This window comes from Stenotrophomonas cyclobalanopsidis (assembly GCF_008710035.1).
Taxonomy (GTDB): domain Bacteria; phylum Pseudomonadota; class Gammaproteobacteria; order Xanthomonadales; family Xanthomonadaceae; genus Stenotrophomonas; species Stenotrophomonas cyclobalanopsidis.
This window is the reverse complement of sequence record NZ_VYKI01000004.1, coordinates 1-57671: the sequence shown is the minus strand read 5'-3', so window position 1 is coordinate 57671 and position 57671 is coordinate 1. Positions and strand designations below refer to the sequence as shown.

At 67.9% G+C, this 57671-nt stretch carries 45 protein-coding genes, 1 rRNA gene, 2 pseudogenes and 1 riboswitch (1 of these 49 running past the window's edge); of the genes and pseudogenes, 16 read left to right on the top strand and 32 right to left on the bottom strand.

The window, feature by feature from the left end:
• From FJU31_RS04730 to rpmB, 4 genes are all read right to left on the bottom strand, one after another.
• Positions 1–339, bottom strand: the 5' end (the start) of a protein-coding gene (locus tag FJU31_RS04730) for an FAD/NAD(P)-binding protein (RefSeq protein ID WP_150453705.1). It extends 1083 nt beyond the left edge of the window; only the first 339 of its 1422 coding nucleotides appear in the window; it begins with the start codon at positions 337–339; the stop codon falls past the left edge of the window.
• 21 nt (positions 340–360) lie between these two features.
• Entirely contained in the window at positions 361–1779 is a 1419-nt protein-coding gene (gene cls, locus FJU31_RS04725; protein WP_150453846.1) for a cardiolipin synthase, read from the bottom strand.
• A 177-nt stretch (positions 1780–1956) separates the two neighbouring features.
• The gene (rpmG, locus tag FJU31_RS04720; protein WP_170272460.1) at positions 1957–2124 is read right to left on the bottom strand and encodes a 50S ribosomal protein L33; all 168 of its coding nucleotides are present in this window, start codon (positions 2122–2124) and stop codon (positions 1957–1959) included.
• Positions 2125–2134: 10 nt separating this feature from the next.
• A complete protein-coding gene (rpmB, locus tag FJU31_RS04715) occupies positions 2135–2371 on the bottom strand; it encodes a 50S ribosomal protein L28 (protein ID WP_005411638.1) in 237 nt (78 codons plus the stop codon).
• 283 nt (positions 2372–2654) lie between these two features.
• Here rpmB and FJU31_RS04710 point away from each other — a divergent pair, with 283 nt between their 5' ends.
• Together FJU31_RS04710 and FJU31_RS04705 are read left to right on the top strand one after the other, a co-directional pair.
• Positions 2655–3893: a glycosyltransferase gene (locus tag FJU31_RS04710; RefSeq protein WP_150453704.1), complete on the top strand. Its 1239-nt coding sequence runs from the start codon at positions 2655–2657 to the stop codon at positions 3891–3893.
• A gap of 162 nt (positions 3894–4055) precedes the next feature.
• The gene (locus tag FJU31_RS04705; RefSeq protein ID WP_150453703.1) at positions 4056–4904 is read left to right on the top strand and encodes a hypothetical protein; all 849 of its coding nucleotides are present in this window, start codon (positions 4056–4058) and stop codon (positions 4902–4904) included.
• 20 nt (positions 4905–4924) lie between these two features.
• Here the strand turns inward: FJU31_RS04705 and dnaQ are convergent, their stop codons facing one another.
• Positions 4925–5434 (bottom strand): DNA polymerase III subunit epsilon, encoded by a 510-nt coding sequence (dnaQ, locus tag FJU31_RS04700; RefSeq protein WP_150453702.1) that lies wholly within the window; start codon positions 5432–5434, stop codon positions 4925–4927.
• A gap of 55 nt (positions 5435–5489) precedes the next feature.
• Positions 5490–6383: a LysR family transcriptional regulator gene (locus FJU31_RS04695; protein ID WP_150453701.1), complete on the bottom strand. Its 894-nt coding sequence runs from the start codon at positions 6381–6383 to the stop codon at positions 5490–5492.
• A gap of 108 nt (positions 6384–6491) precedes the next feature.
• On the opposite strand from FJU31_RS04695, the gene FJU31_RS04690 reads away from it, so the two are divergent.
• The 5 genes from FJU31_RS04690 (at position 6492) to FJU31_RS04670 (ending at position 13051) form a co-directional block, all read left to right on the top strand.
• A complete protein-coding gene (locus FJU31_RS04690) occupies positions 6492–6881 on the top strand; it encodes a RidA family protein (RefSeq protein ID WP_150453700.1) in 390 nt (129 codons plus the stop codon).
• Between the two features lie 144 nt (positions 6882–7025).
• On the top strand, positions 7026–7364 hold the full coding sequence (locus FJU31_RS04685; RefSeq protein WP_150453699.1) for a hypothetical protein: 339 nt from the start codon (positions 7026–7028) through the stop codon (positions 7362–7364).
• A gap of 56 nt (positions 7365–7420) precedes the next feature.
• Positions 7421–8674, top strand: coding sequence for a TolC family protein (locus FJU31_RS04680; protein ID WP_150453698.1), 1254 nt, complete (start codon positions 7421–7423; stop codon positions 8672–8674).
• Entirely contained in the window at positions 8671–9843 is a 1173-nt protein-coding gene (locus FJU31_RS04675; protein ID WP_150453697.1) for an efflux RND transporter periplasmic adaptor subunit, read from the top strand. Before FJU31_RS04680 ends, FJU31_RS04675 begins: the two co-directional genes overlap by 4 nt.
• 10 nt (positions 9844–9853) lie before the next feature.
• Entirely contained in the window at positions 9854–13051 is a 3198-nt protein-coding gene (locus FJU31_RS04670; protein ID WP_150453696.1) for an efflux RND transporter permease subunit, read from the top strand.
• 99 nt (positions 13052–13150) lie between these two features.
• Here FJU31_RS04670 and FJU31_RS04665 read toward each other — a convergent pair whose 3' ends face one another.
• From FJU31_RS04665 to FJU31_RS04630, 8 genes are all read right to left on the bottom strand, one after another.
• Positions 13151–14920 (bottom strand): DUF885 domain-containing protein, encoded by a 1770-nt coding sequence (locus tag FJU31_RS04665; RefSeq protein ID WP_150453695.1) that lies wholly within the window; start codon positions 14918–14920, stop codon positions 13151–13153.
• 239 nt (positions 14921–15159) lie between these two features.
• On the bottom strand, positions 15160–15501 hold the full coding sequence (locus FJU31_RS04660; RefSeq protein ID WP_108747899.1) for a lipid-A-disaccharide synthase N-terminal domain-containing protein: 342 nt from the start codon (positions 15499–15501) through the stop codon (positions 15160–15162).
• Positions 15501–16223, bottom strand: coding sequence for a glycosyltransferase family 2 protein (locus FJU31_RS04655; protein WP_150453694.1), 723 nt, complete (start codon positions 16221–16223; stop codon positions 15501–15503). Before FJU31_RS04655 ends, FJU31_RS04660 begins: the two co-directional genes overlap by 1 nt.
• Before the next feature lie 90 nt (positions 16224–16313).
• Positions 16314–17279, bottom strand: coding sequence for an NAD-dependent epimerase/dehydratase family protein (locus tag FJU31_RS04650; RefSeq protein ID WP_150453693.1), 966 nt, complete (start codon positions 17277–17279; stop codon positions 16314–16316).
• An 82-nt stretch (positions 17280–17361) separates the two neighbouring features.
• Complete coding sequence (locus FJU31_RS04645) at positions 17362–18282, bottom strand: ParB/RepB/Spo0J family partition protein (RefSeq protein WP_150453692.1); 921 nt, start codon at positions 18280–18282, stop codon at positions 17362–17364.
• Positions 18282–19079, bottom strand: a complete 798-nt coding sequence (locus FJU31_RS04640; RefSeq protein ID WP_150453691.1) for a ParA family protein — start codon at positions 19077–19079, stop codon at positions 18282–18284. The genes FJU31_RS04645 and FJU31_RS04640 overlap by 1 nt, the downstream gene beginning before the upstream one ends.
• 111 nt (positions 19080–19190) lie before the next feature.
• Positions 19191–19829 carry a 16S rRNA (guanine(527)-N(7))-methyltransferase RsmG gene (gene rsmG, locus FJU31_RS04635; RefSeq protein ID WP_150453690.1) on the bottom strand — a complete coding sequence of 213 codons (639 nt, stop codon included), beginning with the start codon at positions 19827–19829 and terminating at the stop codon, positions 19191–19193.
• Between the two features lie 52 nt (positions 19830–19881).
• Positions 19882–20481, bottom strand: a complete 600-nt coding sequence (locus FJU31_RS04630) for a 4'-phosphopantetheinyl transferase family protein (RefSeq protein WP_150453689.1) — start codon at positions 20479–20481, stop codon at positions 19882–19884.
• Between the two features lie 90 nt (positions 20482–20571).
• Here FJU31_RS04630 and FJU31_RS04625 point away from each other — a divergent pair, with 90 nt between their 5' ends.
• Positions 20572–20823 carry a GlsB/YeaQ/YmgE family stress response membrane protein gene (locus FJU31_RS04625; RefSeq protein ID WP_044571088.1) on the top strand — a complete coding sequence of 84 codons (252 nt, stop codon included), beginning with the start codon at positions 20572–20574 and terminating at the stop codon, positions 20821–20823.
• Positions 20824–21026: 203 nt separating this feature from the next.
• Here FJU31_RS04625 and xth read toward each other — a convergent pair.
• From xth to FJU31_RS04600, 5 genes and pseudogenes are all read right to left on the bottom strand, one after another.
• Positions 21027–21800: pseudogene (xth, locus tag FJU31_RS04620) on the bottom strand (exodeoxyribonuclease III); the annotation flags it as partial.
• A gap of 129 nt (positions 21801–21929) precedes the next feature.
• The gene (locus tag FJU31_RS04615; protein WP_150453688.1) at positions 21930–23339 is read right to left on the bottom strand and encodes a coniferyl aldehyde dehydrogenase; all 1410 of its coding nucleotides are present in this window, start codon (positions 23337–23339) and stop codon (positions 21930–21932) included.
• 223 nt (positions 23340–23562) lie between these two features.
• Positions 23563–23736: pseudogene (locus FJU31_RS04610) on the bottom strand (MFS transporter); the annotation flags it as partial.
• Positions 23737–23844: 108 nt separating this feature from the next.
• Positions 23845–25500 (bottom strand): MFS transporter, encoded by a 1656-nt coding sequence (locus FJU31_RS04605; RefSeq protein WP_150453687.1) that lies wholly within the window; start codon positions 25498–25500, stop codon positions 23845–23847.
• A 113-nt stretch (positions 25501–25613) separates the two neighbouring features.
• The gene (locus FJU31_RS04600; protein WP_150453686.1) at positions 25614–27056 is read right to left on the bottom strand and encodes a DcaP family trimeric outer membrane transporter; all 1443 of its coding nucleotides are present in this window, start codon (positions 27054–27056) and stop codon (positions 25614–25616) included.
• A 244-nt stretch (positions 27057–27300) separates the two neighbouring features.
• Here FJU31_RS04600 and acs point away from each other — a divergent pair, with 244 nt between their 5' ends.
• A complete protein-coding gene (gene acs, locus FJU31_RS04595) occupies positions 27301–29244 on the top strand; it encodes an acetate--CoA ligase (RefSeq protein WP_150453685.1) in 1944 nt (647 codons plus the stop codon).
• 152 nt (positions 29245–29396) lie between these two features.
• Entirely contained in the window at positions 29397–30062 is a 666-nt protein-coding gene (locus FJU31_RS04590) for a response regulator transcription factor (RefSeq protein WP_006477308.1), read from the top strand.
• Between the two features lie 308 nt (positions 30063–30370).
• On the opposite strand, the gene FJU31_RS04585 is transcribed toward FJU31_RS04590, so the two are convergent.
• The 8 genes from FJU31_RS04585 to glyQ form a co-directional block, all read right to left on the bottom strand.
• The gene (locus tag FJU31_RS04585; RefSeq protein WP_150453684.1) at positions 30371–30826 is read right to left on the bottom strand and encodes an REP-associated tyrosine transposase; all 456 of its coding nucleotides are present in this window, start codon (positions 30824–30826) and stop codon (positions 30371–30373) included.
• Positions 30827–30991: 165 nt separating this feature from the next.
• Positions 30992–31567: a manganese efflux pump MntP gene (locus FJU31_RS04580; RefSeq protein WP_150453683.1), complete on the bottom strand. Its 576-nt coding sequence runs from the start codon at positions 31565–31567 to the stop codon at positions 30992–30994.
• A gap of 10 nt (positions 31568–31577) precedes the next feature.
• A riboswitch (yybP-ykoY riboswitch) is annotated at positions 31578–31746 on the bottom strand.
• 164 nt (positions 31747–31910) lie between these two features.
• Positions 31911–35357 (bottom strand): hybrid sensor histidine kinase/response regulator, encoded by a 3447-nt coding sequence (locus FJU31_RS04575; RefSeq protein WP_150453682.1) that lies wholly within the window; start codon positions 35355–35357, stop codon positions 31911–31913.
• Positions 35358–35492: 135 nt separating this feature from the next.
• Positions 35493–37640: a S46 family peptidase gene (locus FJU31_RS04570; RefSeq protein WP_150453681.1), complete on the bottom strand. Its 2148-nt coding sequence runs from the start codon at positions 37638–37640 to the stop codon at positions 35493–35495.
• Positions 37641–37819: 179 nt separating this feature from the next.
• Entirely contained in the window at positions 37820–41680 is a 3861-nt protein-coding gene (locus FJU31_RS04565) for a translocation/assembly module TamB domain-containing protein (protein WP_150453680.1), read from the bottom strand.
• Positions 41677–43473, bottom strand: a complete 1797-nt coding sequence (locus FJU31_RS04560; RefSeq protein WP_150453845.1) for an autotransporter assembly complex protein TamA — start codon at positions 43471–43473, stop codon at positions 41677–41679. The genes FJU31_RS04565 and FJU31_RS04560 overlap by 4 nt, the downstream gene beginning before the upstream one ends.
• Before the next feature lie 181 nt (positions 43474–43654).
• On the bottom strand, positions 43655–45730 hold the full coding sequence (glyS, locus tag FJU31_RS04555; protein ID WP_150453679.1) for a glycine--tRNA ligase subunit beta: 2076 nt from the start codon (positions 45728–45730) through the stop codon (positions 43655–43657).
• A gap of 73 nt (positions 45731–45803) precedes the next feature.
• A complete protein-coding gene (gene glyQ, locus FJU31_RS04550) occupies positions 45804–46715 on the bottom strand; it encodes a glycine--tRNA ligase subunit alpha (RefSeq protein ID WP_150453678.1) in 912 nt (303 codons plus the stop codon).
• An 83-nt stretch (positions 46716–46798) separates the two neighbouring features.
• On the opposite strand from glyQ, the gene FJU31_RS04545 reads away from it, so the two are divergent.
• Genes FJU31_RS04545 through FJU31_RS04535 form a run of 3 tightly spaced genes read left to right on the top strand, consistent with a single transcriptional unit; the run spans position 46799 to position 50309 of the window.
• The gene (locus FJU31_RS04545) at positions 46799–48628 is read left to right on the top strand and encodes a GspE/PulE family protein (RefSeq protein WP_116863075.1); all 1830 of its coding nucleotides are present in this window, start codon (positions 46799–46801) and stop codon (positions 48626–48628) included.
• The gene (locus tag FJU31_RS04540) at positions 48600–49346 is read left to right on the top strand and encodes a glutamine amidotransferase (RefSeq protein WP_150453677.1); all 747 of its coding nucleotides are present in this window, start codon (positions 48600–48602) and stop codon (positions 49344–49346) included. Before FJU31_RS04545 ends, FJU31_RS04540 begins: the two co-directional genes overlap by 29 nt.
• A 51-nt stretch (positions 49347–49397) precedes the next feature.
• Positions 49398–50309: a BPSS1780 family membrane protein gene (locus FJU31_RS04535; RefSeq protein ID WP_150453676.1), complete on the top strand. Its 912-nt coding sequence runs from the start codon at positions 49398–49400 to the stop codon at positions 50307–50309.
• 74 nt (positions 50310–50383) lie between these two features.
• Here FJU31_RS04535 and tatC read toward each other — a convergent pair whose 3' ends face one another.
• The 4 genes from tatC to FJU31_RS04515 all read right to left on the bottom strand — a co-directional run bounded on the left by tatC (position 50384) and on the right by FJU31_RS04515 (position 52820).
• Positions 50384–51133: a twin-arginine translocase subunit TatC gene (gene tatC, locus FJU31_RS04530; RefSeq protein WP_150453675.1), complete on the bottom strand. Its 750-nt coding sequence runs from the start codon at positions 51131–51133 to the stop codon at positions 50384–50386.
• Positions 51130–51615, bottom strand: coding sequence for a Sec-independent protein translocase protein TatB (gene tatB / locus FJU31_RS04525; RefSeq protein ID WP_150453674.1), 486 nt, complete (start codon positions 51613–51615; stop codon positions 51130–51132). The genes tatC and tatB overlap by 4 nt, the downstream gene beginning before the upstream one ends.
• A gap of 15 nt (positions 51616–51630) precedes the next feature.
• Entirely contained in the window at positions 51631–51858 is a 228-nt protein-coding gene (tatA, locus tag FJU31_RS04520; protein ID WP_108770514.1) for a Sec-independent protein translocase subunit TatA, read from the bottom strand.
• A gap of 74 nt (positions 51859–51932) precedes the next feature.
• A complete protein-coding gene (locus FJU31_RS04515; protein ID WP_150453673.1) occupies positions 51933–52820 on the bottom strand; it encodes a lipid-binding SYLF domain-containing protein in 888 nt (295 codons plus the stop codon).
• Between the two features lie 165 nt (positions 52821–52985).
• Between FJU31_RS04515 and hemH the strand changes: the two genes are divergently transcribed.
• From hemH to FJU31_RS04500, 3 genes are all read left to right on the top strand, one after another.
• On the top strand, positions 52986–53948 hold the full coding sequence (gene hemH / locus FJU31_RS04510) for a ferrochelatase (RefSeq protein WP_150453672.1): 963 nt from the start codon (positions 52986–52988) through the stop codon (positions 53946–53948).
• Positions 53945–54790 carry an alpha/beta fold hydrolase gene (locus FJU31_RS04505; RefSeq protein ID WP_150453671.1) on the top strand — a complete coding sequence of 282 codons (846 nt, stop codon included), beginning with the start codon at positions 53945–53947 and terminating at the stop codon, positions 54788–54790. The genes hemH and FJU31_RS04505 overlap by 4 nt, the downstream gene beginning before the upstream one ends.
• A 308-nt stretch (positions 54791–55098) precedes the next feature.
• A complete protein-coding gene (locus FJU31_RS04500; protein WP_150453670.1) occupies positions 55099–57201 on the top strand; it encodes a methyl-accepting chemotaxis protein in 2103 nt (700 codons plus the stop codon).
• Between the two features lie 362 nt (positions 57202–57563).
• On the opposite strand, the gene rrf is transcribed toward FJU31_RS04500, so the two are convergent.
• Positions 57564–57671 (bottom strand): 5S ribosomal RNA (rrf, locus tag FJU31_RS04495); the annotation flags it as partial.

Sequence of the window (57671 nt, the reverse complement as noted above, 5' to 3'; positions counted from 1 at the left end):
GAAGTGGTGGCGGCTCACATATCGCTCGCCGAGCAGCTCGCGCGCCTCGCCCGGGTAAGCGTTGACGGCCTGCAGGTAATCGAGGAAATCGCCGGGCCGGTCGGGGAAAGCGCTCATCTTCGCTGCGGGCACGTTCAGCAGGTGCTCCGGCCACGGCGTGGCGTAGGCGATGCCCTGTGCCAGCTGCGAGGCGGGCTCGAAGATGGCCAGCACCAGCGGCGCCTGGGCCTGGCGCAACACCTGGATCGCCACCAGCACACCGGCGGCACCACCGCCGATGATGGCCAGGTCCAGTTCGCCATGTCGCGATGAATCAGTCATGCACCGATTGTAGGCCATGCGAGGCGACGACCCGCGCGGTCACATCAACGCATCGGCCAACCGCGCGATGCCTTCGCGGCTGCGCTTCCAGGCCGGGCGCTGGCGCCACTGCTCCAGGTCCAGCAGGCGCGACTGGCGCAGGTAGTCGTCCTCGATGGCGCACAGCTGCTGCACCAGCGGCCGGTCGTAGCAGATCAGGCCGATCTCGGCATTCAGCGCGAAAGAACGGATATCCATGTTGATCGAGCCGAGCACGGCGATGTCCTCGTCCACGCTCATGTGCTTGGCGTGCAGGAACTGCGGCTCGTACAGGGCAATCTGCACGCCACACCGCAGCAGTTCCTCGTAGTACGCCTCCTGCGCCCACGAGGTCAGCCGCTGGTTGTTGCTGGCCGACAGGATCAGCTGAACCTTCACGCCGGACAGCGCGGCGATGCGCAGCGCGCTCAGCGTCGCTTCGTCAGGCACGAAATACGGCGTGACCATCACCAGCCGTCGTCGCGCCAGATGGATCAGCGCCGCCACCGCATCGCGCGCGTTGCTGTAGGGGTATGCCGGGCCACTGGGCAGCAGCTGGGTGGCGATGTCGTCGCCGCACTCGGGCACGTCGGCGATGACGTCCAGGCGCTGCCCGGTTTCCATGTACCAGTCGCTGGCGAACACCGCCTCCAGGTGGGCCACCGCCGGGCCGCGCACGCGCGCGACCAGCTCGCGGTTGGGGTGGCCAGGCACGAAGCGCGGCCCGGCCAGGTTCTGCGAGCCAACGTAGGCCAGTTCGTTGTCGATCACCGCGATCTTGCGATGGTTGCGCAGGTCCATGCGCCCGCTGCGGCGCCAGCGCAGGCCGCCGGGCAGCATCGCCCGCACTTCGATGTCGCGCGCCTGCAGGCGCTTGCGATAGGCGCGCAGGCCGCGCTTGGCACCCACCGCATCCAGCAGCACGCGGCACTGCACACCGCGCGCGGCGGCACGCTGCAGGGCTTCGACGATGGCCTCGCCCACCGCGTCGTCGAACATCAGGTAGTACAGCAGGTGGACGCGGTCCTCGGCCTGGTCGATGTCGGCGATGAGGGTGTGCAGCGATTCGTCGTAGTCGGTGAGCAGGTCGACCGCGTTGCCATGCACCGGCATGAAATCACCCTGGCGCTGCACCAGCGGCACGATCTCGGCGATGGCGGTGTCGGCCGTCGGGGTCCAGCGCAGGCGGTGCTGCAGCGCCTGTTCCTCGCGGATGACTTGCGACGCCTCGGCTTGCCGGCGGATGCGTTCGCGCGACAGCCAGGGGTGGCCGAACAGCAGGTACAGCGGCAGGCCCAGCAGCGGCACGAAGCCGACCAGCAGCAGCCAGCTGCGCGCCGCCCCCGGCGTGGTACGGGTGGGGATCCAGCACAGCGCGACCAGCCGGATGAGCCAGTCGATCAACAGCAGGTAGGAACCCAGCAGCCACTCGAACAGCATCGCGTCGCCCGTCAGAGGTGTGGGGGTCATTCTGCCCAGCCCCCCTTGTAGAGTCGAGCCATGCTCGACTGCCTTGAACCCATGTGCCAACCAAGGTTGGCATCTACCTGGCGTGAGGCACAAAAAAACCCGCCACGCGGGCGGGTTTTCCTGGAAGCGACCAGCAATCCTCGCGGATTACTTGATCTTGCCTTCCTTGTACGGGACATGCTTGCGCACGACCGGATCGTACTTGGAGAATTCCATCTTCCCCGGGGTGTTCTTCTTGTTCTTGTCGGTCGTGTAGAAGTGACCGGTACCAGCGGTCGAAATCATACGGACCTTATCGCGCTTGCCTGCCATGATCGTCTACTCCTCAGACCTTTTCGCCGCGCGCACGCAGCTCAGCCAGAACGGAATCGATACCGTTCTTGTCGATGGTGCGCAGTGCATGCGCGGAAACACGAAGCTTCACCCAGCGGTTCTCGCTGGCAACCCAGAAGCGGCGCTCGTGCAGATTCGGCAGGAAACGACGACGGGTCTTGTTGTTGGCGTGCGAGACGTTGTTACCCGTCTGCACTCGCTTGCCGGAAACCTGGCATACGCGGGACATTGCGCACCTCGATAGTAAGTTGTGTCAGCCCGTAGCCCGGGAGACGGCGGCCTCGGTGGTTACCCACCACACGTCAAGAGAATCAAAGGGTTACGCTGGCGTTGGGCGGCCGGGGACGTGCTCCCGGGGGCGCCGCCCGGTAGAAAACCGGACACAGCGAGCCGCGCATTATGCACGGGCTCAAGCACTTGCGCAAGTTACCCACAGGCGAGGTGACTGAACGTGGCACGCCCCGTTCATGGCGGGGCCGGCCATACTGACGGCCCCACCCGTGAAACCCCCGATGCGACTGCTGGCCTTGACCTATGGAACCGAAGGCGACACGCGCCCCCTGGTGATGCTGTGCCATGGGCTGCGCCAGGCCGGCCACGAGGTACTGCTGCTGGCCGAACAGGGCACGCTGGGCAGCGCGCGCGAACTGGGCGTGCCGCACGCGGCGCTGGAAGGCGACATCCACGACGAAGTGGTGGCCCTGGTGGCACGCGGCAACAACCTGGCCGCCGCCTCGCGCGGGCTGGCACGGATGGCCGGCCGCCACGTGCCGGCCTGGATGGCGCAGGCCGATGCGGCCGCCGCCGGCTGCGATGCCGTGCTGACCGGCGGGCTGGCCGCGCTGGTCGGCCTCAGCGTGGCCGAGCGTCATGGCCTTCCGGCCATCGGCACCGGCATGATTCCACTGACGCCGACGCGCGCCTTCGCGTCGCCCTTCCTGCCGCCGATGCCGTTGCCAGGCGTCCTGCGGCGGGCCAGCTACGGGCTGGTCAACCAGGCGGTGTGGCGCACCTTCCGCGGGCCGATCAACGCCGCACGCGCCGCACTGGGGCAACCGCCGCGCCGCACGCTGTGGACCGGCCTGCCGATGCTGTACGGCATCTCCCCGCAGCTGCTGCCGCCGCCTGCCGACTGGCCGGCCGACCACGTGGTGTGCGGGCAATGGCGGATGCCGGAACAACCGTGGTCACCGCCCGCCGACCTGCAGGCCTTCCTCGATGCCGGGCCCGCGCCTGTCTATCTCGGCTTCGGCAGCATGACCGGCTTCGACCGCGAGCGCGTGCTGCCGGCCTTGCTGCAGGCGCTGGCGCCGCGCCGAATACTGCTGTTTCCGGGCTGGGCCGGGCTGCCCTCAAGTGCATTGCCAGCGCACTTGTTCGTGCTCGGCCCGACCCCGCATGAAGCACTGTTCCCACGCTGTGCGCTGGCCATCCACCATGGCGGCAGCGGCACCACGCATTCGGCGTGCCGCGCCGGGATTCCTTCGCTGGTGATGCCGTTCGCCGCCGATCAGTTCTTCTGGGCGCGGCGCCTGCAGGCGCTGGGTGTCGCGCCTGCGCCGCTGTCACCGAAGCGGTTGGATGCAGCCACGCTTGCGGCAGCGATTGCGTTCGCCGAGGACAGCGCTGCGCGTGCGCGTGCCGCTGCACTGGGTGCGGCGATGGCTGGCGAAGATGGGGTGGCTACTGCGGTCGCCGCGATTGACGGAATTCGACCTTACAGCAAGCCAGACGTTGTTGTAGAACGTTGAACGTGCTCTGTCAGACCGGCCAAGCAGCCCATCAGATTTCTCGGAAAGCATTACGGACGCTCGGCCGACAATAAAAAACCCCGGACCCATCACTCACGAAAAGCATGTGAGGAGAGGAGCTGGCCGGGGTGTGCGCAGGGAATGCTAGGGGAAGATCAAACCGTGTTCAAGAGCCCCCACTGGGCATCACTCATCGATGTGAAGACCGCCGACGGAGTTGTGGAAGCCGTTTCATCGGTCAGGCTTGCACCTTACGGTCTGCCGGCCCCTGTCGCAGAAGCGCCTGTAATCAATCCGGCCAATCAAGCACCTGCTGGTGCATTGGCCGCAGCACTGGCCGGGGCACTTGCCGCCCAGCAGGCACCCGCCCCTGCTGCCCAGGCTCAAGGAAATACGCCTGCACCCCACTCATACGGAAGTTGTGGCGTTGAGGCAGTCGCGAGGCACGCCAGAAACATCACGCTGTGCGAGGCGATGTATCCCGTGCTTCACATGCTGGAAGTGGTGATGCGCAATCGCATTCACAACGCTTTCAGCCAGCACTTCGGAGCGCTCGATTGGTACGAACAGGCTTGGCTCAATGCAAACCATGCAAGGCTTGTCAGTGATGCACGAACAGAACTGACGAAGCGTAACAGGCCGCACCATCCTGATCGGGTCGTTGCCGAGCTCAGCTTCGGATTCTGGTGCGGGATGTTTCACTTCGCCTATGAAAATGGAAGACGGGCTGCGTGGCCTGCTCTCCTCGGTACGGTTCTGCCTGGCGTTCCCAAGTCCTGGAGAACCAGAGCAAAAGTCCAAAAGCGTGTCGAAGCTGCGCGCGCACTAAGAAATCGAGTGTTCCACCATGAGCCGGTCACCTTCCATCAGGATCTGCGAGACAGGCACAGACACTTGATCGAAGTTCTGGGCTGGTTTTCACCAGAGGCGCGGCAACACATTGAACAGATCTGCAGGTTTGATCGCGTCCATGACGACAATCTGTGCTTGACTCCGCCTGCACAGATGTAGATGCCGCCATCGGAGATTCATCAACGCAGGTGCGGAATCACCTGCGCCAGCAGATGCGCATCCTTCAGCGCGCCATGCAGGCCGCGATTACCGGGAATACGCAGGCGCTGCAGCACATCGTCCAGCTTGTTGCCCTGGCCGGGCCAACGCCCGCGCGCGAGTTTCAGGCTGCAGGTGATGCGGCAATGCTGGGCCAGGCTGCCAGGCATGCCGGCCAGGCGCAGCTCGTTGTCGAGGAAACCCACATCGAAGGTGGCGTTGTGCGCGACCATCTCGCTGCCACGCAGGAATTCCAGCAGCTCGGCGGCCTTGCTGGAGAACAGCGGCTTGCCGACCAGCATCGCGTCGCTGATGCCGTGCACGCGCTGCGCGCCCCAGTCCACCGAGCGCTGCGGCTGCAGGTAGGTGTGGAACTGGCGGCCGCTGAGCTGGCCATCGATCAGTTCCACCGCACCGATTTCGATGACCCGGTGACCCATGCGGTGGGAAATGCCGGTGGTTTCGGTATCCAGTGCGACGATGCGGCTCATGCGTGTGGCGGTTTCCTGATGCGTGCAGTAATGATTTTCGCATGCGCGGCGCGTGTCACCCCAACGCCTCCACCACCCAGTCAATGAACACCCGCAGGCGCTGGCTCATGTGCCGGTTCGGCGGAAACATCACGTGCATCGGCATCGGCGGCAGCTGCCAGTCCTGCAGCACCGGCTGCAGTTTACCGCTGGCCACGTGCGGGTCCGCCATGTAGCTCGGCAGCGCGACCACGCCCAGGCCCGCCACGCCGGCGGCCAGGTAGGCACTGCCATCATCGAAGCCCACCGCATGCCGGCCCTGCACTTCAATGCGCTCATCACCGCGCTGGGCGAGGAACACGCGTGCGCGACCGGTGCGCGGGCTGAGGAAGCCGACCATGTGATGGTCCGGCCCTTCCAGCGCGCGCGGGTGCGCGGGCACTCCGAAGCGCTGCAGGTAGGCGGGGCTGGCGTGGAAGCCGATCGACAGGCTGGCCAGCGGCCGCGCGACCAGCGCCGGATCGGCGGGCGCACCGCCACGGATCACGCAGTCCACGTTGTCGGCGATGACATCCACCTCGCGGTCGCTGACGCCGATGTCCAGCTGGATGTCCGGATAGCGCGCATGGAAATCCGGCAGCGCCGGCACCAGCCGCAGCCGCGCATACGGACCGGGCACGTCGATGCGCAGTCGCCCGCGTGGCTGGCTGGCAGCATCGCCGAGGCCGCCCTCCACTTCTTCCAGCTCAGCCAGCAGGCGCGCGATGCGCGGGTAGTAGGCCCCGCCATCGGCGGTGACGCTGACCCGCCGCGTGGTGCGGTGGAGCAGCCGCAGCCGCAGGTGCGCTTCCAGCTGCTGCACCAGCTGGGTGACCGTGGTGCGGCTGACCTGCAGGGTGTGCGCGGCACGGGTGAAGCTGCCGGTTTCCACCACGCGGGCGAAGGCGCGCATCGCCTCGAAACGGTCCATGGGCGGGCCGTGATTGTTTGGGATTGGCAATCAATCTAGGCCGATCATCGCTGTTTATCCAGACAGAGTCAGTGAGCAGCATGGAGACCTTCCCCTGGAGCCTCGCCGATGACCCCTCGTGATGTCGTTTTCCCCTCCGGCCGCCAGGCCCTGTACGAGCGCAACCGCTACTCGCCCGCCATCCGTTCCAACGGCTTCCTGTTCGTCTCCGGCCAGGTCGGCAGCCGCGAGGACGGCTCGCCCGAACCGGACTTCGAAACGCAGGTGCGCCGCGCCTTCGACAACCTCAACGCGGTGCTGGCCGCCGCTGGCTGCAGCTTTGATGACGTGATCGACGTAACCGTGTTCATGGTCGACCCGGAAACGAACTTCGAGAAGGCCTGGGCGATCGTGCCGGAATACTGGGGCGACGCACCGCACCCGACCCTGACCGGCATCGGCGTGACCTGGCTGTATGGGTTCCAGTTCGAGATCAAGGTGATCGCGAAGCTGCCCTGACGTCTGCTGTAGAGCCGAGCCCATGCTCGGCTCATGACAGGAAACCAGCCGAGCATGGGCTCGGCTCTACAGGGCGTCCCGACAGATCCCCGACCCGGCCATTGATATTGTATCCACCGGAAACTGCTTGCTAGCCTGCCCTCCATGCGCTGGATCGCCCGCCACCTCCGTTCGACCCTGCTGATGCTGCTGATGGCGGCATTCGTGGTCGTGCCGGTGGCCGATGTACTGGCCTGTGCAGTCGAACCGCATGACACGGTCGCGGCCCATGTCGAAGCGGTGCCTGACGATGCAGACGGCGACAGTGACGGCACGCATACCGGCGCCTGCAGCCATAACCACTGCCACCATTCCAACCTGAGCCTGCCGGCCGGCACCGATGCCACCTTCGGCACGCCGCTGCCGGCACGCTGGATGGCGGCCGGTGACAGCGCGACCTATGTCGTCGCGCAGGATGAACTGAAGCGTCCTCCCCGGGCGTGAGTTGAGCGCATCCCGCGATCGCGGGCTTCCGTTTCACTCACCACCGGACATCCTTCATGTCGAACTCGACACCTCGGTCGCTGCGTGCGGCCGGGCGGGTCATTGCCGTGTTGCTGGGCCTTGCCCCGGCACTGCAGGCGATGGCGCAAGCCGCCCCTTCCTACGACACCCTGCTTGAACGCCTGGACCAGCTGCCCGGCGCCCGCGTCGGCGCGGCCCTGGCCGACGCTGCCGAGGCACGCGCCGAGCAGGCACGCGCCCTGCCCAACCCATCCCTGTCCTACACCACAGAAAACGCCTGGGGTACCGGCAGCTATGGCGGCATGGGCCGCGCCGACAGCGTGCTCACCCTGTCCCAGCCACTGGAACTCTGGGGCCAGCGTGGTGCACGTGTACGTGCTGCCCGCGCCCAGACCCAGGCGGCCAGCCTGCGTGGCACACAGAACCGCAGTGATGTGGCCAGCCAGCTGGCGGCGGCCTACGCGCAGGCCGAGAGCGCGCTGCGTCGTTACGCCCTGGCCAAGGAAGCGCTGGCCCTGACCCGCGACGATGCCGCGGCGGTCGACGCCCTGGTCCAGCAGGGCCGCGAACCACAACTGCGCGTGGTGCAGGCGCGCAGCGAAGTGGCCAATGCCACGGCGGCGCTGGATGAAGCGCAGGCCTTCCGCGATGCGGCTTTGGCGCGCCTGACCAGTGCGGCCCTGCTGGATACGCCCGTGCAGTCGATCGACAACAGCCTGCTGGATCGCACACCGCCGCTGCCACGCGGCGCCGGGGATGCCGCGCTGGCGGTGCGCATTGCCGAAGCCGAAGCACAGGCGAGCACGCGCCTTGTCGACGTGGAGCGCAAGCGCGCCCTGCCCGACCTCAGCGTGACCGCCGCACAGACGCGCTTCCGCGAGGATCGCGAACAGGCCTACACGCTGGGGGTGAGCCTCTCCATCCCACTGTTCGACCGCAACCGCGGCGGCATCCGCGCGGCCAGTGCCGAACAGCGCGCGGCCGAGGCGCGCCTGGACCAGCAGCGCCGCGACAGCGAGGCCGAACGCCTCTCGGCCGTGGCCGGGCTGAAGGCCGCCAGCAGCCGCACACGCGCCGCCGATGAAAGCGTGGCCGCCGCCGAGGAGGCCTACCGGCTGGCCCGCATCGGCTTCGATGCCGGACGCATCTCGCAGCTGGAACTGCGCAGCACGCGCAGCGCGCTCATCGCCGCCCGCGGCAGCGCAGTGGATGCACGTCTGTCGCGCGTGGCGGCAGAACTCGATCTTGCCCGCCTGGAAGGGCGCGCCCCGTTTGTGGAGGTTCGCTGATGGTTACCCGTACGTTCTCGCTGTTGAGTGCTGCGCTGTTGGGTGCGCTGCTGCCCGGCTGCACTGGCACTGCACAGACGCCAACTGCCGCTGCCGACGATGGCCACGGCCATGCACCGGGCAGCACTGAAACCGCGCCCGACGCCGCGCCCGAGGCCGATGAAGGCGTGGTCGCGCTGACGCCGGAACAGATCAAGGCGTCCGCTATCGAGGTGGTCGCCGTCGGTCGAGGCGGTGGCGGCTCCACGCGCCTGTCCGGCCGTGTCGAACCCTCGATCGGCGCGCGTGCCTCGGTGGCGTCCAGCGTGACCGGCCGCGTTGAACGCGTGCTGGTGGCACCGGGCACGGCGGTAGAGCAGAACCAGACGCTGGCCATCGTGCTCAGCGGTGAGGCCGCGGTGTTCCGCGCCAACGCGCTGGCCGCCGCCGCCGAAGCCAAGGCTGCACGCCTGGCCCACGATCGTGACAAGGCGCTGGTGGAACAGGGCGTGGTCGCACGCCAGGATCTGGAAACCTCGCATGCACGGGCCATGGCCGCGCAGGCGCAGGCGGACGCCGCACAGGCACAGGCCGCCGCCAATGGCGCGCCCGATGCCAGCGGTCGCGTGCGCATCACCAGCCCGGTGGCCGGCATCGTCGGCAATGTGCAGGTCACGCCGGGTGGCGTGGTCGCTGCCGGAAGCGTGGTGGCCGAGGTCGCCGATCCGGCGATGAACGAGCTGGTGTTCACCGCACCACCGGCGCTGGCTGCGCAGGTCACGCCGGGCATGACGCTGGAAGTGAGCGTGCCGGGCGGCAGCTTCAGCGCCACCGTCACCGGCTCGGCCGCGGATGTGCGCCAGCAGGGCGGCGTGGCGGTCATCCGTGCCATGCCGGTGAACGCCGCGCTGCCGCCGGCCGGCTCGCCGGTATCGGCCGTGGTGGTCACCGAGGCCCAGGGCGACACGCTCAGCGTGCCGGCCGATGCGGTGCAGAACGTCGATGGCCGCAGCGCGGTGTTCGTCGCCGTCGACGGCGGTTTCAAGGCGCAGCCGGTGCTGGCCGGCCGCCGTGCCGGTGACCGCATCGAGATCCTCGGTGGCCTGACCGGCAACGAACGCATCGTCGGCGCCAACGCTTTCCTGCTCAAGGCCGAACTGGCCAAGGGCGAAGCCGAGCACGGCCACTGAGGAGGCGACCATGTTCAAGCTGATCATTGAAGCCGCGGTCCGCCACCGCTGGCTGGTGGTGGTGGTTGCCGCGCTGCTCGCGGCGGTCGGCCTGCTGCAGCTGGGCAAGCTGCCGATCGACGCGGTGCCGGACATCACCAACCGCCAGGTGCAGATCAACACGGTGGCACCGGCACTGACGCCGGAACAGATCGAACGGCAGGTGACCTACCCGCTCGAAACCGCGCTGGCCGGCATTCCCGGCCTGGCCACCACCCGCTCGCTGTCACGCAACGGCTTCTCGCAGGTCACCGCCATCTTCACCGATGCGACCGACATCTACTTCGCCCGCCAGCAGGTGGCCGAGCGCATGCGCGAGGCCGACGACGATCTGCCCGACGGTACGTCGCCGCTGCTGTCGCCGGTCACCACCGGCCTGGGCGAGGTGCTGATGTGGACGGTGGACTTCACCGCGTTCGATCCGGCCCAGCTGGCCAGACCCGGTGCGGCCGGCTGGCAGGCCGGCGAGGTCTACCGCACGCCGGAAGGCACCCTGCTGCGCACGCCGGAAGAACGTGCCACCTACCTGCGCACCGTGCAGGACTGGATCATCGCGCCGCAGATGCGCTCCAGCCCGGGGCTCGCCGGCGTCGATACGGTCGGCGGCTACGTCAAGCAATACGGCGTGCATCCGGACAGCGCGCGGCTGGCCGCGCATGGGCTCGGCCTGGCCGACCTGGTCACCGCCCTGCAGCGATCCAACGTGCAGGCCGGCGCCGGCTTCGTGCAGCGTGCCGGTGAGGGCCTGGTGGTGCGTGCCGATGGCCTGGCGCTGACCACCGGCGATCTGGCGCAGGCTCCGGTGGCCACGCGCAATGGCGTGGTGGTGCGGGTAGCCGATGTCGCCGAGGTGGCCTTGAGCCGCGCGCCACGCCTGGGTGCGGCCAGCCGCAACGGCCATGAAGCCGTGCTCGGCACTGCGCTGATGATTGCCGGCGGCAACAGCCGCACGGTGGCCCAGGCCGCCGCGGAACGCCTGCAGCAGGTGAATGCCTCGCTGCCACCGTCCATCGTGGCGGTGCCGGTGCTGGACCGCAGCGAGCTGGTCAACGCCACCATCCAGACCGTGGCGAAGAACCTCAGCGAAGGCGCGCTGCTGGTGGTGGTGGTGCTGTTCCTGCTGTTGGGCAACCTGCGCGCAGCGGCGATCACCGCGCTGGTGATCCCGCTGTCGTTCCTGTTCGCGGTGACCGGCATGAGCCGCTTCGGCATCAGCGGCAACCTGATGAGCCTGGGTGCGCTGGATTTCGGCATCCTGGTGGATGGCGCGGTGATCGTGATCGAATCTACGCTGCTGATGCTGGGCCAGCGCCGCGCCGAGCTGGGCCGTGCGCTGACCGCGATGGAACGCCTGCGCGTAGCCGCCGATTCGGCGCGGAAGATGGCGCGACCGGCGGCCTTCGGCCAGCTGATCATCCTGCTGGTGTTCGCACCGATCCTCACCCTGGAAGGCGTGGAGGGCAAGACGTTCCACCCGATGGCGGCCACCTTCATGCTGGCCCTGGTCGGCGCCTTCATCTTTTCCTTCACCTTCGTGCCGGCAATGGCCGCACTGCTGTTACGCGAGCCCACGGTGAAGGACGGCGACGCACATGCTGGCGACGGCGAGCACGAGACGAAACTGATCCGCGTGCTGCGTGCGCGTATCGAACCTGTGGTCCGTCGTGCGGTCGCGCATCCGCGCACGGTGCTGGCCGGTGCGGTGATGATGGTGGTCGTGGGCATCGGCTCGTTCTCGCTGCTGGGCCGCGAGTTCATGCCCACCCTGGACGAAGGCAACGTGGCGATGCAGGCCCTGCGCGTGCCGTCCACTTCACTGGAGCAGTCGCTGGCGATGCAGCTGGCGCTGGAGAAAGCGCTGGGCGAACAGCCGGAAGTGGAGACGGTGTTCTCGCGCACCGGCACCGCCGAGGCGGCCATCGACCCGATGCCGACCAACATCTCCGACAGCGTGATCGTGCTGAAGCCGCGCGCGCAGTGGCCCGATCCGTCGCTGGACAAGGAAGCGCTGGTGCAGCGTTTCGAGCAGCTGGCCGGGCAGCAGCTGGGCAACAGTTTCGAGTTCAGCCAGCCGATCGAGCTGCGCTTCAACGAGCTGATTTCCGGCGTGCGCACGGACCTGGCAGTGATGGTGTACGGCGATGATTTCGCCGCCCTGCAGAAGGTGGCCGAGCAGGTAGCGTTGAAACTGCGCGCGGTGGACGGCGCCGCCGACGTGCGGGTGGAGCAGATTTCCGGCCTGCCCACGCTCAACGTCAAGATCGATCATGTGGCGGCCGCGCAGCATGGGCTGACCGCGGCGGACGTGAGTGATGCGTTGTCCACCGGCATCGGTGGTACCGCGGCCGGGCGGATCTTCGAAGGCGACCGTCGCTTCGATGTGGTGGTGCGCCTGGACGATGCCGCACGCAACGACCCGGACCAGCTGGCCTCGCTGCCGATCGCCACGCCGGCAGGCCAGGTGGTGCCGCTGTCCTCGCTGGCACGCATCAGCGTCAGCGAAGGGCCGAACCAGATCAGCCGCAGCGACGGCAGCCGCCGCGTCGTGGTGCAGGCCAACGTGCGCGGCCGCGATCTCGGTGGCTTCGTCAGCGAAGCCCAGGCGGCGGTGGCCGACGTGGCGTTGCCGGCCGGTGCCTACCTGCGCTGGGGCGGCCAGTTCGAGAACCTGCAGCGCGCGGAGAAGCGGCTGGCCACGGTGGTGCCGGTGGTGTTCCTGCTGATCGGCGGCCTGCTGTTCATGGCCCTGCGCAGTGGCAGGGAAGCGCTGCTGGTGTTCAGCTGCGTGCCGCTGGCGCTGGTCGGCGGCATCCTCGCCCTGCTGCTGCGTGGCATGCCGTTCTCGGTGTCGGCGGCGGTGGGCTTCATCGCCGTCTCCGGCGTGGCCACGTTGAACGGCCTGGTGCTGATGCAGGCGATCCGCGAGCGCCTGGAAGGTGGCGACCTGCCGATGCAGGCGGCCATCAATGGTGCCGCCAGCCGCATCCGCGCGGTGCTGACCACGGCCCTGGTGGCCATCGTCGGCTTCGTTCCGATGGCCATCGCCAGCGGTGCAGGTGCCGAAGTGCAGAAGCCGCTGGCGACGGTGGTGATCGGTGGGTTGATCACCGCCACGGTGCTGACGTTGCTGGTGCTGCCGACGTTTGCCGGGCGGCTGGTGAAGCGCTGAGGAGCAGTGGGTCAGCCGCGCTTCGCGCTCGCCGGGCATGGCCCGGCGCTACCGGAATGCACCGCGGTAGCGCCGGGCCATGCCCGGCAACGCGTCGGGTCAGGCCTTCTTGCGCTCGGCGATGTACGCCTGGATCTGTTGTTCCAGCACCGGCAGCGGCACCGAACCCTGCTTCAGGATCACGTCGTGGAAGCCCTTGATGTCGAACTTGTCGCCCAGTTCCTTTTCGGCCTGTGCGCGCAGGCGCACGATGGCGATCTCGCCCAGCTTGTAACTCAGCGCCTGGCCCGGCCAGGAGATGTAACGATCCACCTCGGTGGTCACTTCATGCTCGCTCAGCGCGGTGTGGTCGCGCAGGTAGGCCAGGGCCTGCTCGCGGGTCCAGCCCTTGCTGTGCACGCCGGTGTCGATGACCAGGCGCGCGGCGCGCCACATTTCGTAGGTCAGGCGGCCGAAATCCTCGTACGGGGTTTCGTAGATGCCCATTTCCACGCCCAGCTTCTCGCAGTACAGCGCCCAGCCTTCGCCATAGGCGGAGATGTAGGCGTTGCGGCGGAATTCGGGCAGGTCCTTCTGCTCGGAGGCGATCGCGCCCTGCAGCGCATGGCCCGGGTCGGACTCATGCAGGGTCAGCGCCGGCAGGTTGTACAGCGGGCGCGACGGCAGGTCGTAGGTGTTGACCCAGTAGGTGCCCATGCCACCGCGACCGGCGGTCCAGAACGGGGCGATATCCGGCGGCACCGGCACGATGGTGAAACGCGCACGCGGCAGCGTCATGAACCGGGCGAGCTGGCCATCGGCGCGCTTGGAGATCCACGCCGCGCGCGACAGCAGCTCTTCCGGGGTCTTGGCGTAGAACTGCGGATCGGTGCGCAGGAAGGTCAGGAATTCGGCGAAGCTGCCCTTGAACTGCACCTGCTGGATGATGTCGTTCATCTCCTTCTGGATGCGCGCCACTTCACCCAGGCCGATGCGGTGGATCTCGTCGGGCGACAGGTCCAGCGTGGTGTATTCGTGGATCTGCTGCTTGTAGAAGGCCTTGCCACCGGGCATGGCCTCGGCGGCCAGGGTGGTGCGCGCCTGCGGCACGTATTCGCTGACGAAGAACGTGCGCAGCTGCTGGAACGCCGGCACCACCTTGCCGCTGATGGCGGCAGCGGCCTGTTCGCGCAGGGCAGCCTGTTCGGCGGCCGGGATGCTGGCGGGCAGCTTCTTGAACGGCGCGTACAGCGGCGAGGTCGTCGGATCCTTCAGCTCGGCGACGGTGGCGATGGAGACCTCGCGGCCGTCCAGCACCGCGCGCGGCACGCTGAAACCGCGCTTGAGGCCGGCGCGCATGTTGTCGGTCTGCTGGCCGAAGTAGCGCGGCACGTCGTTCAGGCGGGCGATGTAGTTGCGGTAGTCCTGCGCGGTCTTCATCTCGCGCCGGGCCATGAAGGACAGGTTGGACCAGAACGAGGAGTCCGAATTGAATGGCATCTCGTAGGTGTGCAGGCGCGTGGCTTCGGCCAGGTTGAAGACCTGGTCGCGGTAGATCGCGTAGTTGACCTGGTTGTCGGCCGACAAGGCCTTGAGGTCGATCTTCTTCAGGTCGGCCAGGGTTTCGTCCCAGACCTTCAGGCGGGCCTGCTGCGCGGCCGGGCCGACATCCGGCATGCGGGTGGCGTTGGCCGGCGCGTCCTCGTCCTCGCTGGCTTCGCCACCGCCATCCTGGCGCCACTTCCACTCCTTCTCGTACAGCGCACGGAAGGCAGCATCGGCGGCCGATTCGGCGGCCATGCTGGCCGGAGCGGCGGCCGGCGGGGCAGCCAGGGCGACCGCGGGGGCGGACAGGGCAATCAACAGAGCTACGGCGAGGCGGGTTTTCACGAGCACAGGTTCCCGGGAAGGCAGATCCCGATGATCGCACCGTACAGGGCCCGAGGCATGGGACGAAGGTCCTGCCTGCGGTAGAGCCGACCGTTGGTCGGCTGCTCTTCGGCAGGGACCCCAGCGCCGAACGCGCGTGGTAGCGCGGGGCCATGCCCCGCGAGCGCGCAGCGCGGAAAAGAGATATCCGCCGGGCATGGCCCGGCGCTACCGGATGTTGATCCAGCCCCCCCAAGCCCTCAGTGGCCCGCCTTGTCCCGCTTCCAGCCGCGGTGCTGGATGTCCAGGTGCAGGCTGTACAGGGCGGTGAACGCCGGGAACAGGTTCTGCAGCACTCCCACCGAGTCCTGCTTGGCCGAGAACAGGAAGTAGCTCAGGGTCATCAGGCTGCCAACCACGCTCATGTACCAGAACAGGCGCGGGATGACCGGCTTGCCGGCGCGCTTGGACGCCACGAACTGCACCAGCCAGCGGCCGCCGAACATCAGCGCGCCGGTGTAGCCGATCAGCTTCCAGCCGGTCACGTGCAGGCCGGTCCAGTACAACCAGGTCAGCGGCTGGTCGAGCCAGTGCAGCTCCATCAACGCTCCTCCACCGCAGTGCGCTTGCTGCGGGTGATCAGCCAGGCCACGCCGCGCAGGTCGCGGATGCCGACCAGGGCGCGGCCCAGGTTGTTGTACTTGGACACGCCGGCGGTGCGGTGGCGGTGGTTGACCGGCACGCTGGTCGTCTTCCAGCCGGCGCGCTGCATCAGCGCCGGCAGGTAGCGGTGCATGTGGTCGAAGTACGGCAGGTCGAGGAAGGCCTCGCGCTCGAACAGCTTGATGCCGCAGCCGGTGTCGGGGGTATCGTCGCGCAGCATGCGCGCGCGGATCGCGTTGGCCCACTTGCTGGCCCAGCGCTTGCTGCCACTGTCCTGGCGGTTGACGCGCCAGCCGGCGAACAGCTTCACCTGCGCATCGGCCGACTGCCGCGCCGCCAGCAGCTTCGGAATATCGGCCGGATCGTTCTGGCCGTCACCGTCGAGCGTAGCGATCCACGGCGCACTGGCGTTGCGCACGCCGGTGCGGACGGCGGTGCTCTGCCCGCTCTGGCTGACATGGTGCAGCACGCGCAGCTCGGGCGTGCTGGCCTTCAGGCCCTGCAGCACGGCCAGGCTGTCGTCGCGCGAGTTGTCGTCCACATAGACGATCTCGAACGGAAGCCGACCGCGCAGCGCAGCGACGATCTCTCCCACCAGGGGCGCGACATTGTCGCGCTCGTTGAACACCGGGACGACAACGGAAAGCTCGGGTTGGCTCATGGGTCACTCGGCCAGCAGGGATACAAAGACCGCGCATTCTCCGAAGCCGAGGTTATCCGAAGATGAATCCGGCTGCATGAGGGCCTGCCCTCAGGCGCGATCGCCAAAATAGTCGCGGCACCACGCCACCACCGGCGGCAGGCCCTGTTCGATCGGGGTCACCGCATCGAAGCCAAAAGCGTCAAGGGCGCGTCGGGTGTCGGCCATCGTGCGCACCATGTCGCCCGGCTGCATCGGCCTGTAGACCTTCTGCGCGGGGCGGCCGGCAGCCTGCTCGATCACGCTGATGAAGCGCTCCAGCTCGACCGGCGTATGGTTGCCAAGGTTGAACACCCGGTGCGGCACCGTTTCAGTACTGGGGTGCGCGAGGGCGCCGAGGATGCCCGATACGATGTCGGAAACATGTGTGAAATCGCGCTGCATGCGGCCTTCGTTGAACACATCGATGGGGCGGCCGGCCAGCACCGCGCGCGAGAACAGCAGCGGCGCCATGTCCGGCCGACCCCACGGGCCATACACGGTGAAGAAGCGCAGGCCGGTGGCATGCAGGCCGTACAGCTGCGCATAGGTGTAGGCCATCAGCTCGTTGGCCGCCTTGGTGGCCGCATACAGTGAGCGCGGCTGGTCCACGCGCTGGTCCTCGGAGAACGGCGGCGTGGCCGAATCGCCATACACCGAGCTGCTGGACGCATACACCAGGTGCTGCACGCCACGGTGGCGGCACAGCTCGAGGATGTTGACGAAGCCGACCAGGTTGCTGTCGACGTAAGCGTGCGGGTTTTCCAGCGAATAGCGCACGCCGGCCTGCGCGGCCAGGTGGATCACTGCCGTCGGCTGCACCTCATCGAACAGCGCAGCCAGGCCCTGCGGGTCGGTCAGGTCCAGGGTGCGCAGGTCCAGGCCCGGGCACAGCGCGGCCACGCGGTCGCGCTTGATCTGCGGGTCGTAGTAGTCGTTGAAGTTGTCCAGGCCGACCACGGCCTGGCCGGCCTCCAGCAGCGCGCGGGCGGTGTAGGCACCGATGAAGCCGGCAGCGCCGGTGAGCAGGATGGTCATGGCGGGTCTCGTTCAAGGCACCCCGCGATCATCGCAGCGGCCGACGTCACGGGGATACGCCGACCGACCTGTGCCCGGCCGCTCAACCCTGGCGGGTGCGCAGCTTCTCCAGCACGCCGTCCAGCGTGTCCAGATCGGTGTAATGGATGATCAGCTTGCCCTTGCCGCCGCGGCCATGGTTGATGGCCACCTTGGTGCCCAGCGATTCGGACAGCTCGGTTTCCAGCGAGACGATGTCGGCCTGCTGCACTTTCGGCGTGGCCACCGGGCGGTTGCTCGGCACCTTGCCGGCGGCGAAGGCCTGCGCACGGCGCTCGACTTCGCGCACCGACCAGCCTTCATCGGCCGCTTCCTGCGCCAGCTTGCCAGCCAGCTCCGGGGCGAGGGTCAGCAGCGCGCGGGCGTGGCCCATTTCCAGGCGGCGGGTTTCCAGCAGCAGGCGGATGGCCACCGGCAGCTCCAGCAGGCGCAGCAGGTTGGACACCGCCGCGCGCGAGCGGCCGACGGCTTCCGCAGCCTCGGCATGGGTCAGGGTGAATTCGCTGATGAGGCGCTGCAGCGCTTCGGCTTCTTCCAGCGGGTTGAGGTCTTCGCGCTGGATGTTCTCGATCAGCGCCATCGCAATGACGGTGCGGTCTTCCAGCTCGCGCACCACCACCGGCACTTCGTCCAGCCCGGCCAGCTGCGATGCACGCCAACGGCGCTCACCGGCGACGATTTCGTAGTTGCCCGCCGGCAGCTGACGCACCAGGATCGGCTGGATCACGCCCTGCGACTTGATCGAATCGGCCAGCTCGGAGAGCTTGCCTTCGTCCATCTCGCGGCGCGGCTGGTACTTGCCCGGCTGCAGCTGGCCCACGGCCAGCTTGCGCAGCACTTCACCCGGCAGGGGCTCGATGACCGCAGTGGTGGCCTGCACCTGGCTCGCCGCGCCCTTAGGGCCCAGCAGGGCGTCCAGTCCGCGGCCGAGGCCTCGCTTCTTGGCTGCAGGCTTGCTGGTCATCAGGCGGTCTCCACGGCCTTGGCGGCCTTGTTGCGTTCGTTGTTGCGGCGGATGATCTCGCCGGCCAGGCCCAGGTAGGCCACGCCACCGCGCGAGGCGCGGTCGTAGCCGACGATGCTCTGGCCGTGGCTGGGGGCCTCGGCCAGGCGCACGTTGCGCGGCACGATGGTACGGAACACGCGGTCACCGAAGTGCTCGGTCAGTTCGGCCGACACCGCGTTGGCCAGGTTGTTGCGCACGTCGAACATGGTGCGCAGCACGCCTTCGATCTCCAGCACCGGGTTGAGGTTGGTGCGCAGCGCTTCAATGGTTTCCACCAGCGCGCTCAGGCCTTCCAGCGCGTAGTACTCGCACTGCATGGGCACCAGCACCGAATCGGCGGCGGCCAGCGCGTTGAGCGTCAGCAGCGACAGCGCCGGCGGGCAGTCGATCAGGATGTAGTCGTACTCGTCGCGGATCGGCGCCAGCGCGCGCTTCAGGCGCTGCTCGCGCTCTTCCTGCGCCATCAGCTGGATCTCGGCCGCGGTCAGGTCGATGTTGCCCGGCAGCAGGTCGTAGCCCTCGGCGGTGGCCAGGCGCACGTCGGCGGCCTTGGCTTCGCCCAGCAGCAGATCGTAGGTGGAGGAGACCAGCTCGCGCTTGTCCACGCCACTGCCCATGGTCGCGTTGCCCTGTGAATCCAGGTCGACCAACAGCACGCGCTTGGGTGCGTTGGCCAGGGAAGCGGCCAGGTTGACGGCGGTCGTGGTCTTGCCGACGCCACCCTTCTGGTTGGCGATGGCGATGATGCGGGCCATGCGGGTGTGCCTCGTCGACGTGTGCTGGGACCGGTCATTATGCGTACAACCGGCCCCGTGCGGAAATCATGGATCGCCAACCCGTTGTTCCGCAAAGGGCTGGCGGCGGGTTCAGGGGCCTGTCACAGTGACCAGATGGCGTTCGCCGGCCAGGCCGGGCACGCTCAGCGGGGTCACCTCGCGCACCTGCCAGCCTGCCGGCAGGGCCGCGATCTCGTCATGCGGGTAGACGCCTTTCATGGCCAGCAGCACGCCACCGGGGCGCAGCAGGTGACCACCGACGCGGACGATGCCGGCAAGGGTGTCCATCGCGCGTGCGGTCAGCTGGTCGTAGCGGCCGGCCTCGTCCAGCGCCTCGGCGCGCGATTCGGCCACGCGTGCATTGGTCAGGCCCAGCTGGCGCACGGCTTCGCGCATGAAGCGCGCCTTCTTGCCGTTGCTCTCCACCAGGGTGACCTGCAGGCCCGGGCAGGCGATGGCCAGCGGGATGCCCGGCAGCCCGGGGCCGGTACCGAGATCGGCCAGGCTGCCATCGGCCACGAACGGCTGCATCGCCAGCGAATCGAGCAGGTGGCGGGTGACCATTTCCTGCGGATCGCGGATAGCGGTGAGGTTGTAGGTGCCGTTCCAGCGGTGCAGCAACGCCAGGTAGCGCAGCAGCGGCGGCGCCAATGCGCCCGCCAGGCCCATGCTGGCCAGGCCCTGTTCCAGCGTGGAGACCACGCCGGCGGGAAGATCGTGTTCGCTCATGCCGTCATTATCGCCGGTTTTGGCCGCCGGTTCGCCGCTTCGGTGCGCGGCCTCAATCGGCATGCCACGCCAATGCCGCGCGGAACTGGCCGCTGGCCTGCCATTCGTGCAGGTGCCAGCGCTCGGCCTGGCCCAGTCCGGCGTCGCACCAGCGCAGATGCAGGGCACCATCGGCGCCGGGCGCCAGCTGCAGTCGGTGCAGGCCGAACGAGATGCCCTGGCCGTGCGCCTTCAGCAGCGCCTCCTTGGCGCACCACACGCGGAAGAACCAGTGTTCGCGCTCGTCGGCGGCCAGCCCTTGCAGCCACGCCACTTCGTCGGGGTGGAAGAAGCGCTGGATGATTTCCAGGAGCCGCGGGCGCGGGCGCAGCAGTTCCAGATCCACGCCCAGCCGAACGCCCTCGCCCAGCGCCACCAGCAGCATCTCGCCGCTGTGGCTCCAGCCGGTGCCATAGTGGGCCAGCGTGCCGGCCAGCTCCGGCCGGCCCTTGTCGTCGCGCACCAGCGGCAGGGCATCGGGTTCGCCGCCCAGCGCCTGCGCCAGCACCTGCCGGGCCTGCGGCTCACCGCGCTGGCCGGGCACGTGCGGGCAGCGCCAGACCGTCACCGGGCCGAAGCGCCAGGGGCCGTCGAGGGTGGCTGGCAGGCTCATCCGCACGCACCCGTCACGGGATTGCACGACGGTTTCACGGCACTGCGGGTCAACTGGTCCCCGTCCCTTCCCCTTACAGAGGTCACGTTCATGGGCATCATCATCTGGCTGATCGTTGGCGGCATCGTGGGCTGGCTGGCCAGCATCATCATGCGTCGCGACGCCCAGCAGGGCATCATCCTCAACATCGTGGTGGGCATCGTCGGCGCGCTGATCGCCGGCTTCCTGTTCGGCGGCGGCATCAACGATGCCATCACCCTGCGCACGTTCCTGTTCTCGCTGATCGGCGCGGTGATCCTGCTGGCCATCGTCAACCTGTTCACCCGCAAGAGCATCCGGTGATCTGAAAGGTAGCGCCGGGCCATGCCCGGCGTTTTCCTGCGGCCGCTGCGCCTGCCGGGCATGGCCCGGCGCTACCGCGGTAGAGTCGAGCGTGGGCGCGAGCCCCCGGGGACACTCGAGCCAACGACGCCAAACCGGAACCCCCCCCCCCCCACCCCCGGTTTTTCGACTGGCCCCCCCCCGCCCCCCCCCCCCCCCCCCCCCCCCCTCGACTCTACTTGCACCCACGCCGGCGCATGGTCGCTGGGGCGTTCCCAGGTCCGTGGCTCGCGGTCGATTCCCGAGGCCACCGCGCTGGCCTTCAGCGCATCTGACACCAGAGTCAGGTCGATGCGCAGGCCCAGGTTGCGCCGGAAGCCTGCGGCACGGTAATCCCACCAGCTGAAGGTGCCCGTCTCGTCATTGTGCAGGCGGAAGCCATCGTGCAGGCCCAGCTGCAGCAGCTTCTGCAGCGCGCCGCGCTCGGCGGTGGAGGTGAGGATGTGGTTCTCGTTCCACACCTCCGGGTCGTGCACATCGCGTGCGTCCGGGGCGATGTTGAAGTCGCCCATCACGATCAGCTTCGGATGGCGCTGCAGCTCCTGCGCGATCCAGGCATGCACCGCTTCCAGCCAGCGCAGCTTGTACTCGTATTTGTCGGTGCCGACGTCCTGACCGTTGACCACATACAGATTGATTACCCGCAGGTCGCCGAAGGTACCGGCGATGACGCGCTTCTGCTCGTCCTCGAAGCCGGGAATGCCGATCTGCACGTCCTGTGCCGGCTCACGCGACAGCAGCGCCACGCCGTTGTAGGTCTTCTGGCCGGCGAACACGCTGCGGTAGCCAGCGGCGATCAGCGTCGAATCGGGGAACTTGTGGTCCTCCAGCTTGGTTTCCTGGATACCGACGATGTCCGGGCCGAAATCCTTGAGCCACTGCTCCAGGTGCGGCAGGCGGACATTGAGCGAGTTGACGTTCCATGAGGCGATTTTCATGGGGGCATTCTACCCGGGTAGGCCTGGGTTGCCTTGTAGATCCGAGCCCACGCTCGGCTGCCTGTACCCCGGCCGCTCAACGGCAGCCGAGCATGGGCTCGGCTCTACAGAATCACGCCATGCGTGGCTTCACCGAACCAGCAGCTTCAACAACCCCGCAATCTTCGAATACGGCGGCCGCAGCCGGTCACTGGCCGCCCAGCGCGACTGCCACAGCACCGGCAACCGCTTGCTCATGGCATCGAACCCGGCCCGGCCGTGGTACGCGCCCATGCCACTCGCCCCCACCCCGCCAAACGGCAGGTCGTCGGCGGCGAAGTGCAGCAGCGTGTCGTTGACTGTCACCCCGCCCGCCACCACCTGGCCGAGGATGCGCTCCACCGTGGCCGTGTCATGGCTGAAGGGATACAGCGCCAGCGGCCGGTCACGCGACAGCACGTCAGCCAGCGCCACCTCCAGGTCCGGGTAGGCCCGAACCGGCAGGATCGGCCCGAATATCTCCTCGCGCATCAGGTCCAGGTCGTCCGGCGGGTCCAGCACCACGGTCGGCACCAACAGGCGCTCGCGGTCGGCGCGCGCCGCATCCACCTGCGCCAGCGGAACCACCGGCACGCCGCGTTCGCGCGCCTGCACCAGATAACCCTGCAGGCGCTGGTACTGGCCCTCGTTGATGATGCGCGTGTAATCGCCGGCATCGCTGAAGTCGCCGTAGCGCTCGCGCACCTGCTGCTGCAGCGCCTGCACGAACTCACGCTGGCGCGCGGTGTCGATCAGCACGTAGTCCGGCGCGATGCAGGTCTGGCCCGCGTTGAACCACTTGCCGGTGGCCAGCCGCGCGGCGGCTTTGTCCAGCGGGAAATCGCGGCAGACAATCGCCGGCGATTTGCCGCCCAGCTCCAGCGTCAGCGGCACCAGATGCTCGGCCGCAGCGGCCATCACCTTGCGGCCCACCGCCGTCGAACCGGTAAACAGCAGATGGTCCAGCGGCAGCGAGGACACCGCCGCGGCCACGTCCGCCCCGCCCTGCACCACCGCCACCCGATCGGGCGGGAACACGCTGGTCAGCAGATCGGCCAGGAACGCGCTGGTGCGCGGGGTATGTTCGGAAGGTTTGAGCAGCACGTGGTTGCCGGCGGCGATGGCCGTGACCAGCGGTACCAGCGCCAGCGTGACCGGGTAGTTCCAGGGCGAGATCACCCCGACCACGCCCAGCGGCGTCGGCCGCAGCTGCGCGCGCGCCGGCCACAGCTTCCAGCCGGCCGAGACCCGCTGCGGCTTCGACCAGCGCCGCAGGTGCCGACGCAGATGGTCGATGGCCGACAGCACGCTCATGCCATCGGCCAGCTTCGATTCAACGTGGGCGCGGTGGCCGAAGTCCTCGGCGATGGCCTGGGCCATGTCATCCATGCGCGTCTGCAGCGCCTCGCGCAGGCGACGCAGGTCGGCATCGCGCTGGTCGAGCGAAGGGCGCTGGGCGTGCCAGGCGCTGCGCAGGGTCTGCAGGATGGCGGGGAGGTCGGCGGGAGTGAGCGTGGTCATGGGCCGACTATACGGGGTGCGGGATCGCGCAACCGTCGTCTCGATGGGGGGCTGTACCGCGCCGCGGTAGAGTCGACCGTTGGTCGACTGTCGCGCGGATCGCGCGTTTTCAACAATCCCGCCAAGTGCAGTCGACCAACGGTCGACTCTACCCCCCCGTTCCCACAAACAGAAAGGCCGCGGTCTGCACCGCGGCCCTTCCTTCATCCGATGAACATCATTCTTACTTGGTGATGTCCACGTTCTTCGTTTCACGCAGGAACAGGCCGCCGATCACCACCGACATCAGCGCGATGATGATGGGGTACCACAGGCCGTAGTACAGGTTGCCGGTACCGGCCACCAGCGCGAAGGAGATCGCCGGCAGGAAGCCACCGAACCAGCCGTTGCCGATGTGGTCCCGCCAAGTGCAGTCGACCAACGGTCGACTCTACCCCCCCGTTCCCACAAACAGAAAGGCCGCGGTCTGCACCGCGGCCCTTCCTTCATCCGATGAACATCATTCTTACTTGGTGATGTCCACGTTCTTCGTTTCACGCAGGAACAGGCCGCCGATCACCACCGACATCAGCGCGATGATGATGGGGTACCACAGGCCGTAGTACAGGTTGCCGGTACCGGCCACCAGCGCGAAGGAGATCGCCGGCAGGAAGCCACCGAACCAGCCGTTGCCGATGTGGTACGGCAGCGACATCGAGGTGTAGCGGATGCGGGTCGGGAACAGTTCGACCAGGTAGGCGGCGATCGGGCCGTAGACCATGGTCACGTACAGCACCAGCAGCCACAGCATGAAGATCGTGCCGGCGATGTTGATGCGCGAGCCATCGGCCTTGGCCGGGTAGCCCGCCGTGGTCAGTGCACCCTTCAGTTCGGCACCGAACGCATCGGCCTTGGCCTTGCCTTCTTCCTTGGTCAGGCCGGCGGCCTCGTACGAGGTGACGCTGGCGCTGCCCACGTTCACCATGGCCAGCGAACCGGCAGCGGCCGGCTGCACGTCATACGGCACGCCCGCCTTGGTCAGCGCGGCGGTCGCCACGTCGCAGGAGCTGGTGAACTTGCGCAGGCCGACCGGATCGAACTGGAACGAGCAGGTGCTCGGATCAGCCACAACCAGGGCCGGCGAGTTGCTGCGGGCTTCTTCGATGGCCGGGTTCGCGAAGTGGGTCAGACCTTTGAAGATCGGGATGTAGGTGACGGCAGCCAGCAGGCAGCCGGCCAGGATGATCTTCTTGCGGCCGATGCGGTCGGACAGCCAGCCGAAGAAGATGAAGAACGGCACGCCCAGCGCCAGCGCGGCGGCGATCAGCAGGTAGGAGGTGGTGGCGTCGACCTTCAGCATGCTGCTCAGGAAGAACAGCGCGTAGAACTGGCCGCCGTACCAGACCACGGCCTGGCCAGCCGCGGCACCCAGCAGGACCAGCAGCATCAGCTTCAGGTTGCCGCCCTTCAGGCTGTCACGGAACGGGGTCTTGGAGCCCTTGCCCTCGGCCTTCATCTGCTGGAACAGCGGCGATTCGCTCAGCTGCAGGCGGATCCACACCGAAACACCCAGCAGCAGGATCGAGACCAGGAACGGAATGCGCCAGCCCCAGGCTTCGAAGGCTTCGTTGCCCAGGAAGTAACGGCAGGCCAGGATGATCAGCAGCGACATGAACAGGCCGAGCGTGGCGGTGCACTGGATGAAGCTGGTGTACAGGCCGCGCTTGTCTGCTGGGGCGTGTTCGGCCACGTAGGTCGCCGCGCCACCGTACTCACCGCCCATCGCCAGGCCCTGGGCCAGGCGCAGCACGATCAGGATCACCGGTGCGGCGAAACCGATCGAGGCGTAGTTGGGCAGCACGCCGACCAGGAAGGTCGAGATGCCCATGATGAGGATGGTGACCAGGAAGGTGTACTTGCGGCCGATACGGTCGCCGAGGCTGCCGAAGAAGGCCGCGCCGAACGGACGCACGAAGAAGCCGGCGGCGAAGGCCAGCAGGGCGAAGATCATGCCCGTGGTTTCGTTGACGCCACTGAAGAACTGCTTGGCGATGATCGCGGCAAGCGAGCCGTACAGGAAGAAGTCATACCACTCGAAAACGGTGCCCAGGCTGGACGCGAAGATGACCTTCTTGTGTCCCTGGGTGAGTTCGGCTTTCGCCGGTGCAGGTGTTGTTGACATGAGACGTTTTCCCTCTGTAGATGCCGACCGTTGGCCGGCATGCAATCCCGGTAGGTGCCGAGCGTTGGTCGGCACGCGATCTAGGTAGGTGCCGACCGTTGGTCGGCACTCATTTAGAAGCTGTACTTCGTGGTGAACTGCACGCGGTTGATATCGCCCTTGCGCCCATCTTCGATCTCACGCACGCCGTACATGTACTCGGCACCGATATCGACCTTGGGCATCGGCGTGTAGAAGATGTTGCCGCGGATGCTCTGCACGCTCTTGGTGACCAGCGGCCCCAGGCTGCCATCGTTGTCGTAGTCGCTGCGGGCGTAGATCAGGTTGGTGCGCAGCTTCGGCGAGAAGGCATGGCGCCAGCCCACGTAGCCGGCCAGCACGCCGGTCGGGTTCAGTTCGTCGCGGGCGATGTCGTAGGCGGTATCCGCAGTGACGCCCAGGCCGATGTAGCGGGCGATGCCCTCGCCACCGGTCAGCTGGTAGTGCAGCGAATCGTTGCCGCCCATCACCCACTTGCCGCCCAGGGTCAGGCCGCCGGCCACCTTGTCGGCCTTGGCGCCGGTAGCCTGGTTGTCGACCTTCAGCTGGCGGACGATGCCGCCGACGCCGAAGGTGCCCCAGTCACCCTTCCAGCCATAGCGCATCGTCAGGTCGGGCAGGCTGCCACGGTCGGAGTTGGCGCTGGCGTTGGTCCACACGCCGGTGACCGGGTTGCGGGTACCGGTGAGAGTGGTGGTTTCCGGGTTTTCCAGGGCGACGCTGAAGCCGCCCTGGGTGTAGCGAACCTGGGCCTGGCGCACGAACACCACGCCATCGGTCGGGCCGACGAAGTCGACCGCTTCCGGCAGCGCCGCCGCATCCATGAAGTTGGACCAGGTCTGGCCGGCCAGCCAGTTGTTCCAGTACATGTAGGCGTGGCGCAGGGTCACGCCGTAGGTGTTGGTAGCGGTCTGGTTGCCCAGCGAGTTGCCGAAGAAGTCCATCTCGAACATCGCGCCGGCCTTGTTGCCCGATTCGCTGACGTTGTCGATGCCGATGTTGAAGCGCGAGAACTTGGCGTGGGCGTTGTAGTCCACGTCCGAGCGCTTGCCCGAACCGCCGGCACCGGCCACCGGGGTCTGGCCCGGCAGGTACAGCGCGCGGCCGGTGGCATCGTCGGCCAACTGGCCATCGCTGGTCTGGGTGGCCATGAAATCGGCCTTGATGAAGCCGCCGATCTTGACGGTGGTGCCCGGCGCGGCGCCCGGGGTGATGGTGGTGACCTGGATCGGCTGCTTGCCGGCCGGCACCTGCGCGACCGGCTTCTGCTCGGCCTGCACGGCGCGGACATCGGTCACGGCCTGCTGGGTCTGCACGATCTGGGTCTGCTGTTGCTGCTGCGAGGACAACAGCGCCTGGACCTGGCGCTCCAGTTCGGCAACGCGTGATTCAAGCGCCTGCTCTCGCGAGGTACTTCCTTTGGCGGTCTCTGCGAACGCCATGCCCGGTGCGACCAGGGCGACCAGCAGGCAGGCCGCCAAAGGTTTGCGCACGGCTTTCAACGTACGGTGGCTCATGTTGCCCTCTCTCCCAAGTGGCAAGGTGATGCCGCGCGTGGGGCACGGTCGAGCCGAGACTGCGGGGCGTTTATGTATAGCGGTATTCGCCATTGGTCGAACCCGGGCCTGCAGGGCGCCGACTTTCGACCATGGTCTAAGCGCCGTGGTGACGCGACCGGGGGTGGATGGGGCAAACTGGTGGCGGAGGGTCGTTGCGATGCTGCGACCGCACATACAAAGTCAACGTGCAAGTGAGGGTGCCATGGCTGATATCTACCCCGTCGATCCGCAGTTCGCCGCCAAGGCACGCATCGACAAGACGTCTTACGAGCAGCAGTACCAGGCGTCGGTGTCCGACCCGGATGCGTTCTGGGGCAAGGCCGCCGAACGGCTGGACTGGATGCGCCAGCCGACGAAGATCAAGAACGTCAGCTACGACCTGGCCGACTTCCACATCAAGTGGTTCGAGGACGGCGAGCTCAACGCCAGCGTGAACTGCCTGGACCGCCAGCTTGAAAAGCGCGGCGACAAGACCGCCCTGCTGTTCGAACCGGACGGCCCGGATGCACCGGCCCAGCACGTGACCTATCGCGAGCTGTACGAGCGCACCTGCCGCCTCGGCAACGCGCTGCGCAACCTGGGCGTCAAGAAGGGCGACCGGGTCACCATCTACCTGCCGATGATCGTCGACGCGGCCGTGGCCATGCTGGCCTGCGCGCGCATCGGTGCGATCCACTCGGTGGTGTTCGGCGGCTTCGCTCCGAACTCGATCGCCGACCGCGTCAGCGACTGCCAGAGCAAGCTGATCATCACCGCCGACGAAGGCCTGCGCGGTGGTCGAAAGATTCCGTTGAAGGCCAACGTCGATGCCGCGCTGAAGCTCCCGGGCACCAATACCGTTGAAACCGTGCTGGTGGTGCGCCACACCGGCGGCGCGGTCGACATGCAGGCCCCGCGCGACCGCTGGTTCCACGACGTGGTGGACAGCCAGCCGTCGACCTGCGAGCCCGAGCGCATGAACGCGGAAGACCCGCTGTTCATCCTCTACACCTCCGGTTCCACCGGCAAGCCGAAGGGCGTGCTGCACACCACCGGCGGCTACCTGCTGTACGCGGCCTACACCCATGAAGCGGTGTTCGACCTGCGCGAGGACGACGTCTACTGGTGCACCGCCGACGTCGGCTGGGTCACCGGCCACAGCTACATCGTGTACGGCCCGCTGGCCAACGGCGCGACGTCGCTGATGTTCGAAGGCGTGCCGAACTACCCGGACACCTCGCGCTTCTGGAACGTGATCGACAAGCACAAGGTGACGATCTTCTACACCGCCCCGACCGCCATCCGTGCACTGATGCGCGAAGGCGAGGAGCCGGTGAAGAAGACCTCGCGCGCGTCGCTGCGCCTGCTCGGCAGCGTCGGCGAGCCGATCAACCCGGAAGCCTGGCGCTGGTACTACGAAGTGGTCGGCAACAGCCGCTGCCCGATCGTCGATACCTGGTGGCAGACCGAGACCGGCGGCATCCTGATCTCGCCGCTGGCCGGGGCGATGGACCTCAAGCCGGGTTCGGCCACCCTGCCCTTCTTCGGCGTGCAGCCGGCGCTGGTCAATGCCGATGGCGAAGTGCAGGACGGCCCGACCGAGGGCAACCTGATCATCCGTGATTCCTGGCCGGGCCAGATGCGCACGGTGTACGGCGACCACCAGCGCTTCATCGACACCTATTTCCGCACCTACCCGGGCAACTACTTCACCGGCGACGGTTGCCGCCGCGATGAGGACGGCTACTACTGGATCACCGGCCGCGTGGACGATGTGATCAACGTGTCCGGCCACCGCATCGGCACCGCCGAAGTGGAAAGCGCGCTGGTGTCGCATCCGAAGGTTGCCGAGGCCGCCGTCGTCGGCTTCCCGCACGACGTCAAGGGCCAGGGCATCTACGCCTACGTGACCCTGGTGGCCGACGAGGCCCCCAGCGACGAGCTGCACAAGGAACTGGTCGCCTGGGTGCGCAAGGAAATCGGCCCCATCGCCACGCCGGACCACCTGCAGTGGGCACCGGGCCTGCCCAAGACCCGTTCGGGCAAGATCATGCGCCGCATCCTGCGCAAGATCGCCGAGAACGCGCCGGACCAGCTCGGCGACACCTCGACCCTGGCCGATCCGTCGGTGGTGGCGTCGCTGGTGGACGAGCGCAAGGTCCGCTGATGTACTACCCGGGCAGAGGTCTCGGGGTCGGATCCCTTTCCGTCAGGAAAGGGCTCTGACCCCAGTGAACTCCGGCCGCCAAGGGGTCAGAGCCCTTTCCTGACGGAGGTGATCTGACCCCGCACTGTTTTCCCCCACGGTTCCCCCCGACCATGACCACCCTCCTGATTGCCGATGACCACCCGTTGTTCCGCGAAGCCCTGCGTGGGGCCGTACAGCGGGTCATCCCGGGCGTGCAGCTGTTCGAGGCTGACAGCGTGGAAGCGCTGTACGCGCTGGCCGACCAGCACAACGACGCCGACCTGGTCCTGATGGACCTCAACATGCCCGGCGCGCAGGGCTTCAACGCGCTGGTGCACATGCGCTCGCTGCACCCGCACCTGCCGGTGGTGGTGGTGTCCGCACGCGAAGAAGCGACGGTGATGCGCCGCGCGCTCGATCACGGCGCACTGGGTTTCATTCCCAAGTCGGCCGACTCGGACACAATCGGCCACGCGCTGGGCACCATCCTCGATGGCGAGACCTGGGCACCGCCGGAAGCGCACAACGTGCCGCCCACCGGCAGCGAGGAACGCGAAGTCGGTCAGCGCCTGCGCGAACTGACCCCGCAGCAGTTCCGCGTGCTGCAGATGCTCGGTGCCGGCCGCTTGAACAAGCAGATCGCCTACGACCTCAACGTGTCCGAGGCCACGATCAAGGCCCACGTCACCGCCATCCTGCGCAAGCTCGGCGTGACCAACCGCACCCAAGCCGTGCTGATGGCCGGCAAGCTGGCGATCGACGACGACGCCATCGTGCTGCCGCCGGAAGAAGACTGAACCTTGCGTTGTAGAACCCAGCCCATGCTCGGCTGCTGTTCGCCAATATCCGCGCTACGCGCGTGAGCCGAGCGCAGGCTCGGCTCTACAGGACTCCGCGCCATCTGCCTTTGTAGAGCCGAGCCCATGCTCGGCTGCGGTTCGCCAAAGACCGCGCTGCGCGCGTGTGCCGAGCGCAGGCTCGGCTCTACAGGACTCCGCGCCATCTGCCTTTGTAGAGCCGAGCCCATGCTCGGCTGCGGTTCGCCAAAATCCGCGCTACGCGCGTGAGCCGAGCCCATGCTCGGCTGCGTTCGCCGAAATCCGCGCTACTCCCGCAGAGGCCATCTGCTCCAGGCATGGGGATACTCACCAAGACACGTAGCCAGACCGGCACGAACCGGATTGGCCGCAATGTACATCGCCTGCGTGCGCAGGCATTCATCGCTGCGCAGCGCGTGGTCGTAGTAGCCCGGCTGCCAGATCGGCGCGTTGGCCTCCACCTGCCTGGCAATGGCCCGTCCGCTTCGGGACTTGAGGATCTGCATGCACCCGGCGAGCGTTCCGCGTCGCAGTTCGATCAACCAATGAAGATGGTCCGGCATGATCACCCACGCCAGGGAGCACGTCCGCCCTGTTCGTTCTACCGTACGGAGTGCCTCGATCAGCAGGTCGACGTTGGCTTCATCGTCGAACCAGCGTCGACGCGCGTATGTCACAGCGGTTAACGCATAGACATTGCCGGTCTGCGACCACCGGCCAATACGGAGTGCGGGGCTGGACATGCCAGAAGACTATGCTGCGAACGACGGGCTCTCCATCGGTGCAACACCGCATCGCCTGTCGGCCGATGCCCCGCTGTAGAGCCGAGCCCATGCTCGGCTGCGTTTGCCTTGAGCCCGCGCTAGGCGCGTGAGCCGAGCGCAGGCTCGGCTCTACAGCTTCATGTGTTACGCCACGCCGTGCAGGTGTTCGTACAGGATCGTCGAACCGATGATGACCAGGATCACGCCGCCGATGATCTCGGCGCGCTTGCCGACCATGCCACCCAGCACGCGGCCGAGCATGATGCCGGCGGTAACCATGGTCAGCGTGCACAGGCCGATGACCGCAGCCATCACCCCGATGTGCACGTCCATGAAGGCCAGGCCGATGCCCACGGCCATCGCGTCGATGCTGGTGGCGAAGCCGGTCAGTGCCAGCTTCCAGAAGCTGTGGTGCTGCGAGGGATCTTCGTCCTCTTCGCCGCTGTCCGGGCGTATGCCGTTGATGATCATGTGCATGCCCAGCGCGACCAGCAGGCCGAACGCGATCCAGTGGTCGAAGGCCTCCACGTACTGCAGGGCGGCGCGGCCGAGCAGCCAGCCGATGATGGGCGTGATCGCCTCGATGACGCCGAAGATGATGCCGGCGCGCAGTGCATCGCGGAATACCGGCTTGCGCATGGCCGCACCCTTGCCGATCGCGGCAGCGAAGGCATCGGTGGACATGGCGAAGCCGATCAGGAGGATCGAAACAGGAGACATTGGCGGCTGCTGAAGGTCGGGCAAAGACGGACGCACGGCTCGCGCTCGCGCCCAACCTGACGTTGCGCGCGCGGGCCGCTGGTCTCGCCAACCATCATGGTTGTCCACGCCACGGCGCACTGGCCGAGTATGTTGACGTGGACGATTCCTGCGAAGGAATCCGGCTACTCCCCAAGGGGACGCGAAGCTTAGCATCGCGATCCGCGCGTGGCGCTGTTCCAAGCAAACGCGCAGGCAGGGCTGGTTTGTATAGCGAAGGCTATATTGCCGCGAAAACTGCAGGTGCTCGGCGTGATCCAGCCGAGCATGGGCTCGGCTCTACAAGGGGCTTCGTGGCCCCGCGTTACCTCGCGTCGCGCAGCGCACCAAGGAAGGCGCGCAGCGAGGCCGGCTTGATCGGCTTGGTCAGCACGCGATAACCGCGCTCGCGGGCCATGCGCTTCAGTTCATCGCGGCCGTCGGCGGTCAGCAGCGCGCCCGGCAACGGGTAGCCGGCCGCTTCGCGCAGCGCCACCAGCGCGTCCAGGCCATCCATCCGGTCGTGCAGGTGGTAGTCCACCAGCATCACCTGCGGCTGCTCGGCCACCTTCTCCAGCGCCTGGTCCACGGTGGATGCGGTGATCACCTGCACCTGCCAGCGGCCCAGCAGCGCGCGCATGCCGTCGAGGATCTCCTCGTCGTTGTCCACGCACAGCACGCGCATGCCGGCCAGCGAATCGCTGCGCACCGGCGGTGCGGCGGCCTGGGCCGGCAGCAGCGGCTCGCTGTAGCCCGGCAACGGCGCCACGCGCGGCAGGATGATCGAGAACATCGAACCGCTGCCGACCCGGCTGCGCGCATTGAGGCGATGGTCGAGCAGGCGCGAGATGCGCTGGCAGATCGACAGGCCCAGGCCCAGCCCCTGCTCGCCCCAGTCGAAGGGCTGCTGGTAGCGATGGAATTCGTCGAAGATCTGTCGCATGTGGTGCTCGGGGATGCCCGGGCCGGTATCCCACACCTGCAGCTCCACTTCATCGCCACGCTGGCGCACGGCCAGCACGATGCGGCCTTGGCGGGTGTAGCGCAGCGCATTGGCGAGGAAGTTCTGCAGCACGCGGCGCAGCAGGCGGCGGTCGCTGCGTACCCAGGTGGTGCGCGCGAACAGGTCCAGGCGCAGGCCGCGGCCCGCCGCCACCGGCGTGTACTGCGCGGCCAGTTCGCGCATCAGCGCGCTCACATCGAATTCGCCGATCACCGGATGCAGGCCACCGGCATCCAGCCGCGAGACGTCCAGCAGGCCATCGAGCAGTTCCTCGGCCGCACGCAGCGAAGCATCCACGCGTTCGGCCAGGTGCTTCTGTTCGTCGCTCACATGGTCGCTGTCACGCAAGGCCGAGGCGAACAGGCGCGCGGCGTTCAGCGGCTGCAGCACGTCATGGCTGATCGCCGCCAGGAAGCGGGTCTTCGACTGCTGCGCGACCTCGGCTTCGTGCGAGCGTTCGGCCACGCGCTGTTCCAGCGTTTCGTTGGCTTCCAGCAGCGCTTTTTCCGCATGCTTGTAGTCGGTGATGTCGTTGTAGCTGGTCACGTAACCGCCACCAGGCAGGGCCTGGCCGCGCATCTCGATCACCTTGCCGTCGCTGCGCGTACGCTCGAACACGTGCGGTGAACCGGCGCGCATGTAACCGATGCGACGGTTGATCTGCACTTCGATATCGCCTTCGCCCAGCTCACCGCGTTCGGCGTTGTAGCGGATCAGGTCGGCGACGGGTCGGCCCACGTAGAGCATGCCGTCGGGGTAACCGAACATGTCCTGGTAGCGGCGGTTCCAGGCGGTCAGGCGCATGTCCGGATCGACCACGCTGACGCCTGCGCTGATGTTTTCCAGCGTGGTGGACAGGATCTCGCGGTTGAAGCGCAGCTCCTGTCCCGCTTCGTCCAGCACCGCCACCACTTCGCCCAGGTCCATGCCCGAGCCACGCAGCAGGCTGGTCAGCAGCAGGCGCGCCGACGCGGCGCCGATCGAGGCGGCCAGCAGGCGCTCGGTGAACTGCACCCACGGCCGGTCCGCCGGCGCCGTCGACTGCAGCTCGCGCCCCAGCGACTGCGCCTGTTCAAAGAACGAGCGCCGTGCGTGGCGCTCGCCGACCACACGCGAGGCCAGCGCCAGCAGGTCGCCCACGTGCACATGGCCGGGCCAGCCGCCCGCCACCGAGGGCCGCTCCGCATAGGGATCGAGGAAGGGTGCGGCGCGCAGGCGTTCGTCCACGCCCGGGCGCCAGCGCGCGGAGACCAGCATCATCGTGGCCATGTTGACCAGCAGCGACCAGAACGTCCCATGAGTGAGCGGGTCCCAGCCGGTCATGCCGAACAGCTGCTGCGGGCGCAGCCACTCCACGCCGAACGGCCCGTGCCGCACCCACGTCGCATCCACCCAGCCGGCCATGGTCATCGCCGGCAGCAGCAGCGTGTATATCCACGTAGCGAAGCCCAGCACCATGCCGGCCTCGACGCCGCGACGGCTTGCGCCGCGCCAGTAAAGGCCGCCGATCAGGCCCGGCGCGAACTGCGCCACCGCAGCGAAGGCCATCAGGCCGTACGAGGCCAGGGTGCTGTCGTTGCTGCTGCTGCGGTAGTAGCTGTAGGCCATCAGCGCCAGCAGCAGGATCGCCATGCGGCGGATCCACAGCACGCGCGAGGCCATGTCGGCCGCTTCCTGATGGTCGCCACTGCGGCGCAGCAGCACCGGCATCACCAGGTCGTTGCTGACCATGGTGGCCAGCGCGATCGAGGCCACGATGACCATGCCGGTGGCCGCCGAGAAGCCGCCGACGTAGGCGATCAACGCCAGCGCGTTGCGCCCTTCGGCGAGCGGCAGGGCCAGCACCATCGCATCATCGGCCACGCTGCCGCCGGTGCCGAACAGGGTGACGCCGGCCGTGGCGATCGGCAGCACCATCGCCGAGATCAGCACCAGGTAGCCGCCGAACATCCAGCGCGCGCGGCGCACATCGCGCACGTCGCCACACTCGACCACGGCCACGTGGAACTGCCGCGGCAGGCAGATGATGGCGAGGAAACTGAGCAGCGTCTGCGAGATGAAGCCCACCGGCGGCAGGCCGGTGAACAGCGTATGCACCGACTGCACCACCGCATCGGTGCGGTTGCTCAGCCACAGGTAGGCGAACACGCCCACCGCCAGCATCGCCAGCAGCTTGATGACCGATTCGAAGGCGATGGCCAGCATCATGCCGTGGTGGTGCTCGGTGGCATCGACCTGGCGGGTACCGAACAGGGTCGCGAACAGGGCCATCAGCAGCGCCACGTACAGCGCCGGGTCGGTGAAGAAGCCGGTCGGGCCGGTGTTGCCGGTCAGCACCTGCAGGCTCATCGCCACCGCTTTGTACTGAAGCGCCAGGTACGGAACGATGCCGATCAGGGCGATGATCGCCACCAGCGCAGCCAGCCGCCGCGAGCGGCCGAAGCGCGAGGAGATGAAATCGGCGATGGAGACCACGTTCTGGCTGCGCGCCACCAGCGCCAGGCGCTCGATGATGCGCCAGCCGAACAGCAGCATCAGCAGCGGGCCGATGTAGATCGGCAGGTAGCCCACGCCGTGGCGGACCGCGGTGCCTACCGCGCCGTAGAAGGTCCACGACGAGCAGTACACGGCCAGCGCCAGGCTGTAGACGACGGGCCGCAGCCACGGCCGGTCGGGGTACATCGGCCGACGGTCGCCCCACCACGCCACGCCGAACAGCAGCGCGGCATAGGCAACCGAGACCAGCAGCAGGATCCAGCTGGAGACCACGCGCGCGTTTCCGTCAGAGGAACCTGCAGTGTAGGCCAGGCGTGGCCAGGTGTACGGGCTCGTTGGGGGCAACCACCCCCACCAAGGTGGGGGCCTACGCGGTGCGGGCCACGACCGTGGGTCGTGGCCGGCTTCTTATTCCGCCGGCACGCCCATTTCCTTCAGCAGCTCGGGCGCCGGGTAGACCTTGGCCAGCAGCCAGCGCAGGTAGCGCATGTCCACGTGCACGGCACGCTTGAAGCGCGGGTCGAACCACCAGCTGGCGCTGACCGATTCCCAGTTGCTGTCGAAGTTCAGGCCGATCAGTTCGCCCTTGGCGTTGAGCACCGGCGAGCCGGAGTTGCCGCCGGTGGTGTCCAGGTTGGTCAGGAAGTTGACCGTCTGGGTCTTCAGGGCCGGGTCGGCGGTGCTGCCGAAATCGCCCTTGGCGATGGCCGCCAGCAGCGGCTTGGGCGCATCGAACGGGTAGGCATTGGTGTTTTTCTCTACGATGCCGGCCACGGTGGTCACCGGCGAGTAGGTCACGCCGTCACGCGGGTGCAGCGCTTCGACCTTGCCGTAGCTGATGCGCAGGGTGCGGTTGGCATCCGGGTACACCGCGCGGCCCTGCTTGGCACGCCAGGCGAACAGCGCCTGCATGTAGGCCGGGCGCAGGCGCAGTTGCTCGCCTTCGCGGGTCTTGCTCTCGTTCTCGATGCGCAGCTGCGCGGCCACCAGCGGGCCTGCCACGGCGATCAGCGGATCGGCAGCCAGGGCCTTGCCCTCGCGGGCGGCGGCGAAGCGGGACAGGCGCTGTGCCTCGTCACCCAGCTGGGTGCCGGCGTACAGGCCGTCCAGGGCCTTGGCCAGCTGTTGCGGGGTACGGCCGAAGGCGGTGTCGAACTCGGCCACGCGCTGCGCGTCCGGCAGCTGCTGGTAGCGGGTCAGCAGGCGGGCCAGCAGGGCCTTCTCGACCTCCGGTGCGTAGCGGCGCTGCACCTGCTTGAGCACGCCTTCGATCATCGCCTGGTCGCGCTGCTGGTAGCCGGTTTCGCGCTGCGCGTCCGGCTTGGCCGATTCGATGCGCAGGCGTTCCAGCAGCAGCGCCGAGCGCAGCAGCTGGGTCTGCAGGGCCATCTGGTCCAGCAGCAGGTCGCGCTCGCCCACCGCCGCACCCTGCGACAGGTTGGCCAGCAGCGCCTTGATGTCGGTCTGGTACGTGCGGTCGGTAGCCGCCAGCATGGCGGTCTCGTCGGCCGCACGCTGGGCCTTGGCATCGCTGCGCAGCAGGCCTTCCAGCTCACCGGCGGCGCGCTTGCGGTTGTTCTTCAGCGACTGCAGCTGCGAGGCGTAGCGGGTCCGTGCCTGCGCATCGTTGGCGGTGGCCGCCTCGATGGTGTCGATCATCTGCTGGAACACCGAGACGCGGCGCGGCAGCACGGTGTCGATCTGGCCGGCGAATTCGGCGGCGGTGCGGTGGCGGTAGGTGATGCCCGGGTAACCGGCCAGCATCGCGTAATCGCCTTCCTTCGGGCCTTCCACCGACATCTGCAGGTGCGCCGGCGCCTGGTAGGGCACGTTGTCCTTGCTGTAGGCGGCCGGCTTGCCGTCCTTGCCGACGTAGGCACGCAGCAGGGTGAAATCGCCGGTGTGGCGCGGCCACATGAAGTTGTCGATCTCATCGCCGTAGTTGCCGATCGCGCGCGGCGGCGCGTAGACCAGGCGCACGTCGCTCAGTTCCAGCTGGGCGATGCGGTAGAAATCGGTGCCGTAGTACATGTTGGCCACCGAGCAGCGCACGCTGCCGTCCTTCTCGCACTCGGCCACGATCTGCTTGCTGGCCGCATCGACGGCGTCGAAGTAGGCGCGGCCGGTCTTGCCCTTGGCCTGGGCCAGCACCTGGTCGGTCACCTTGTCGAAGCCGACGGTGACCAGCACGCGGAAGTCGGGATTGGCCGGGCGCTCATCAGCGCGGCCCTGGGCGATGAAGCCGCCATTGATGAGGTCGTGCTCGGGCGAGCTGTTGTACTGGATCACGCCCATCGCCACGTGGTGGTTGGTCAGCAGCAGGCCGTCGGCGGAAACGAACGAGGCGGTGCCACCGCCGGCACGCACCACGGCGCTCAGCGGCGGCGCGGTGACGTTGGCCAGCTCGGCCGGGTTGCCCTTGAAACCGGCCGCCTTCAGCGGCTTGGCCAGCTCCGGAAGCTGGGTCGGCATCCACATGCCTTCATCGGCATGGGCGCCTGCGGCGAGGGTCAGGCCCAGGGCCAGGGCGGCAGGAAGGGTTTTACGGGCAGACATCGGCGTTTCCGGCAGTACAGAACAGCCCGGGACCATAGCCGCTGGGGGCGGATGGGGCAACGGCCGATGGTTGGGGACCGGACAGGTAGAGCCGAGCCCATGCTCGGCTGCTCTTCCGGACGACCGCGCTGCGCGCCGAAGCCGAGCATGGCTCGGCTCTACAGGGATGCCGCGACGGATTATTTCTCCCTTCGCCAGTTCAGCGAGCCGCGGTTTTCCACCGTGCTCGACTCCACTTCCACGTCGAAGCCGCGGCGCAGCAGGTACTTCAGGGTCAGCACCGAACCGGCGCCGACCATCGACACGCCGTAGCCGACGTACAGCTTGGGCGAGATGTACTTGCCGAAGCCAATCACCGAACCGCCCAGCGCGCGCGACTGGCTGACGCCGGCATCGTCCAGGCCCAGCTTGGCGCCCAGCTGCGAGGCCAGCAGGCCGCTGCCGGCCGACAACGCCGCCGAGGCCGCGGTGACCTGCTGGGTCTGGTCGGTGCTGGCGTTGGTCAGGCTGCGGCCCAGCACCAGGTAGGCCAGTGCCTCGGACTGCGACATCGCCGGGTCGGACCACACGTCCGCACGCGGCTGCTGCGCGCGGCCGGTCACGTCGATGCCGGCGGTGACATCACCGATGCGGCGCTCAGCGCGGATGTTGATGCGCGGATCGGAGACGGCGTTGTAGTTCCAGTTGAGATTGCCGCGGGTGATGGTCAGGTCCTGGCCATAGGCCTTGTAGCGGCCGCTCACCTCAAGCCCGCCGTTGGCGGTCATCTCGCGGCCGGGCTTGGCCCAGACCTGCATCTTGCCGGTCAGCCCGCCCTTCAGGCCGAAGCCGGTCATCTTCACCTTGTCGCCCAGGCTCACGGTCAGGTCCATGTCCAGCGGCGAGGTGCGCGATTCTTCCGGGTCGGCCGGATCCAGCACCACCACGTCCTCGGACACCGAGGTGCCGCGGTCCAGGCGCTCCAGGTCGATGTCGGCCTCGGGCACATTGACCGTACCGCGCAGCTCCATCGCCGCCTTGGCCAGGGTGAAGTCGAGATCGGGGTTGGCGACGATGCGCAGTTCGCTGGTGTTGGACACCAGCACGTTCTCGCCGTGGATCTTCAGTTGCAGCGGCTGCGCATCGCCGAACCAGGACAGGCCACCATCGACGTACAGCGTACCCTTGCCCGAGTTGGCCTGCGCGGTGATCCTGGCCGAGCCATCGGGCTGGGCGACGAAGCTGCCCTTGCCCTGGTCGAAGGTCAGGCCCAGCGCCGGGAATTCGCCCTTGAAGTTGGTCAGCTGCGCGTCACCGCCCAGCGAGGGCTGGCCGCGCGTGCCACGCAGGCTCACGTGGCCTTCGATCAGGCCGGTGGGGCGCACGATGTCCGGCGAGAACAGTTCCAGCCAGTACAGCCGCGACATGTTGAGATAGAGCTCGCCGTTCAACGGCGCGCTGGCTTCCCAGCCAGTCTGCATCTTCGCATCGACGAAGCCGTTGCCCTGGAAACCCATGCCCAGGTAGCCCTTGATGCTGGCCGGGGTCATGTCCAGCTTCAGCGAGAACTGGTCGTAGCGCACCAGCTCACCGCGGGTGGTATCGCCCACCGTGTTGCGGTTCTCGCCCAGGCGCACGCCGCCTTCCTTCGAGCGCACTTCCACGTGGCCTTCCCAGGCATTGGCACGCGGACGGATCTGCGCGTCCAGGCTGACATCGCCGCGCAGGTAGATGCGGCGGCCGGACTGCGGCGGCAGCCACGGCTGCACCAGCGACAGCGGCAGCGCATCACTGCGCACCACCACGCCCTCGCGCGGCCAGTTGGCCTGCGCGCACAGTGCGCCGCTGCCGGTGGTGGCCAGGCAGGCTTCGGACAGCGTGTAGGTGCTGCCGTTGATGGCGAAGGTCGCCGGTGCACGCAGTGACCACGGATCGCCCTTCATCGGCGCGATGCGCAGCGCGGACAGTTCACCGCGCCACTGCGTGCCCTGCTGGCGCACGCTGCCCTGCAGGTCGATCGCGCCCATCTCGTTGCGCGTCTGTGCGGCCAGGCGCAGGTTGGACACGCTGCCCTGCGCATCCACGTTCAGGCGCTCCAGCAGCATGCCGGCGTTGACCTGCTGGCCCTGCACCGCCAGCGTGCCGCTGTCGCCGCGCCACGGTAGGTGGCCCTTGATGCTCAGGCTTTCGGCGCCGTAACCATCCCAGTTGAGGTTGTTGCCGACCAGGTCGGCGGTGATGTCCGGCGCATCGCGCGGGCCCTTCACCTGCACTTGGCCGCGCAGGCCGCCATCGGCGCCGGGCAGCAGGTCGCTCAGCTGCAGCGGCTCGAAGCGTGCATCGATGTCCAGGCGGTCACCCACCTTGCCCGACGCGGTCACCCGGCTGCTGCCGAGAGCCAGCTTGAGCTCGCCCTCACCCTGCTCACCCTGCAGGGCGAACTTGCCTCGCGCATCAACGTTGCGCTGGCGCAGCGTGCCCTTCAGCGAGGGCAGGTCCACCGTCGCCTGCAGCGTACCGGCGGTGCCGGCCGGCGCATTGGCCGGCGGCGGCAGCTGCTGGCCCTTGGAGGCCAGGTTGCCCGACAGGCGGCCATTCCAGCCCGGCACGAAATAGCCCGGATCGAAGTCCTTCAGCGTGGCCTTGGCATCCCAGTCCAGCTGCGGCGACCAGGCCACCTGGCCTTCCACCTGCAGCTGGCCACCCGGGGTCTGCGCCTGCAGCTGGTGGATCTGCGCGGCCTTGTCGTTGCCGCGCACATCGAAGCGCAGCTGCGCCTTCTGTTGCTCGCGCTGCACGTCGGCGCGGCCGATCGCGGCCCAGGCCTGCAGCGTCCCGGCCAGGCCGAAGCGTGCTTCCTTCAGGGTCACCGGCACCGGTGCGCTGCCGGCGGTGTTCGGGTCCGGTGCTGGCACCCAGGTCAGGTTCTGCGCGATCACCGAGAAATTGAGTTTCTGCTGGTCTTCCTGGCTGAAATCGGCGATGCCTTCCAGGCGGGCTTCGCCGCCAAGGCCTTTCACCACCAGCGGCGAGACCTTCAGCACCTGATCCTGCAACGAGACCACCGACGGTGCCAGTTCCAGCTCCTGCTCGCCCTGCTTCACCCGGCCATGCAGGTTGGCGTTGCCGCCCTTGCCCGAGGCGGTGAAATCCAGTGCCAGCGGCGCGATGCCCGAGCTAGCCAGCGCCGGCGACAACAGCGCCAGGTCCAGTTCCTCGCTGCGGGCCGTGGCATTCCAGGTCGGGTCGGTGCGGCCGTCGAACACCAGCATCGCCTTCAGCGGCTGCGGTGCACGGCCGGCCACGGCCACTTCCATGTGCGCCAGGTCGCCACGCGCGACCAGGCCCAGCGTAGCGGCGGTGCGCCCGCGCGGTGCCGGCAGCACGGCGGTCACGGTCACATCGGTGTCGTAATCCTCAGCCGGGATGTAGCGGCCCTGGGCGGTGAAATCACCCATGTCGCTGTCCACAACCAGCTGGCGGGCCTGGAACTCGCCATTGGCGATCTCGATGCCGCCGCGTACGCGGGCGATGTCGATCAGCGGTTCGTTGCCCTGGCTGATGCGGAACCCATCGATGGCGATGACATCGGCCTGGATCGCCAGTGGCATCTCGATCTGCGGCAGCGAATCAGGCCACGACGGCAGCTTGAACGGCTCGTCGCTCTTGGCCAGGTTGAGCGTGGCGTTGGTCAGTTCCAGCTTGTCCAGCAGCAGTTTGCGGCCCAGCAGCGGGCGCAGGTCCGGTTCCAGGTGCGCGCGCTCGGCGTGGAAATGGATGTCGTCGTAGCGGAAATCGACGTTGTAGAGGGTCAACGGGCCGGCCACCGGGCCGTCCGCCTTGTCCCAGGTGAAGCTGGCGCCCACCGGCAGCCGCGCCACCACCTGCGCCAGCAGCACATCACGGCCGGCCACGGTCTGCAACAACCAGTACACGGCCAGCAGCGCCAGCAGCGCCAGGCCGATGACGCCCACGCACGACCATGCCCAGAAACGGCGGCGGCGGTAGAAGCGCACGCGCGGCGGCGGCGGGGTGCGGGTATCCGGGGTCTGCGCGCTCACAGGTCCGCTCCGATGTTCAGGTACAGCTGGAACTGCGAATCCGGGTTGTTCAGGCCGTGCGCGATGTCCACGCGCACCGGGCCCACCGGCGATTTCCAGCGCACGCCGAAGCCCACGCCGGTGTGCAGGTCGATGGTGTTGTCGAACGCGCTGCCGGTGTCGACGAACACCGCCGCCCCCCACGGGCCGCCCTTGAAGTAATGCTCGTACTCGGCCGAACCGACCACCAGGTTCTTCGCACCCAGCGCGTACTTGTCCGGCGCCGGCGTACGCGGGCCCACCTCACGGAAGGCATAGCCGCGGATGCTGCGGTCACCACCGGCGAAGTAGCGCAGGCTCGGCGGCATTGCCACCAGGTCGCTGGTCCAGGTGGTGCCCCCTTCACCGCGCAGGATCAGGCGGTCGCTCTGCCCCACCGGGATGTACCAGCGCAGCACGGCGTTGGCCTGCACGAAGCTGGTATCCGAACCGGCGCCCTCGATGCCGCCGCGCAGGGTGGCGGTGCCGCTGATGCCGCTGCGCGGGAACAGCGGATCGTCGACGTTGACGTAGTCGGCCACCAGCTGCGGGTAGACCAGGGTCGAGGTGTTGTAGACCGCGTTGGTGAACTCGGTGCCCGAGGCATAGCGCCAGCGCTCGCGCAGGGCGTTCATGGAGGCGATGGCGGTCCAGTTCTCGTTGATCTGCCCGCTGCGGCTGGCGATCAGCTTGAAGTTGCGCAGGTCGATGTAATCGGTCTGCTCATCGTAGGCACTGGCGGTGAAGCCGTACCAGCCGTCCAGCCACTTGAACGCCGGCACGCGGTAGGTGCTGGTCAGGCTCTTGCGCTTCTGCGCATAGTCCAGCTGGGTGTTCATCTTGTGGCCGCGGCTGTTCACGTAGCGCCGCTCGATGCCGCCGCGCACACCCGCGCCGCTCTCGCTGCCGTAGCTCAGGCCCGAGGTGTAGATGGTGCGCTTGGCCCGGGTCAGCTTCACGTCCACCGGCACTTCGCCGTTCTCGTCGGCCTGGTCCGGCCGCGGCTGGATGTCGATCAGGCTGAAGTAGTCGAGCTTGGTCAGCGATTCACGCAGGCGGTCCAGCTTGCCTTCGTGGAAGTAGCTGCCCTGTTCCCAGTACACCAGCGGGTCGAACAGCTTGTCGACGAAGTAATCCTGCTCGAAGGTCACCGGGCCCATGTTGTAGCGGCGGCCGCTGTCCCAGGTCAGGTCGATGTCGGCAGCGTTCTCGGCGCGGGTGACCTGCACCTGGCGCTGGGTGTAGTCGGCATCGAAGTAACCACGCTCGGCCAGGCGCCGGGTGATGGTGATCTTGCTGGCTTCGTACTGGGTGTGTTCGAAGCGCTGGCCCTTGCGCGGCTTGAACGCGGCCAGGTCATCCTGGAGGTACTGGTCGTACATGGCAGGGCCGGTGATGTCGATGTGCTCGCGGCGCACGCGCACCGGCTCGCCCTTCTCCACCCGGATATGCACCTGCACGCGCTCGTCCTGCCGGGGCGCTTCCACGGTGATCACCGGGTTGTAGTAACCGAACGGTTCGAGCGCCTCGCGGGTCTGCCGCTCGGCCTGCGAGAGCAGGTATTCCAGCCGCGACTCGCCCTGTTCCTTGCCGATGGTGTCGTACAGCGTCAGCGATTCCTGGATGTTCTCGATGATCGCGGCGTCGTCGCCCTTGTCCAACCCCTTGATGTCCACCTTGTCGATGGTGCCGCGCGCATGCGCCACGGACGTGGTGGCCAGGGTCAGAACCATCAGCGGGAGGGCGTATTTCTTTGGCTGCATGCGGCACAGCATACCGACCGCGCGTGACGATGCGAAATGCAGCACGCGAATCGGGATCGGTTGTTAAGTGGCAGTCAAAATGCGCAGCTTTGTGCGCGTCATCTGCACGACATCGGTAGCGCCGGGCCATGCCCGGCGAGCGCGCAGCGCGGCGGCGAAATGCCGCCGGGCATGGCCCGGCGCTACCGACCCATCAGCTCGAAAGATGCTCGATCGCCGCGACCTTGCCCAGGCGCCCGCCCAGCAGCGTCAGCAAGGCCAGGCGGTTACCACGCAGGGCCGGGTCTTCGGCGTTCACCATCACGCCATCGAAGAACGCATCGACCTGCGGGCGCAGGCGGGCCAGGCGCGCCAGCACGGCCACGTAGTCCTTCTGGTGCAGGCTGGCGCCGGTGTCGTCGATGGCCGCGGTAACCGCTTCGGCCAGCGCGCGTTCGGCGTCTTCCTGTAGCAGAGATGCATCGATCTGGCCCGGGATGTCGCCCTCGGCCTTGCGCAGGATGTTGCGGATGCGCTTGTTGGCCGCTGCCAGCGCCTCGGCTTCCGGCAGCGCGGCAAACGTACCGATTGCGTCAAGGCGACGGTCGAAGTCATACAGCGAAGCCGGCTTCAGCTCGGCCACCGCGTTGAAGTGCGTGGCCGGCACGCCCTTGTCGCTGTAGTAGCCCTTCAGGCGGTCGAGGATGAAGTCGTACAGCTCACCCACGTGGGCCTGCACGTTGCGCGCGGCCAGGCCGGCATTGGCGCTGGCCAGCAACGCGCGCAGGTCCAGCGCGAAACCGCTTTCGATGATGGTGCGGGCCAGGCCCAGCGCGTTGCGGCGCAGGGCGAACGGGTCCTTGTTGCCGGTCGGCTTCAGGCCTGCGGCGAAACCGCCGGCCAGGGTGTCCACGCGCTCGGCGATCGCCAGCACCTTGCCCAGCGCCGACAGCGCGATGTCATCGCCACCGAAGCGCGGCTGGTAGGCCTCGTCGATGGCCAGCGCCACCTCCGGCGATTGCCCACCGGCCACGGCGTAGTGGCGGCCGGCGATGCCCTGCAGTTCCGGGAATTCATTGACCATGCGCGACTGCAGGTCGTTCTTGGCCAGCTGTGCGGCACGCTTGGCCAGCACCGGGTCGGCACCGACCTGCGGCGCGATCACTTCGGCCAGCGCCGACACGCGCGCCACCTTGTCGGCCACGCTGCCCAGCTTGGCCTGGTAGGTCACCGTCTTCAGGCCGTCGCCCATCGATTCCAGGCCCTGCTTCAGGTCTTCGTCGAAGAAGAACTTGGCATCAGCGAAACGCGGGCGGATCACGCGCTCGTAGCCCTTGGCCACTTCGGCCACGTCCTTCGATTCGATGTTGGCGATGCCGATGAACTTTTCGGTCAGCTTGCCGCTGTCATCCAGCACCGGGAAGAACTTCTGGTTGATCTCCATCGTCTCGATCAGCGCTTCCTGCGGCACGGCCAGGAACGCACGCTCGAAGCTGCACAGCACCGCCGCCGGCCACTCGACCAGGTTCACCACCTGCTCCAGGTTGTCTTCGGTGATGCGGGCGCTGCCACCGGCCTGGCCAGCAGCGGCCTCGACCTCGGCAACGATGCGCTCGCGGCGCTCGGCCGGATCGACCAGCACCTTGGCCGCGCGCAGCGATTCGACGTAATCCTGCGGCTGGCTCAGCCACACGGTCTTGTCATGGTGGAAGCGGTGGCCGCGGCTCATGCGGTCGGCCTTCAGGCCGAACAGCTCGGCCTCGACCACGTCGGCACCGTGCAGCAGCACCAGCCAGTGCGCCGGGCGGGCGAAGCCCCAGTCGTGGTCGCCCCAGCGCATCGGCTTGGGGATCGGCATCGCGGCGATGGCCTCGCGCAGGATCTCCGGCAGCAGCGCGGCGGTGCGCGCACCCGGGCTCACCGCACGGTGCACGAAGCGCTCCCCCTTGTTGTCGCTGTTCTTCTCCAGCGCGGTCCAGTCGATCCCGGCCTTGGCGGCGAAGCCCTGCAGGGCCTTGGTCGGCTGGCCTTCGGCATCCAGCGCGATGTTCAGGTACGGGCCCAGCACTTCACTGCGCTGCTCGGGCTGTTCCAGGCCGACGCCGGGCAGCAGCACGGCGAGGCGGCGCGGGGTCGACAGCGGGCGTGCATCGCCCAGTTCCAGTTCGACGCCACGCTTGCGCAGGCCGTCGACAACGCCATCGAAGAAGGCCTGGGCCAGGCCCGGCAGCGCCTTTACCGGCAGTTCTTCGGTGCCCAGTTCGATCAGCAGGGGGGACAGTTGGCTCATCGTTTCAATCCTGTGGTGGGGGCGCAGCGCGCAACGCGGCCGGCGCCCGGAAGTAGTGGAAAGCGCGGGGCCCTCAGGCCTTCTTCGCGCCCGGGAAGCCCAGCTTCTCGCGCTGCTCGTAGTAGGCCTTGGCCACCGCCTGGGCCAGCGCGCGCACGCGCAGGATGTAGCGCTGGCGTTCGGTCACACTGATCGCGCGGCGCGCATCGAGCAGGTTGAAGGTATGGCTGGCCTTCATCACCTGTTCGTAGGCCGGCAGCGGCAGGTTCACTTCCACCAGCTTCTGCGCCTCGCGCTCGCACGCATCGAAGCGGTGGAACATCTCTTCCACGTCGGCGTATTCGAAGTTGTAGGTGCTCTGCTCCACTTCGTTCTGGTGGTAGACGTCGCCGTAGGTCACCGGCTGGCCGTCCGGGCCATAGGTCCAGACCAGGTCGTAGACGTTGTCGCAGTTCTGCAGGTACATGCACAGGCGCTCGAGACCGTAGGTGATCTCGCCCAGCACCGGGCGGCACTCCAGGCCACCGGCCTGCTGGAAGTAGGTGAACTGGGTCACCTCCATGCCGTTGAGCCAGACTTCCCAGCCCAGGCCCCAGGCGCCCAGGGTCGGCGATTCCCAGTTGTCCTCGACGAAGCGCAGGTCGTGCACCAGCGGGTCGATGCCCAGCGCCTTCAGCGAATCCAGGTACAGCTGCTGGATGTTGTCCGGCGCCGGCTTCATCGCCACCTGGTACTGGTAGTAGCGCTGCAGGCGGTTCGGGTTCTCGCCGTAACGGCCGTCGGTCGGGCGGCGCGACGGCTGCACGTAGGCAGCGTTCCAGCCTTCCGGGCCGATCGCACGCAGGAAGGTGGCCGGGTGGAACGTACCGGCGCCCACCTCCAGGTCGAGCGGCTGGATGAGCACGCAGCCCTGCTGGGCCCAGAACTGGTTCAGGGTCTGGATCAGGCCCTGGAAGGTGATCGGAACGGTCGGGTTCGCGGACATGCGGACGATTCTTGGCCGGCAGAGGGGTGCGCTAGTATAACGGCCGACCTGCGGGGCATTCCGTACCCGGGAGGAGCAGGCAGATGGAACACCGGCTGCCGGCAGGCACGCCCGGGGCACCGCCGCCGTTGCCACCAGGGCGCCTGCAGTTCGAGCAGGTGGCCGCTGCCGCACTGGCCGATGGCCTCATCGCCGAACGTGACCGCGACCGCGTGCGCTTTTCCGCACAGGGCGCGCGCAACGCCAGCGAAGTGCATCCGCTGGTGCTGCTGTCCAACCTCAAGCTGGCCGCCAGCGAGGGCGGCGAGCTCAGCCTGGAACGCCTGACAGAATGGCTGGCCCGGCGCACCGGCTGCCGCTACCTGCGCATCGACCCGACCCGCGTCGACGTCGCCTCGGTCACCGCCGTGGCCTCGCACGCCTATGCCCGCCGCCACCGTTTCCTGCCGCTGGCGGTTGACGCCGAGCGCGTGCTGGTGGCCACCAGCGAGCCGCTGGCCCAGGAATGGCGCCGCGACCTGCAGCACCTGACCCGGCGCCAGATCGAGCTGGCGATGGTCAACCCGCTGGACCTGCACCGCTACACCATGGAGTTCTTCGGGGTCACCCGCTCGGTGCGCGGGGCCCGCGGCGACGTGCGCGGCGAAGCCAACACCACCCTGCCCAGCTTCGAGCAGCTGGTCGAGCTCGGCCGCGCCGGTGACGTCAACGCCGACGATCAGCACATCGTCCACATCGTCGACTGGCTGCTGCAGTACGCCTATGAACAGCGCGCCTCGGACATCCACCTGGAGCCGCGCCGCGAGATGGGGCGCATGCGCTTCCGCATCGATGGCGTCCTGCACAAGGTGTTCGAGGTGCCGCCGGCGGTGATGACTGCCGTGGTCAGCCGCATCAAGGTGCTCGGCCGCATGGACCTGGCCGAGCGCCGGCGCCCGCAGGATGGCCGCATCAAGACCCGTTCGCCGGGCGGCCGCGAGGTCGAGATGCGCCTGTCGACCATGCCCACCGCCTTCGGCGAGAAGTGCGTGATGCGCATATTCGACCCGGATGCCGCCTTCAAGAGCATCGACCAGCTCGGTTTCAGCCCGCAGGAGGCCGCCGGCTGGAATGCGCTTGTCGAGCGCCCGCACGGCATCGTGCTGGTCACCGGCCCGACCGGTTCGGGCAAGACCACCACCCTGTATTCCACCCTGAAGCGGCTGGCCACCCCGGACGTGAACGTGTGCACGGTGGAGGACCCGATCGAGATGATCTCGCCGGAGTTCAACCAGATGCAGGTGCAGGCCAACATCGACCTGGACTTCGCCAGCGGCGTGCGCACCCTGCTGCGACAGGACCCGGACATCATCATGATCGGTGAGATCCGCGACCTGGAGACCGCGCAGATGGCGGTGCAGGCCTCGCTGACCGGCCACCTTGTGCTGTCCACCCTGCACACCAACGACGCGGCCTCGGCCATCACCCGCCTGCTCGACATCGGCGTGCCGCACTACCTGCTGGCCAGCACCATCAACGGCATCCTCGCCCAGCGCCTGGTGCGCACCCTGTGCCCGCACTGCAAGCAGCCGCACACCCTCGGCGCGTCCGATTGGGCGGTGCTGGCTGATAGCCATGCTGCATATCCAGATGCCGCCACGCCCTGTCGGCCGGTAGGCTGCCTGGAGTGCCGGCGCACCGGTTTCCTCGGCCGCATCGGCCTGTATGAGTTGCTGCCATTGGGTTCGCGGCTGCGCAGGCTGATCCGCGCGGACATGGATCTGGCCGCTTTCGGACGTGCGGCACAGGCTGAAGGACTGCGAACCCTGCGCCAGGCGGGGCTTGAAAAGGTGGCGCAGGGACTGACTACAATCGAGGAAGTCCTGTCAGTCCTGCCGCCTCCGGATGAATCCAGCACCGTTCCTGATCCTTGAAACCGGCCGCCCGGTGCCGTCGCTGCGGCGCTACGGCCGTTTTCCGCACTGGATCCGCGTCGCTGCCGGGCTGGAAGAACACGAAACGGTGGTGGTCGACGTCGAGCACGGCGGACGCCTGCCCGACGCCCGCGGCTTCGCCGGCGTACTGGTGACCGGCTCGGCCGCCTACGTCACCGACCACGCCGAATGGAGCGAGCGCAGCGCGGCTTGGCTGCGCCAGGTCGCCCACGATGGCCTGCCGGTGTTCGGCATCTGCTACGGCCACCAGCTGCTGGCGCACGCGCTCGGCGGTGAAGTTGCCTACAACCCGGCCGGGCGCGAGTCGGGCACGATCGAACTGGCCCTGGACCCGGCCGCCGCCGAGGATCCGCTGTTCGGCGGCCTGCCCAGCCACTTCCCGGCCCACGCCACCCATATGCAGACCGTGCTGCGTGCGCCGGAGGGGGCCGCGGTGCTGGCACGCTCGCCGCTGGATGGCTGCCATGCCTTCCGCTGGGGCCGCCAGGCCTGGGGCGTGCAGTTCCACCCCGAGTTCGCCACCCACCACATGCGCGGCTACATCCGTGCCCGTGCCGACTGCATCGGCCGCCACGGCGGCTGCGCGCGCAGCATCGAGCGCGCGGTCAGCGCCGCGCCCCTGGCCCGCCAGCTGTTGCGGCGCTTCGTCCGTCAGGCCCGCCAGTCTTCAGCCCAGCCGGTCGCAAAACAGGGATAATCGGCGGCACGGGCACACGCCCGGCCCCCTTCTGTCCCTTCCCGGATGTCCATGAAAGAGATTCGCAAGCTGCCGGCTTCGGCGGGCGCCCAGTGGTTGCTGGATACGTTCTCGCTGTACCGGCGTGCGCCGCTGCAGCTGGCCCGGATCGGCCTCACCTGGCTGGTGGTGAGCTGGGTGGTCACCCTTCTGTCGACCCTGATCCCGGGTGCCGCGGGCTTGGCCGTGCAGTTGATGACCCTGGCCATTTCGCCGGTGATGTTCGGCGGCATGCTGTACGCGATGGGCGAGATCGACGAGGGCCGTCCCGGCCTGGCCTCGCACCTGCTGCAGCCGATCCGCGACCACCGCGTCAGCCACCTGCTGGTGCCGCTGGCCATCCAGGTGCTGGCGGTGCTGCTGCTGGGCGTGCTGCTGTTCCTGATGATCGGCCGCGAAGGCTTTGCCGCCTTCAGCGAGGTCATGACCAAGATGGAGCAGATCAGCCGCAGCGGCCAGCAGATCAGCCCGGATGATGCGGCGAACCTGGTGGCCAACCTGCCGGCCAAGCGCATCGCGCTGTGGCTGCTGCTGGTGTTCGTCACTGCCGTGGGCCTGTCGCTGGCGATGTTCACCCAGCCGGCGCTGGTGGTGTTCGACAAGCAGAGCGGCATGCACGCGCTGCGCCTGAGCCTGCAGGGCTGCGTCGAGAACATCGTGGCGATGATCGTATTCGCGGTACTGGGCCTGATCGCGGCGTTCTGCGGTTACATCCTGTTCGTCATCGTCATCCAGATCGCGATGCTGATCGGCGGCCCGCTGGCGGCGGCCTTCATCGCCCAGCTGGTGCTGACCACGGTGGTGATGCCGCTGTACGTCGGCGCGGTCTATGCCGCCTGGAAGCAGATGTTCGTACACCGCGGCAACCGCGCCGCACCGCCGGTGCCGGCCCCCCCGCCGCAGAACGACGTCTTCCACGCCTGACCTTGGTAGATCCACGCCATGCGTGGATGAAACGGATCAATGAACAACGCCGGGCCATGCCCGGCGTTCCCGTATCAGGCAGCGGGCTTCTTCACCGCTGCAGACGGCACCAGCCAGCGTGCGGCATGGATGCCCAGCTCGTAGAGCAGGCACATCGGGATCGCCAGCATCAGCTGCGAGACCACGTCCGGCGGGGTCAGCACGGCAGCAAGAACGAAGATGCCGACCACCGCATAGCCGCGGCCTTCCTTGAACTGCTGCGGCGTCACCCAGCCCAGCAGCACCAGAATCACCATCGCCACCGGCAGCTCGAAGCTGCCGCCGAAGGCGAAGAAGATCGCCAGCACGAAATCCAGATAGGCGTTCGCATCCGGGGTGATCGCGATCACTTCCGGGCTGAAGGTGGTGAGGAAGTGGAACACCGCCGGCAGCACCAGGAAGTAGGCGAACGCGCAGCCGGTGTAGAACAACAGCACCGACGACACCAGCAGCGGCACCGCCAGGCGCTTCTCTCGCGCGTACAGGCCGGGGGCGACGAACGCCCACAGCTGGTACAGCAGCCACGGCACGGCCACGAACAGGGCCACGAAGCAGGTCAGCTTCAGCGGCGCGAAGAACGCACCAGCCGGGTTGGTGGCGATCATGGTCTGCCCGTTCGGCAGCTGCGACACCAGCGGTTCGGCCAGCGCGTTGTAGAGCTTCTGGGTGAACGGCAGCAGGCCCAGCAGCACCACGCCGAAACCGAGCAGCCCGCGGATCAGCCGCGTGCGCAGCTCGACCAGATGCTCGACCAGCGAGCTTTCACCGAAATCATGGTCGCTCATGGCTGGCGCTCCGGCGGAGTGGGCGCATCGGCGACGGGGTTGTCAGCAGGCGCGGTAGCGGCCGGCTGCACAGGGGCATCTGTAACTGGAACGACATCCTGCGGCGCCGGGGGAGCCGGGGGAGCCGGGGCATCATCGGCCAGATGCGGCGGCGTCTGCGCCGGGGCCGGCGCGCGCACTTCCTGGGCCAGGTCACCGCCGTGCTGTTGCGCCTGCGCTGCCTCGCGCCGCATCGCCTCGCCGCTGGCACGCAGCTGGCTCTCGGTGTCCCGCATGCTCTGCCGCACGTCCTGCATCTGCCGCTTGATCTCCTCGGCCTGCAGTTCGCGCTCCAGCTCCTGCTTCACCGAGTCCCACTGGTTGCGGGCGCGACGCACCCACAGGCCGGCGAAGCGGGCGGCCTTGGGCAGGCGCTCGGGACCGAGCACCACCAAAGCGACCACCGCGATCACCAGCAGTTCGCTGAAACCAATGTCAAACACCGCAACCGCTCCGGATCAACGCGCGTTGCGGTCGTGCTCGTCCTGCGCCGTGCGCGAGGCGTCCTGGCTGCGCGACTCGTCGCCCAGCTGCGCCGACGGCTTGTCGTCGTCGCGCATGCCCTTCTTGAATTCCTTGACCGCCGAGCCGAGGTCCTTGGCACCACTGGTCAGCCGCTTGGTGCCGAACACCAACAGAACCACGGCCAGGACAATCAACCAATGCCAGATGCTCAAACTGCCCATAAAGACACTCGTTACGTTGTGATCAGGCTGTCGAGCATAGCGCACCGGCTGTAAGCCGGCGCGCGTGACGAAAGTCAGTTGCCGCCCAGCGTCTCGGTACGGATCTCACCGTCGCCGACCGGCTGGAAACCCTGCTGTGCCGGCGGCGGGGTCTGCGGCATGTTCTGCAGCGGCGCGGTAGTCGCTTCGGCCGGGGCCGGCGGCGGTGCCTGAACAGGCGCCTGGGCCGGCGGCGGCGGCGGCGCGCTGGCAGTGCCACCGTTGCCGGTGCGGTTGTTGCGGGCGGCGTAGGTGGCTTCTTCCAGGCGGTCACGGAAGGCGACCACGTCCATCGACGGCGAGCCTGCGGCGCGACCTTCGAAGATCATCCGCGGCGTGGTGTTGCTGCCGTAGGCGTCGAGGTTGGCGGCATCGTCGATCTGCAGCACGGCACCATCCAGAGCGACGCCGGCGAACAGGCCGCGGGCACGCGACCACGACCAGATTTCCGCCTTCAGCTGGCCATCGGTGGCGGCGGCGGCATTGCGCCCCACCGGACCGGCGGCCACGCCAGCATCGGCGCCCAGGGTGAACTTGCCGTTGACCAGGTTGTCGAGGCTGCGGTCGTTGCGGAACACCAGCACCACGTCGGAGGACTGCACGCCGGCCTGGAAGCCGATACTGCCGCCGGTGAGCTTGATGAACACCGGGTTGGACCAGGCGCCATTGGGCATGCGTACCGACATCAGACCGTGGCCACGGCGACCGCCGATGACCAGACCGGCCTTGATCGTGTCGGGAATGACGATGACGGCGCGGCCTTCGTCGAGCAGCTTGTCCGGAATGCCCTGTTCGGGAATTTCCTGGATTTCAGCCAGCACACGCACCGCGTTGCGGGCGCGCTGGTCTTCCTGCGGTCCGGCCATGGCCTGGCTGGACAGCAGGCTGGCGGCGATCAGCAGGGCTTGGATCGGGCGACGCATGGCGGGCTCCAGAAGTCAGTCCATAGGAAGATATAGCAAGTGACTGAAATTAGTGGCGTTGTGATGAATATCCAATGAGCGTGACGCATGCGGGTAAGCGCCCTGCATCGACACGATCCAAACCCTGCACCCCGGCGCGGCATCGGATCGGCGACAATAGCCCTCATGCTCGACGCACCCGATACCGCCGTGCTGGCGGTCAACCTAGGCACGCCCGAGACGCCGACGGCTCCCGCCGTCCGTCGTTACCTGGCTGAATTCCTCTCCGACCCCCGCGTGGTCTCGATTCCGGCGCTGCTCTGGCAGCCGCTGCTGCGTGGGCTCATCCTGCCGCTGCGCAGTGGCCGTTCAGCCGCGAAGTACGCCCTGGTGTGGCTGCCGGAAGGCTCGCCGCTGATGGTGCATACCCGCCGCCTGGCCGAGGCCATGCAGGCCCTGCTGCCCAGCCTGCGGGTGCGCCATGCCATGCGCTACGGCGCGCCGGCGCTCACCGCCGAGCTCGACCGCCTGGCCGCCGAGGGCGTGCGCCGCATCGTCGTGCTGCCGCTGTACCCGCAGTATTCGACCACCACCACCGCCTCGATCGAGGACCGCGTGGATGACTGGCAGCGCCGCCATCCCGGCATCACCATCAGCCTGGTGCAGGATTACTCGGTCGACCCGGACTGGGTCGCTGCGGTGGCCGGCTCCATCCAGCGCTATTGGCAGCAGCACGGCCGCGGCCAGAAGCTGGTGTTTTCCTTCCACGGCATTCCGCAGCGCCTGGCCGATGCCGGCGATCCGTACCCGCAGCGCTGCGAAGCCAGTGCGCAGGCCATCGCCAAGGCACTGGGCCTGGCTGCCGATGAGTGGCAGCTGGGCTACCAGTCGCGCTTCGGCCGCGAACGCTGGCTGCAGCCCTACGCCGAACCGAGCCTGTGGGCGCTGGCCGAAGCGGGCGTGAAGCAGATCGACGTGGTCTGCCCGGGCTTTGCCACCGACTGCTTGGAAACGCTGGAAGAAGTGGCGATGGGCTTCACCGAAACCCTGGCCGAGCGCGGCGCGCAGATGCGCTACATCCCGTGCCTCAACGCCGAACCCGAACACGCCCGTGCTTTGGCACGCCTCGCCGTTGCATCACTGGCATGAGCCTGCAACCGTTCGCGATGGACGTGGCCGGTGCGCGCGTGGCGGGCCTGCGCGGCGGCCCTGCCGGTGGCACCCGCGTGCTGGCCCTGCATGGCTGGCTGGACAACGCCGCCAGCTTCATACCGCTGGCGCCGCACCTTGCCGAGGTGGAACTGGTGGCCATCGACCTGCCCGGCCACGGCCACAGCGCCCACCTGCCGGCCGGCGCGGTCTACACCACCCCGGCAGCGATCACCCACGTACTCGATGTGGCTGACGCGCTGGGCTGGGACCGCTTCACTCTGATGGGCCATTCGATGGGCGCTGGCATCGCCAGCCTCACCGCCGCGGTCAGTGATCGCGTCGAGCGGTTGATCGCCATCGAGGCGCTGGGCGGCCTGCGCGGGCCGGAAGAAGAAACCGCCGATCGCCTGCGCGAGCATGTGACCGCCACCCGCGCCCTGGCCCGCAAGCAGCTGCGCGTGTTCCCCGAACTGGCCGCGCCCATCCGCGCGCGGATGATGACCAACCAGCTCAGCGAAGACTGCGCCCGCCTGCTGGTCGAGCGCGGCGTCGAGCCGGTGGAGGGCGGCTACCGCTGGTGCAGCGATCCGCGCCTGATGCTGCCCACCGCCATCCGCCTCAGCGAGGGGCAGATCGACAATCTGCTGCAGGCCATCGCCTGCCCCACCCAGGTGATCTACGCCACGCCGGCACAGGCCTACTATCCCGAGCCGGGGCGCAGCCAGCGCCTGCAGCACCTGCGCGACGGCCGCCTGGCCGTGTTCCCGGGCAACCATCATCTGCACATGGAACAGCCGGCGCAGATCGGCGAGGTCATCAACGGCTTCCTTGCCGTTTGACCAGCGTGCTTCAACGCAACCGAGTCTGAGCGGAAACCTTCACGCGCACTTCACTCCAGGCGCGCGCGGCCGATAGAACAGTTGCGGGCGCCTGCGCCCGCGGTACGCGGGCCCGGTCGGGCCTGCGGCTGTTCGTGGTCCTGCAAGGAAGCCCGCATGCCTGTCTGTCCGCACCACCGCCCACAGGACGTGGCCCCGGTGCCTGCCTGCTCCACCTTCCCTTTTCGCAATCCTTGCCCTGCCACCGTCCCGCCGTCGCGCGTGCGGGTTTGCGGGGCCGTTGCCGTCCGTTGATCCAGGAGTCGCCGATGTCCATTGCATCCCCCCGCCCGCCCGACCAGGGCCGCCTTCCCTATCTGCAACAGCTCGCACGGCGCGGTGACCGCCGCCTGCTGCTGGGCAGCGCCGTCATGGCCCTGCTTGGGCTGGGCCTTGCCGCAGGCAGCCAGGGCGGACTGGTCGCCGCGCTGGCGGCATCCGCGGTGCTGCCTGCCGCGTGGCTGGGTGGCCCGCAGGCCGGCACGCCGCTGGCCCGCAATGGCCTTGCGGTGCTCGTCGCCATCCAGCTCTGCCTGCTCTGCCACCTGGGTGGCCTCGGACCGGCGTTGCCGATCGCCGTGCTGCTGGGGGTCCTGCTGGGTCATCGCGACCGCCTGCCACTGTGCCTGGCCGGCGCGGTCGGGGTGATCGCCCTGCTGCTGCCGCTTGTGCAGGGCGCCGCGGTACTGCCGGCCGTATTGCACGCGGCGGCGCTGGCCGCGCTTGCGGTCGTGCTCGGACCGACCGCCGCACGCCTGCGCCAGCAGAGCGAGGCGCTGGGCCACTGCCCACAGCGGCTGGCCGCCCTTGCCCGCGACATCGCCACCGGCGCCGACCTGTCCGCGCACGGCAACGTGCGGGATTACGCCGTGGGCTCATTGGCCCACGCCCTGGCCGACACCGCCCGCCACGTGCAGGCGCAGCGCGAACGCCAGGCGCAGGGTCATGCCGACAACGCACAGATCCGCCAGGCGCTGGATGTTTCGTGTACGGCAATGATGATCGCCGACAACGACCACGTGATCCGCTACGTAAACCATTCGGTGGTGGCCCTGCTGCGCAACCAGCAGGCCAACCTGCGCCAGGCCTTCCCCGATTTCGATGCCGAACTGCTGGTCGGCAGCAGCATCCATCGCTTCCACGCCAACCCCGACCGCATCCGCGCCATCCTCAACACACTGCAGGTCACCCATAACGGCAAGATCCAGATCGGCCCGGTGCACTTCGCCCAGGTGGTCACGCCGGTGTTCGACGCGCAGGGCATGCGCCTGGGGTTTGCCGTGGAGTGGCATGACCGCACCCATGAGCTGACGCTGGAGAATTCGGTGGCCGGCATCGTGGCGGCGGCGTCGGCCGGCGATCTCGACCAGCGCCTGCAGGCCGGTGAGGGCGCCAGCTTCCTGGACGGCCTGACCGCAGGCATCAACCAGTTGCTGGCCACGGTGGGTGGCACGGTCGGTGAGGTACGACAGATGCTGGCCGCACTGGCCCGCGGTGAACTGGACCGACGCATGGAAGGCGAGTACCACGGTGCGTTTGCCGCCATCCAGCGCGACGCCAACGCCACGGCGACCCAGCTGGCGCGCATGGTCGGCCGCATCCAGCGCAGCGCCGGCGCGATCCGTGGCGCCGCCAGCGAGATCGCCTCCGGCAACGAGGCCTTGTCCGAGCGCAGTGAGCGCCAGGCCGCACACCTGCAGGAGACGGCCGCGTCGATGGAGGAACTGACTGCCACCGTGCGGCAGAATGCCAGCCATGCGCGCCAAGCCAGCGACCTGGCCAGCACCACCCAGGGCGCGGCCAACGAAGGCAACCTCGCCATGCAGCGGGTGGTCACCACCATGCAGGCCATCGAAGCCGCCTCGCGTCGCATCGGCGACATCACCGGCGTCATCGACGGCATTGCGTTCCAGACCAACATCCTGGCCCTGAACGCCGCGGTGGAGGCCGCCCGCGCTGGCGAGCAGGGACGTGGCTTCGCCGTGGTTGCCAGCGAGGTCCGCGTGTTGGCCCAGCGTTCGGCGGCGGCCGCGCAGGAGATCAAGACGCTCATCGACGAAGCCGGCCGCGAGGTGGGCGAAGGCGCGCAGCTGGTGGCCGACGCCGGCCAGCGCATGCAGGGCATTGTCGGCGGCGTGCAGAGCGTGAGCGCGTTGATGCGGGAGATCTCGGCTGCCTCACAGGAGCAGACCAGCGGCATCGAACAGATCAACCAGACGGTGGTGCAGATGGACCAGGCGACGCAGCAGAACGCGGCCCTGGTGGAAGAAGCCACTGCCGCCGCACGCGAACTGCAGGTGCAGGCGGGCACGCTGAGTAAAGCGGTTGCGGTGTTCCGGCAGCAGGAAACGCGGGAGATGGCGCCGGCCTGAGGCCACGCGCCCGGCTCCTGCTGTGTGCCTTGGGTGGGTGCCAACCGCGGTTGGCACCTTGCCTGTGCCGGCCAGCGGCCGGCACTACCGGTGTTCCGTGGATCTAATTGGGGCCGCCCCATCCACGAGCACCCGTGCTCTCGTAGATGCCAACCTTGGTTGGCACCGCTGTTCTCGTAGATGCCAACCTTGGTTGGCACCGCTGTTCCTGCAGGCGCCTGTGCCGCGCTTTTGCCGGCCAGCGGCCGGCATTACCGGTGCTGCTCCATGCAGTTTGCCGGTACGGCACATCCACGCAGCATGATTATCCACGCGCAAAGAAAAAACCCCGCTGCGCAAGCAGCGGGGTTTTTGGGTATAAACCCTGGCGATGACCTACTCTCGCATGGCTTGAGCCACACTACCATCGGCGCAGCTGCGTTTCACTTCCGAGTTCGGGATGGGATCGGGTGGTTCCACAGCGCTAATTT

Excerpts from the sequence above, each read along its gene's own strand:
- cls (WP_150453846.1), bottom strand. The coding sequence starts at position 1,779 with ATGCTGTTCGAGTGGCTGCTGGGTTCCTACCTGCTGTTGATCGACTGG.
- rpmB (WP_005411638.1), bottom strand. The coding sequence starts at position 2,371 with ATGTCCCGCGTATGCCAGGTTTCCGGCAAGCGAGTGCAGACGGGTAAC.
- FJU31_RS04710 (WP_150453704.1), top strand. The coding sequence starts at position 2,655 with ATGCGACTGCTGGCCTTGACCTATGGAACCGAAGGCGACACGCGCCCC.
- dnaQ (WP_150453702.1), bottom strand. The coding sequence starts at position 5,434 with ATGAGCCGCATCGTCGCACTGGATACCGAAACCACCGGCATTTCCCAC.
- FJU31_RS04695 (WP_150453701.1), bottom strand. The coding sequence starts at position 6,383 with ATGGACCGTTTCGAGGCGATGCGCGCCTTCGCCCGCGTGGTGGAAACC.
- FJU31_RS04690 (WP_150453700.1), top strand. The coding sequence starts at position 6,492 with ATGACCCCTCGTGATGTCGTTTTCCCCTCCGGCCGCCAGGCCCTGTAC.
- FJU31_RS04685 (WP_150453699.1), top strand. The coding sequence starts at position 7,026 with ATGCGCTGGATCGCCCGCCACCTCCGTTCGACCCTGCTGATGCTGCTG.
- FJU31_RS04680 (WP_150453698.1), top strand. The coding sequence starts at position 7,421 with ATGTCGAACTCGACACCTCGGTCGCTGCGTGCGGCCGGGCGGGTCATT.
- FJU31_RS04670 (WP_150453696.1), top strand. The coding sequence starts at position 9,854 with ATGTTCAAGCTGATCATTGAAGCCGCGGTCCGCCACCGCTGGCTGGTG.
- FJU31_RS04660 (WP_108747899.1), bottom strand. The coding sequence starts at position 15,501 with ATGGAGCTGCACTGGCTCGACCAGCCGCTGACCTGGTTGTACTGGACC.
- FJU31_RS04655 (WP_150453694.1), bottom strand. The coding sequence starts at position 16,223 with ATGAGCCAACCCGAGCTTTCCGTTGTCGTCCCGGTGTTCAACGAGCGC.
- FJU31_RS04650 (WP_150453693.1), bottom strand. The coding sequence starts at position 17,279 with ATGACCATCCTGCTCACCGGCGCTGCCGGCTTCATCGGTGCCTACACC.
- FJU31_RS04645 (WP_150453692.1), bottom strand. The coding sequence starts at position 18,282 with ATGACCAGCAAGCCTGCAGCCAAGAAGCGAGGCCTCGGCCGCGGACTG.
- FJU31_RS04640 (WP_150453691.1), bottom strand. The coding sequence starts at position 19,079 with ATGGCCCGCATCATCGCCATCGCCAACCAGAAGGGTGGCGTCGGCAAG.
- rsmG (WP_150453690.1), bottom strand. The coding sequence starts at position 19,829 with ATGAGCGAACACGATCTTCCCGCCGGCGTGGTCTCCACGCTGGAACAG.
- FJU31_RS04630 (WP_150453689.1), bottom strand. The coding sequence starts at position 20,481 with ATGAGCCTGCCAGCCACCCTCGACGGCCCCTGGCGCTTCGGCCCGGTG.
- FJU31_RS04625 (WP_044571088.1), top strand. The coding sequence starts at position 20,572 with ATGGGCATCATCATCTGGCTGATCGTTGGCGGCATCGTGGGCTGGCTG.
- FJU31_RS04615 (WP_150453688.1), bottom strand. The coding sequence starts at position 23,339 with ATGACCACGCTCACTCCCGCCGACCTCCCCGCCATCCTGCAGACCCTG.
- FJU31_RS04605 (WP_150453687.1), bottom strand. The coding sequence starts at position 25,500 with ATGTCAACAACACCTGCACCGGCGAAAGCCGAACTCACCCAGGGACAC.
- FJU31_RS04600 (WP_150453686.1), bottom strand. The coding sequence starts at position 27,056 with ATGAGCCACCGTACGTTGAAAGCCGTGCGCAAACCTTTGGCGGCCTGC.
- acs (WP_150453685.1), top strand. The coding sequence starts at position 27,301 with ATGGCTGATATCTACCCCGTCGATCCGCAGTTCGCCGCCAAGGCACGC.
- FJU31_RS04590 (WP_006477308.1), top strand. The coding sequence starts at position 29,397 with ATGACCACCCTCCTGATTGCCGATGACCACCCGTTGTTCCGCGAAGCC.
- FJU31_RS04585 (WP_150453684.1), bottom strand. The coding sequence starts at position 30,826 with ATGTCCAGCCCCGCACTCCGTATTGGCCGGTGGTCGCAGACCGGCAAT.
- FJU31_RS04580 (WP_150453683.1), bottom strand. The coding sequence starts at position 31,567 with ATGTCTCCTGTTTCGATCCTCCTGATCGGCTTCGCCATGTCCACCGAT.
- FJU31_RS04570 (WP_150453681.1), bottom strand. The coding sequence starts at position 37,640 with ATGTCTGCCCGTAAAACCCTTCCTGCCGCCCTGGCCCTGGGCCTGACC.
- FJU31_RS04560 (WP_150453845.1), bottom strand. The coding sequence starts at position 43,473 with ATGCTGTGCCGCATGCAGCCAAAGAAATACGCCCTCCCGCTGATGGTT.
- glyS (WP_150453679.1), bottom strand. The coding sequence starts at position 45,730 with ATGAGCCAACTGTCCCCCCTGCTGATCGAACTGGGCACCGAAGAACTG.
- glyQ (WP_150453678.1), bottom strand. The coding sequence starts at position 46,715 with ATGTCCGCGAACCCGACCGTTCCGATCACCTTCCAGGGCCTGATCCAG.
- FJU31_RS04545 (WP_116863075.1), top strand. The coding sequence starts at position 46,799 with ATGGAACACCGGCTGCCGGCAGGCACGCCCGGGGCACCGCCGCCGTTG.
- FJU31_RS04540 (WP_150453677.1), top strand. The coding sequence starts at position 48,600 with ATGAATCCAGCACCGTTCCTGATCCTTGAAACCGGCCGCCCGGTGCCG.
- FJU31_RS04535 (WP_150453676.1), top strand. The coding sequence starts at position 49,398 with ATGAAAGAGATTCGCAAGCTGCCGGCTTCGGCGGGCGCCCAGTGGTTG.
- tatC (WP_150453675.1), bottom strand. The coding sequence starts at position 51,133 with ATGAGCGACCATGATTTCGGTGAAAGCTCGCTGGTCGAGCATCTGGTC.
- tatA (WP_108770514.1), bottom strand. The coding sequence starts at position 51,858 with ATGGGCAGTTTGAGCATCTGGCATTGGTTGATTGTCCTGGCCGTGGTT.
- FJU31_RS04515 (WP_150453673.1), bottom strand. The coding sequence starts at position 52,820 with ATGCGTCGCCCGATCCAAGCCCTGCTGATCGCCGCCAGCCTGCTGTCC.
- hemH (WP_150453672.1), top strand. The coding sequence starts at position 52,986 with ATGCTCGACGCACCCGATACCGCCGTGCTGGCGGTCAACCTAGGCACG.
- FJU31_RS04505 (WP_150453671.1), top strand. The coding sequence starts at position 53,945 with ATGAGCCTGCAACCGTTCGCGATGGACGTGGCCGGTGCGCGCGTGGCG.
- FJU31_RS04500 (WP_150453670.1), top strand. The coding sequence starts at position 55,099 with ATGTCCATTGCATCCCCCCGCCCGCCCGACCAGGGCCGCCTTCCCTAT.